Source organism: Microbacterium sp. GW821-FHT01D02, from assembly GCF_059422585.1.
Genome location: NZ_JBWKXB010000001.1, coordinates 1,575,681 through 1,631,798, shown reverse-complemented (window position 1 = coordinate 1,631,798; position 56,118 = coordinate 1,575,681). Strand labels below are relative to the sequence as shown.

At 70.1% G+C, this 56,118-nt stretch carries 55 protein-coding genes (2 of these 55 running past the window's edge); 28 read left to right on the top strand and 27 right to left on the bottom strand.

Annotation, left to right across the window (positions count from 1 at the left end):
- Positions 1–117, bottom strand: partial view of an SCO4848 family membrane protein gene (locus AC07VM_RS08085; RefSeq protein ID WP_494910631.1) — the 5' portion only. 102 nt of this gene lie to the left of the window's left edge; 117 of the gene's 219 nt are visible here — the first part of the coding sequence; its start codon is at positions 115–117; its stop codon lies beyond the left edge, outside the window.
- A 176-nt stretch (positions 118–293) separates the two neighbouring features.
- Here AC07VM_RS08085 and AC07VM_RS08080 point away from each other — a divergent pair, with 176 nt between their 5' ends.
- The 7 genes from AC07VM_RS08080 (at position 294) to AC07VM_RS08050 (ending at position 7,265) form a co-directional block, all read left to right on the top strand.
- Positions 294–830 carry a MauE/DoxX family redox-associated membrane protein gene (locus tag AC07VM_RS08080; protein ID WP_494910630.1) on the top strand — a complete coding sequence of 179 codons (537 nt, stop codon included), beginning with the start codon at positions 294–296 and terminating at the stop codon, positions 828–830.
- Between the two features lie 25 nt (positions 831–855).
- Positions 856–1,548 carry a hypothetical protein gene (locus AC07VM_RS08075; RefSeq protein ID WP_494910629.1) on the top strand — a complete coding sequence of 231 codons (693 nt, stop codon included), beginning with the start codon at positions 856–858 and terminating at the stop codon, positions 1,546–1,548.
- Positions 1,549–1,561: 13 nt separating this feature from the next.
- Entirely contained in the window at positions 1,562–1,843 is a 282-nt protein-coding gene (locus tag AC07VM_RS08070) for a hypothetical protein (RefSeq protein WP_494910628.1), read from the top strand.
- A gap of 137 nt (positions 1,844–1,980) precedes the next feature.
- Positions 1,981–2,607 carry an RNA polymerase sigma factor gene (locus AC07VM_RS08065; protein WP_494910627.1) on the top strand — a complete coding sequence of 209 codons (627 nt, stop codon included), beginning with the start codon at positions 1,981–1,983 and terminating at the stop codon, positions 2,605–2,607.
- On the top strand, positions 2,604–3,059 hold the full coding sequence (locus AC07VM_RS08060; protein ID WP_494910626.1) for a hypothetical protein: 456 nt from the start codon (positions 2,604–2,606) through the stop codon (positions 3,057–3,059). The genes AC07VM_RS08065 and AC07VM_RS08060 overlap by 4 nt, the downstream gene beginning before the upstream one ends.
- Before the next feature lie 57 nt (positions 3,060–3,116).
- Entirely contained in the window at positions 3,117–4,688 is a 1,572-nt protein-coding gene (locus tag AC07VM_RS08055; protein WP_494910625.1) for a S8 family peptidase, read from the top strand.
- Between the two features lie 111 nt (positions 4,689–4,799).
- Positions 4,800–7,265, top strand: coding sequence for a CHAT domain-containing protein (locus AC07VM_RS08050; RefSeq protein ID WP_494910624.1), 2,466 nt, complete (start codon positions 4,800–4,802; stop codon positions 7,263–7,265).
- A gap of 256 nt (positions 7,266–7,521) precedes the next feature.
- Here AC07VM_RS08050 and AC07VM_RS08045 read toward each other — a convergent pair whose 3' ends face one another.
- The 6 genes from AC07VM_RS08045 to AC07VM_RS08020 form a co-directional block, all read right to left on the bottom strand.
- A complete protein-coding gene (locus AC07VM_RS08045) occupies positions 7,522–8,307 on the bottom strand; it encodes a nucleotidyltransferase domain-containing protein (protein WP_494910623.1) in 786 nt (261 codons plus the stop codon).
- Positions 8,308–8,370: 63 nt separating this feature from the next.
- A complete protein-coding gene (locus AC07VM_RS08040) occupies positions 8,371–9,147 on the bottom strand; it encodes a DeoR/GlpR family DNA-binding transcription regulator (RefSeq protein ID WP_267416730.1) in 777 nt (258 codons plus the stop codon).
- On the bottom strand, positions 9,147–10,001 hold the full coding sequence (locus AC07VM_RS08035) for a class II fructose-bisphosphate aldolase (RefSeq protein WP_494910622.1): 855 nt from the start codon (positions 9,999–10,001) through the stop codon (positions 9,147–9,149). Before AC07VM_RS08035 ends, AC07VM_RS08040 begins: the two co-directional genes overlap by 1 nt.
- Entirely contained in the window at positions 9,998–10,942 is a 945-nt protein-coding gene (locus AC07VM_RS08030; protein ID WP_494910621.1) for a 1-phosphofructokinase family hexose kinase, read from the bottom strand. Before AC07VM_RS08030 ends, AC07VM_RS08035 begins: the two co-directional genes overlap by 4 nt.
- On the bottom strand, positions 10,939–11,931 hold the full coding sequence (locus tag AC07VM_RS08025; RefSeq protein ID WP_494910620.1) for an ROK family protein: 993 nt from the start codon (positions 11,929–11,931) through the stop codon (positions 10,939–10,941). Before AC07VM_RS08025 ends, AC07VM_RS08030 begins: the two co-directional genes overlap by 4 nt.
- Positions 11,932–11,955: 24 nt before the next feature.
- The gene (locus AC07VM_RS08020; RefSeq protein WP_267416726.1) at positions 11,956–12,852 is read right to left on the bottom strand and encodes an SIS domain-containing protein; all 897 of its coding nucleotides are present in this window, start codon (positions 12,850–12,852) and stop codon (positions 11,956–11,958) included.
- 324 nt (positions 12,853–13,176) lie between these two features.
- On the opposite strand from AC07VM_RS08020, the gene AC07VM_RS08015 reads away from it, so the two are divergent.
- Genes AC07VM_RS08015 through AC07VM_RS08005 form a run of 3 tightly spaced genes read left to right on the top strand, consistent with a single transcriptional unit; the run spans position 13,177 to position 16,353 of the window.
- Positions 13,177–14,421 (top strand): extracellular solute-binding protein, encoded by a 1,245-nt coding sequence (locus AC07VM_RS08015; protein ID WP_267416725.1) that lies wholly within the window; start codon positions 13,177–13,179, stop codon positions 14,419–14,421.
- Between the two features lie 31 nt (positions 14,422–14,452).
- On the top strand, positions 14,453–15,424 hold the full coding sequence (locus tag AC07VM_RS08010; RefSeq protein WP_267416724.1) for a carbohydrate ABC transporter permease: 972 nt from the start codon (positions 14,453–14,455) through the stop codon (positions 15,422–15,424).
- A gap of 2 nt (positions 15,425–15,426) precedes the next feature.
- Positions 15,427–16,353 carry a carbohydrate ABC transporter permease gene (locus AC07VM_RS08005; RefSeq protein WP_494910619.1) on the top strand — a complete coding sequence of 309 codons (927 nt, stop codon included), beginning with the start codon at positions 15,427–15,429 and terminating at the stop codon, positions 16,351–16,353.
- Between the two features lie 89 nt (positions 16,354–16,442).
- On the opposite strand, the gene AC07VM_RS08000 is transcribed toward AC07VM_RS08005, so the two are convergent.
- Both AC07VM_RS08000 and AC07VM_RS07995 read right to left on the bottom strand, forming a co-directional pair.
- Positions 16,443–17,609: an ROK family protein gene (locus tag AC07VM_RS08000; RefSeq protein ID WP_267416722.1), complete on the bottom strand. Its 1,167-nt coding sequence runs from the start codon at positions 17,607–17,609 to the stop codon at positions 16,443–16,445.
- 162 nt (positions 17,610–17,771) lie between these two features.
- Positions 17,772–18,071 carry a chorismate mutase gene (locus tag AC07VM_RS07995; protein WP_124894490.1) on the bottom strand — a complete coding sequence of 100 codons (300 nt, stop codon included), beginning with the start codon at positions 18,069–18,071 and terminating at the stop codon, positions 17,772–17,774.
- A 62-nt stretch (positions 18,072–18,133) separates the two neighbouring features.
- Between AC07VM_RS07995 and AC07VM_RS07990 the strand changes: the two genes are divergently transcribed.
- Entirely contained in the window at positions 18,134–19,402 is a 1,269-nt protein-coding gene (locus tag AC07VM_RS07990) for an AI-2E family transporter (RefSeq protein ID WP_267416721.1), read from the top strand.
- Positions 19,403–19,463: 61 nt separating this feature from the next.
- On the opposite strand, the gene AC07VM_RS07985 is transcribed toward AC07VM_RS07990, so the two are convergent.
- From AC07VM_RS07985 to AC07VM_RS07940, 10 genes are all read right to left on the bottom strand, one after another.
- Positions 19,464–20,378, bottom strand: a complete 915-nt coding sequence (locus AC07VM_RS07985) for an ABC transporter substrate-binding protein (RefSeq protein WP_267416720.1) — start codon at positions 20,376–20,378, stop codon at positions 19,464–19,466.
- Between the two features lie 48 nt (positions 20,379–20,426).
- Positions 20,427–21,152 (bottom strand): ABC transporter permease, encoded by a 726-nt coding sequence (locus AC07VM_RS07980; RefSeq protein ID WP_267416718.1) that lies wholly within the window; start codon positions 21,150–21,152, stop codon positions 20,427–20,429.
- Positions 21,149–21,832, bottom strand: coding sequence for an ABC transporter permease (locus tag AC07VM_RS07975; RefSeq protein WP_494910618.1), 684 nt, complete (start codon positions 21,830–21,832; stop codon positions 21,149–21,151). The genes AC07VM_RS07980 and AC07VM_RS07975 overlap by 4 nt, the downstream gene beginning before the upstream one ends.
- Positions 21,829–22,701 carry an ABC transporter ATP-binding protein gene (locus tag AC07VM_RS07970; RefSeq protein WP_494910617.1) on the bottom strand — a complete coding sequence of 291 codons (873 nt, stop codon included), beginning with the start codon at positions 22,699–22,701 and terminating at the stop codon, positions 21,829–21,831. The genes AC07VM_RS07975 and AC07VM_RS07970 overlap by 4 nt, the downstream gene beginning before the upstream one ends.
- 60 nt (positions 22,702–22,761) lie before the next feature.
- The gene (locus tag AC07VM_RS07965; protein WP_267416715.1) at positions 22,762–23,064 is read right to left on the bottom strand and encodes a DUF427 domain-containing protein; all 303 of its coding nucleotides are present in this window, start codon (positions 23,062–23,064) and stop codon (positions 22,762–22,764) included.
- Between the two features lie 142 nt (positions 23,065–23,206).
- The gene (locus tag AC07VM_RS07960; RefSeq protein WP_494910616.1) at positions 23,207–24,643 is read right to left on the bottom strand and encodes a dihydrolipoyl dehydrogenase family protein; all 1,437 of its coding nucleotides are present in this window, start codon (positions 24,641–24,643) and stop codon (positions 23,207–23,209) included.
- Between the two features lie 129 nt (positions 24,644–24,772).
- Positions 24,773–25,366, bottom strand: a complete 594-nt coding sequence (locus AC07VM_RS07955) for a biotin transporter BioY (RefSeq protein ID WP_494910615.1) — start codon at positions 25,364–25,366, stop codon at positions 24,773–24,775.
- Positions 25,367–25,453: 87 nt separating this feature from the next.
- Positions 25,454–26,851 carry an MFS transporter gene (locus AC07VM_RS07950; protein WP_494910614.1) on the bottom strand — a complete coding sequence of 466 codons (1,398 nt, stop codon included), beginning with the start codon at positions 26,849–26,851 and terminating at the stop codon, positions 25,454–25,456.
- Between the two features lie 101 nt (positions 26,852–26,952).
- Positions 26,953–28,062 carry a lactonase family protein gene (locus AC07VM_RS07945; RefSeq protein ID WP_494910613.1) on the bottom strand — a complete coding sequence of 370 codons (1,110 nt, stop codon included), beginning with the start codon at positions 28,060–28,062 and terminating at the stop codon, positions 26,953–26,955.
- 11 nt (positions 28,063–28,073) lie between these two features.
- Positions 28,074–29,360: an adenylosuccinate synthase gene (locus tag AC07VM_RS07940; RefSeq protein ID WP_267416710.1), complete on the bottom strand. Its 1,287-nt coding sequence runs from the start codon at positions 29,358–29,360 to the stop codon at positions 28,074–28,076.
- Between the two features lie 184 nt (positions 29,361–29,544).
- Between AC07VM_RS07940 and AC07VM_RS07935 the strand changes: the two genes are divergently transcribed.
- Positions 29,545–30,495 (top strand): DMT family transporter, encoded by a 951-nt coding sequence (locus AC07VM_RS07935; protein ID WP_494910612.1) that lies wholly within the window; start codon positions 29,545–29,547, stop codon positions 30,493–30,495.
- A gap of 12 nt (positions 30,496–30,507) precedes the next feature.
- On the opposite strand, the gene AC07VM_RS07930 is transcribed toward AC07VM_RS07935, so the two are convergent.
- Together AC07VM_RS07930 and AC07VM_RS07925 are read right to left on the bottom strand one after the other, a co-directional pair.
- Positions 30,508–31,932 carry a mechanosensitive ion channel domain-containing protein gene (locus AC07VM_RS07930; protein WP_494910611.1) on the bottom strand — a complete coding sequence of 475 codons (1,425 nt, stop codon included), beginning with the start codon at positions 31,930–31,932 and terminating at the stop codon, positions 30,508–30,510.
- 2 nt (positions 31,933–31,934) lie between these two features.
- Complete coding sequence (locus AC07VM_RS07925) at positions 31,935–34,094, bottom strand: adenylate/guanylate cyclase domain-containing protein (protein WP_267416706.1); 2,160 nt, start codon at positions 34,092–34,094, stop codon at positions 31,935–31,937.
- Between the two features lie 104 nt (positions 34,095–34,198).
- On the opposite strand from AC07VM_RS07925, the gene AC07VM_RS07920 reads away from it, so the two are divergent.
- The gene (locus AC07VM_RS07920) at positions 34,199–34,900 is read left to right on the top strand and encodes a Pr6Pr family membrane protein (RefSeq protein WP_494910610.1); all 702 of its coding nucleotides are present in this window, start codon (positions 34,199–34,201) and stop codon (positions 34,898–34,900) included.
- 65 nt (positions 34,901–34,965) lie between these two features.
- On the opposite strand, the gene AC07VM_RS07915 is transcribed toward AC07VM_RS07920, so the two are convergent.
- A complete protein-coding gene (locus AC07VM_RS07915) occupies positions 34,966–36,390 on the bottom strand; it encodes a trimethylamine monooxygenase (protein WP_267416703.1) in 1,425 nt (474 codons plus the stop codon).
- 201 nt (positions 36,391–36,591) lie between these two features.
- On the opposite strand from AC07VM_RS07915, the gene AC07VM_RS07910 reads away from it, so the two are divergent.
- From AC07VM_RS07910 to AC07VM_RS07875, 8 genes are all read left to right on the top strand, one after another.
- Positions 36,592–37,659 (top strand): AAA family ATPase, encoded by a 1,068-nt coding sequence (locus tag AC07VM_RS07910; RefSeq protein ID WP_494910609.1) that lies wholly within the window; start codon positions 36,592–36,594, stop codon positions 37,657–37,659.
- Between the two features lie 7 nt (positions 37,660–37,666).
- Complete coding sequence (locus AC07VM_RS07905; protein ID WP_494910608.1) at positions 37,667–38,554, top strand: DUF58 domain-containing protein; 888 nt, start codon at positions 37,667–37,669, stop codon at positions 38,552–38,554.
- Entirely contained in the window at positions 38,541–39,032 is a 492-nt protein-coding gene (locus tag AC07VM_RS07900; RefSeq protein WP_267416701.1) for a hypothetical protein, read from the top strand. The genes AC07VM_RS07905 and AC07VM_RS07900 overlap by 14 nt, the downstream gene beginning before the upstream one ends.
- Complete coding sequence (locus tag AC07VM_RS07895) at positions 39,023–40,009, top strand: VWA domain-containing protein (RefSeq protein ID WP_494910607.1); 987 nt, start codon at positions 39,023–39,025, stop codon at positions 40,007–40,009. The genes AC07VM_RS07900 and AC07VM_RS07895 overlap by 10 nt, the downstream gene beginning before the upstream one ends.
- Positions 40,006–41,055 carry a vWA domain-containing protein gene (locus AC07VM_RS07890; protein WP_494910606.1) on the top strand — a complete coding sequence of 350 codons (1,050 nt, stop codon included), beginning with the start codon at positions 40,006–40,008 and terminating at the stop codon, positions 41,053–41,055. Before AC07VM_RS07895 ends, AC07VM_RS07890 begins: the two co-directional genes overlap by 4 nt.
- Positions 41,056–41,251: 196 nt before the next feature.
- Entirely contained in the window at positions 41,252–43,795 is a 2,544-nt protein-coding gene (locus tag AC07VM_RS07885; RefSeq protein WP_494910605.1) for an RICIN domain-containing protein, read from the top strand.
- Between the two features lie 153 nt (positions 43,796–43,948).
- Complete coding sequence (locus AC07VM_RS07880; RefSeq protein ID WP_494910604.1) at positions 43,949–44,740, top strand: hypothetical protein; 792 nt, start codon at positions 43,949–43,951, stop codon at positions 44,738–44,740.
- Positions 44,740–45,840, top strand: a complete 1,101-nt coding sequence (locus AC07VM_RS07875) for a hypothetical protein (protein WP_267416694.1) — start codon at positions 44,740–44,742, stop codon at positions 45,838–45,840. The genes AC07VM_RS07880 and AC07VM_RS07875 overlap by 1 nt, the downstream gene beginning before the upstream one ends.
- Positions 45,841–46,005: 165 nt before the next feature.
- Here the strand turns inward: AC07VM_RS07875 and AC07VM_RS07870 are convergent, their stop codons facing one another.
- Together AC07VM_RS07870 and AC07VM_RS07865 are read right to left on the bottom strand one after the other, a co-directional pair.
- Complete coding sequence (locus AC07VM_RS07870) at positions 46,006–47,001, bottom strand: hypothetical protein (RefSeq protein WP_494910603.1); 996 nt, start codon at positions 46,999–47,001, stop codon at positions 46,006–46,008.
- Positions 47,002–47,069: 68 nt separating this feature from the next.
- Entirely contained in the window at positions 47,070–48,041 is a 972-nt protein-coding gene (locus tag AC07VM_RS07865) for an alpha/beta hydrolase (protein ID WP_494910602.1), read from the bottom strand.
- Between the two features lie 212 nt (positions 48,042–48,253).
- Here AC07VM_RS07865 and AC07VM_RS07860 point away from each other — a divergent pair, with 212 nt between their 5' ends.
- Positions 48,254–48,661: a pyridoxamine 5'-phosphate oxidase family protein gene (locus tag AC07VM_RS07860; protein ID WP_494910601.1), complete on the top strand. Its 408-nt coding sequence runs from the start codon at positions 48,254–48,256 to the stop codon at positions 48,659–48,661.
- 38 nt (positions 48,662–48,699) lie between these two features.
- Here the strand turns inward: AC07VM_RS07860 and AC07VM_RS07855 are convergent, their stop codons facing one another.
- A complete protein-coding gene (locus AC07VM_RS07855; protein ID WP_494910600.1) occupies positions 48,700–49,407 on the bottom strand; it encodes a ZIP family metal transporter in 708 nt (235 codons plus the stop codon).
- Positions 49,408–49,528: 121 nt separating this feature from the next.
- Between AC07VM_RS07855 and AC07VM_RS07850 the strand changes: the two genes are divergently transcribed.
- Positions 49,529–50,794: an MFS transporter gene (locus tag AC07VM_RS07850; RefSeq protein WP_494910599.1), complete on the top strand. Its 1,266-nt coding sequence runs from the start codon at positions 49,529–49,531 to the stop codon at positions 50,792–50,794.
- Here the strand turns inward: AC07VM_RS07850 and AC07VM_RS07845 are convergent.
- On the bottom strand, positions 50,782–51,267 hold the full coding sequence (locus AC07VM_RS07845) for a hypothetical protein (protein WP_494910598.1): 486 nt from the start codon (positions 51,265–51,267) through the stop codon (positions 50,782–50,784). The genes AC07VM_RS07850 and AC07VM_RS07845 overlap by 13 nt on opposite strands.
- A gap of 7 nt (positions 51,268–51,274) precedes the next feature.
- Between AC07VM_RS07845 and AC07VM_RS07840 the strand changes: the two genes are divergently transcribed.
- Both AC07VM_RS07840 and argG read left to right on the top strand, forming a co-directional pair.
- Complete coding sequence (locus tag AC07VM_RS07840; protein ID WP_494910597.1) at positions 51,275–51,421, top strand: hypothetical protein; 147 nt, start codon at positions 51,275–51,277, stop codon at positions 51,419–51,421.
- 154 nt (positions 51,422–51,575) lie between these two features.
- Complete coding sequence (gene argG, locus AC07VM_RS07835; protein ID WP_494910596.1) at positions 51,576–53,021, top strand: argininosuccinate synthase; 1,446 nt, start codon at positions 51,576–51,578, stop codon at positions 53,019–53,021.
- A gap of 63 nt (positions 53,022–53,084) precedes the next feature.
- Here the strand turns inward: argG and AC07VM_RS07830 are convergent, their stop codons facing one another.
- Positions 53,085–53,765: a GntR family transcriptional regulator gene (locus tag AC07VM_RS07830; protein WP_494910595.1), complete on the bottom strand. Its 681-nt coding sequence runs from the start codon at positions 53,763–53,765 to the stop codon at positions 53,085–53,087.
- A gap of 222 nt (positions 53,766–53,987) precedes the next feature.
- Between AC07VM_RS07830 and AC07VM_RS07825 the strand changes: the two genes are divergently transcribed.
- The 3 genes in view from AC07VM_RS07825 to AC07VM_RS07815 are tightly spaced (each overlapping or abutting the next) and all read left to right on the top strand, a layout consistent with a single transcriptional unit that may run on beyond the window.
- Entirely contained in the window at positions 53,988–54,641 is a 654-nt protein-coding gene (locus tag AC07VM_RS07825) for a TetR/AcrR family transcriptional regulator (RefSeq protein WP_494910594.1), read from the top strand.
- Positions 54,638–55,516 carry a hypothetical protein gene (locus AC07VM_RS07820; RefSeq protein ID WP_494910593.1) on the top strand — a complete coding sequence of 293 codons (879 nt, stop codon included), beginning with the start codon at positions 54,638–54,640 and terminating at the stop codon, positions 55,514–55,516. Before AC07VM_RS07825 ends, AC07VM_RS07820 begins: the two co-directional genes overlap by 4 nt.
- A protein-coding gene (locus tag AC07VM_RS07815; protein ID WP_494910592.1) for a YhgE/Pip family protein crosses the window boundary here: on the top strand, positions 55,513–56,118 show its beginning. The gene runs 1,230 nt beyond the window's last position; only the first 606 of its 1,836 coding nucleotides appear in the window; it begins with the start codon at positions 55,513–55,515; its stop codon lies beyond the right edge, outside the window. Before AC07VM_RS07820 ends, AC07VM_RS07815 begins: the two co-directional genes overlap by 4 nt.

Sequence of the window (56,118 nt, the reverse complement as noted above, 5' to 3'; positions counted from 1 at the left end):
GGCCTTGCCGTGCTCGTCCCGCGCCCGCGGATCCCGGGCGACGCGCTTGTAGAACTGCGGCCAGACGAGGGCGTTGAAAGCGGCGTTGAGGAAGAGGAGGACGGCGAGGACGATCACCCCTCAACGCTACCGACATCAGCCACGGCACCCGACCGCGTATCCCGCGATGGCCGACGGCCACGGCGCGCGGGCACCGCTTCATGTCCCCCAAAGAGAGGACATCTCTTTGGGGAGAACGCGGGTATGCTCGGCGTGTAACACATTAGAAGTTACCTGCTCTAGAAAGACGTGACGTGGCCGTAGTCAACTACTCTCTCGCTGCGTTGGTCGGGCTTGTTCTGGTCGTCACTGGCGCAATCAAGCTGCGGGAGGGACGACGCGCGCTCGGCGAGTCCATTGAGGCATTCCGAGTGGTTCCAGCTTCGCTGGTGCGCCCGATCGCAGCTGTCCTCCCGCCAATCGAACTCGCCATCGGGATCTGTCTCCTCGGTGGAGTTGCTGGCCCTTGGTGCCTCACGGCCGCGGGGCTCATCGTGATCTATACCGCGTCAGTCATCTCCGTTGTCGTCCGGAAGATCTCGACCGAATGCGGGTGTTTCGGCTCAGTTCTCAAATCGCAAGCCAATTGGGTCGTGGTCGGGCGCAACGCCGTCCTCTTGATCGCTCTTCTTCCTTCCCTCGCCCTCCCCACCTTGACTCTTTTCGACGCATGGATCGGATGGGGGCTTATCGGTCTGGGAACCGTCGTCGGGCTAGCTCGAATGCTCGCACCAGACCGGCCCGCCGCAGAACAGCTAACTGAGGAGGCATCGCGACTCGAAGTCGAGTAGCGATGCACCAGATTGGAGATTCATCGTGAACATGAAACGCAGATCCTTCATTGGTATCGGCATCGGGGGCCTCGCAGCAATGGTGTTTCCTGAGCTCGCAAGCGGCAGCACGCGGGCTTCCACAGCGAAGGACCCTGACGCCGAGGTGCCCCGGCAGTGGCAGCCGAGAGATGCGAGAGCTGCGACCAATGAGGAGCGCGCCAAATACCTTCCTCTCTTCGAAAGCGACCTTGAGAGTATGGAACGCAGCTATGGGGCGCGCATGGAAGGTGAGCCGCTGCCCATGTCGGTCGCCACGAGCGTATACGGCACGGTCGTGGCCCTCGGTGCCGCGTTGGTCACATCACGCGTCTACGCCCGGCACGTGGAGCTCGCCCCCGACGGAACGGTAGTGCGGACAGCGACAACAACTTTCGCAATCTCCGGGGATGCAAAGAATATGACCCTGGATTCCATCGGGCCCGATGCGCGCTCGGCGGTGAAGAGCAGAGCTCAGTTCGACGCGAGGACCGCTACGGCCGCAAAGGCCTGCCCTCCCGGGAAGCACTCCTGCCGTACCTGTTCCGATCTGAACAGGGTAGGGGTACTGACCTGTTGTGGTGGCTGCGCATGGGCGGCAGCCAACCCGATTGCGCTGTTGTCCTGCGTCATCATCATGTGCTCGCTGTGCGCCTCACAGAACTGTCGGCGGTGGACCTATGCGTGCTGCGGCGTCTGAGCGGGAGCAGATCGTGACCGCCGGTGCTGACGGCCGACGCAAGCAAGCTCAGCGGTGGGTGCTTCTGGCATCGACGCTCGCGTTCAACGCCTTCGCGACGTGCTACTACGTCGCGGTTGCCGTGATCAGGAACCCCGTAGTGCTGGCGGTCGGCCTTGCGGTCTTGTGGGCTGTCTGGGCCGCGTCGCTGATCATCACCCTGACGGTGCGCCCAGCGACGCGTGTCGACCGGCTAGTGGGCAGGGCCGTGCCGGTGTGCCTCGTCATCAGTGTGGGACTGTACTTCCTGGTCTGAGCACTACTCGCCACTCCCGGCGGCCAGGTGCACCTCGTCGGCAACCGCGGATACGCCGTCTCTCGACGATGCGAGCCCGCGACATGTATCAGAAAGCTCTTGCCGCGCTCCTGGTAGATGTGATCACAATGGGCTTCATGATCGACGGTGCACCCGGCGCCGCTCTCGATCCTGCCTCGGACGACGGGCGCGCACGCTGGGAGCGCGCGGCGGACCTCTTCGACGCATGGCGCGAGGGCGACTCGCGCGCGATGGACGAGCTGGTACGGCTGATGACCCCCGTGCTCTGGCACGTCGTGCGGGCGTACGGGCTGGAGCGCACGCTCGCCGAGGACGTCGTGCAGACCACCTGGCTGCAGCTCGTGCGCGGCCACGGATCGATCAGCGACCCGCGTGCCGTGTCCGCCTGGCTCACGACCACCGCCCGCCGGGAGGCGTGGAAGGTCGCGAAGGCACACGGGAAGGTCGACACCACCGATGCGGACGACCTCGACACCCTGCTCCCCGAGCAGGCCTCCGCCGAGGAGCACGCGACACTCGGCGACGAGAACCGGCGCCTGTGGATGGCCGTGCGCCGTCTGAACGAGCGCTGCCAGAAGCTGCTCCGCGTGATCGCGTTCGAGGACCGCCCGGACTACGCGCGGATCGCGGCCGACCTCGCGATGCCGATCGGAAGCATCGGCCCGACCAGGAATCGGTGCCTCGCCAAGCTGCGGGCCCTGCTGGACGCACCACCGACCGCACAGGCAGGGGGTTTCGCATGACCGAGCAGGAAGACGCCCGGATGTTCGCCCGACTCCGCTCGCTGTGGGGCGAGGTCGACCCGATGCCCGCCGGCCTGATCGACCGCATGGTCGCCGCGGTGGCCGCCGAGGGGCTGAACCGGGAGTATGCGCTGCTCACCCTGGTCGAGGGGCAGTTCGGTGCGGTGCGGGGCGAGGCCGATGCGCTCACGCTGCAGTTCAGCGACGGATCCACGAGCATCCTGCTGCACGTGACGAGCACCGCGTCCGGCCGGCGCCGGGTCGACGGATGGGCTGACGCCGCCGCCGCGGAGATCGTGCTGACCCAGGGCGAGCGCACGCGCTCGACCTCGCCCGAGGAGACGGGCCGCTTCGTGTTCGACGATGTGCCGCCGGGTCTCACCCGCGTGCACCTGACGACCGTGATCGGGGACGAGGCCCGCACGCTCTCGACCCCGCAGTTCGAGCTGTGACCGCGGGCGCCGCCCGTCGATGAGGCCGCGGGGCGACCCGCAGGGAGAGGATGACCCATGGATCAGCCCAAGGGATGGAGCTGGCAGGATCGCGCGGAGGGATCGATCCGGCGTGGCACGGCACTCGATCCGAGCACGGAGCCGGTGGACGGCATCCGCGCCTTCCCGACCGCGTATCTGCCGGAACGGCTGCTGATCACCCGAGCCCTCGGCGACGAGGAGGCCTACGACCGCGAGGTGCGGACGCTGCGCGACGCGGCCGACACCTTCGGCTGGCAGCTCGAGGTGGAGGACGGGACCCGGGCAGCGGCCGACGGCGAGCTGGTCCCGGGGGTTCCCGGCTTCCTGCGCGCCCGACTGCGCACTCCCGATGAGCCGGTCCGCGGCGAGTCCCCCGTCGCGCCGGACGCCTGGCGCGTGCTGCAGCGCGCGCGGCGCATGTCCCGCTCGACGATGCCGCGGACGAGCCTCGACCACGTGCTGTCGATCGACCCCGTGGGGCTGAATCCGTTCACGCGCACCAACCCCTTCACCCGCACCAACCCGTTCACCCGCACCAACCCGGTGCGCGGTGCCGGAGGGGGCGCGGGCGGCAGCGACGACTACCTCGAGCCCGGGCGCGGTGCCCGGCAGCCGGTCACCTGGCTGGGGCCTGCTCCCGTGCGCGGACCTGCTCCGAAGCGCGGGCGGCGACCGGTCGTCGCGGTGCTCGACACCGGATGCGGGGAGCACTCCTGGCTGCCCGCCGACATCGTCACGCGGAAGATCGACCTCGACGGCGTGCCCGTCGGACTGACCGACGACGCGGATCCGGAGCGCTACCCCGACCTGTACGGGCAGCTCGACGGGGAGATCGACGCGGTCGCCGGGCACGGCACGTTCATCGCCGGGCTCATCCGGCAGGCGGCTCCGGATGCCGACATCCTCTCGATCCGGGTGGCCGGCGCCCTCGGTGTGATCGACGAGAGCACGCTGCTGGAGACGATCGCGCAGGTCGTCACGCTGCTGGCCCGGCACCGCGAGGATCCGAAGACCGGCTTCCCGATCGACGTGCTGAACCTGTCGCTCAGCTACTACCACGAGACCCCGACCGACGGCCTGTTCAGCCTCACGCTGCACCAGCTGCTCGCGAAGGCGCGCGAGCTCGGGTGTGTGGTCGTGTGCTCGGCCGGCAACGACGCGATCGACCGTCCGTCGTTCCCGGCATCGCTGTGGCCGTGGCCCGGATCGGACAACGGCATCCGCCCCGACCGGGATGCACCGCTCGTCTCGGTCGGGGCGCTGAACCCCTCGGCCCGATCGGTCGCCCTCTTCTCGAACATCGGCCCCTGGGTGCAGGCCTATGCGCCGGGTGCGGCCGTGGTCAGCACCTCACCCGCGTTCGTCGGGGGCATGCAGGCGTCGACGCGGGCGGACGTCGACGGCATGCGCCGCGAGACGATCGACCCCGACGACTACCGCGGCGGGTTCGCGGTGTGGAGCGGCACGTCGTTCTCGGCACCGTACGTCGCAGGGCGCATCGCGGCGCAGCTCGGTTCCGTGCCGATCGCGGGGGTGAAGCCGGCGGCCGCGGCGAAGGCCGTCGCCGCGGTCCTGAAGACGCTGCCCACGCCCGTCGACCCGGTCTGACCCCCGGGACGGACCGTCCGTACCGATGCGGACGGCCCGTCCTGGGTGCCCGCGCGACGGGACCGCGCTCGCGCTCTTCCCCACGGGCCCGGCGCACGGCATTCTGGGGGGATGCCCCTGACTGCGACCGAGCTGCACCGGCGCGGCGTCGAAGCGGCGAACGCGAGACGGTTCACGCAGGCGCGGCGCGCTCTCGACGCCGCATCCGCCCGCACCGACGACCCCGACCTGCGTGCGCGCATCGACGGCACGGTGGCGTACGTCCTCGCGCAGACGGGGGAGCCGGCGGCCGCCGAGCAGCTGTGTCGCGAAGCGCTCGGCCGCTCCGGGCTCAGGGCCGAGACGGTCACGGTGCTCAGCGGGCAGCTCGGCACGCTGCTGATGCACGGGGGCCGACTGGCCGAGGCGGAGGCCGAGCTCACGCGCGCGATCGACACCCTCACCGCGATCGGCGACGAGACCACCGAGCTCGCGAACTGTCTGATGAACCGTTCCGTCGTGCGGATGCAGCAGCGCGAGCTCGAGTCCTGCGTGGAGGACCTCCGGCGAGCGGTCGCCGTCTACGAGGCGAACGACGACGACGAGCCGCTCGCGGAGGCCCGACACAACCTCGGCTACGCGGCGCTGCTGGAGGGAGACCTCGTCACCGCCCTCAGCCTCATGACCCGCTCCCGTCCCCAGCTGGCGGCGATCAGCGACCTCGCCGCCGCGATCAGCGACCTGGACCGCGCCGAGGTGCTCCGCGACGCGGGCCTCACCACCGAGGCGGAAGCCCTGCTCGGGCGGGTGGCCACGCAGTTCGGCGCGCAGCGGATGCGGCAGGCGAGGGGCGAGGCGGAGTTCCATCTGGCACGCTCCCTCCTGCGCCACGACCCGGCCGCCGCCGAACGCGCGGCCCGCACCGCCGCTCGTCGCTTCTCCGCGCTGGCGAACGACGGATGGGCGGCCCGAGCGGATGCCGTGCGGCTGGAGGCGCAGCAGCGCGCGCGACCGCAGCGCCCCATCGACACCGCGGAGTTCGCCCGCACGGCGAGAGCCCTCGACCGCGGCGGCTTCCACACCGAGGCGACGGGTCTGCGCCTCAGCGCCCGCCGCGACGGCAGCGGACGGTTGCCGCGACTCGACGACGCCGCGCCGACTCCGCTCCGTCTGCGCGCCCACGAGGTGCGCTCCGCCCGCGCAGCCGCTGCCGGGCGCGACCGCGACGCCCTGCGCGCGGCCGCCGACGGGCTCGAGCTGCTCACGGCCTGGCAGCAGTCCTTCGGGGCGCTCGACCTGCAGGCCTCCGTCGCGATGCACGGGTCCGAGCTGATGTTCGCCGGTCTCTCCGCCGCCGCACGGCTGCGCGACCCCGCGACGCTGTTCGAGTGGTCGGAACGGGCACGCCACCTCAGTCAGCAGGTCGCCCCGGTGCGTCCCCCGCACGACGAGTCGCTGGCGGCGGACCTGGCCGAGCTGCGGATGCTGCGCGCCGAGCTCGCCGGCGCCGACTGGACCACGGACGCCCGGGTGCGCGCACTGCGCGACCGGGTGCGGGAGCGGCAGTGGGCGACCACCGGTTCGGGCGGCACCCGCGAGCGGCTGGGACTCGCCCAGGCCACGGCCCTGCTGGAGCCGAGCACCGCGGTGCTCTCCTACGTGTTCACCGGATCCGCCCTGCACGGCATCGTGGTCACCTCGTCGGGAGCGACGGTGGTCGACCTGTCGTGGGCGCGGGCGCAGGCGGCGCTGGACGGCCTCCGCGCAGACCTCGACATGGCCGCGATGACGCGCGGCGGTCTGATGGGCGCGGTGACGGAACGGGCGCTGGCATCACGGCTGGCGCTGCTCGACACCGAGCTCCTCGCGCCGCTGCTGCGGGCGGCGCCGGACGCGTCCCGCCTGGCGATCACGGTACCCGGCGCCCTCGCGGGGGTGCCCTGGGCGATGCTCCCGGGGATGACCGGCGTGCCGTTCACCCTCGCGACGTCGGTGTCGCGCCTGCTCGGCGACCCGTCGCGCGCCACCGCCCACGCAGCGGCCACCGGACCGACGAGGATCGGCTTCGCGGCCGGCCCCCGCGTCGCCAGGGCGGGCGAGGAGGTCGAGCGGGCGGCCACCGCCTGGCGCGGCGCGGGTCGGTCGCCGCGCATCCTGGACGCCACGGATGCGACGGTCTCGGCGGTCACCGAACTCGCCGCCGACACCGATGTGCTGCACATCGCCGCGCACGGCCGACATGCCGTGGACAATCCCCTGTTCTCCGGATTCGAGCTCGCCGACGGCATCCTCTTCGGCTACGACGTCGACCTCATCCCGCGAGTCCCGGCGACCGTGATCCTGTCGGCCTGCGAGCTCGGCCGCTCCTCCGTGCGCTGGGGCGAGGAAGCGCTCGGGATGACCCGGGTCTGGCTGCACGCCGGCGCGGACTGCGTGATCGCCGCCCCCGTCGCGGTCCCCGACGATGTGGCCGGTGAGCTGCTGAGCGCCGTGCACACGGGCCTTTCCGCGGGCGCGTCCCCGGCGGTCGCCCTCGCCGAGGCCGCTGTCGAGACCGGTCTGAGCGCCCCGTTCCAATGCCACGGGGACGGGTTCTGAACTTTTTTCTCCATTCGTTGTATCAGAACGCGCACTCCGTGCTCCTGTTCTTCGGAAGGTGCCATGCGAAGGGCCTCGAAGGGAGAGGCGCGAGGGAGGCGCAGTCGGATCTGGGGATATCGCGCGCGCTGGGGAGCGTGAGTACGACACGGACACCATCTGCTCGGGGGCGGCGCGGCGTGCAGCCGCGGCACCCTCAGAGGGCCTCGACGTTCTGGGGACGTCGGGGCCCTTGGGGTGTCCGGGCTCGGAGATCTCAGCCGAGCTGGGCGCGGAAGTAGCGATCGGCGATGTCACGGACGACCGCAGGATCGCGCTGAGGCGCCACGGTCTCGAAGTGCTCGGCGCGGTCGAGCTCGTCCACCACGAACCTCGTGAGGATCGCAGGTGGGGTGCCGGAGCCGAGCTCCCGGGTCACCGCCTTCGCCGCGATGAGCTCCGTCGCGGCATCCGTCACCTCCTGCGGAACCGAGCTCTCCGCCAGCAGCGTGGGAAGGTCCATGGGCGGAACCGACTCCTCCGGGTGATCCGCGAGCCACCGCAACGCGGCAGCCGGCCGCAGCGTGTAGAAGAAGCGCTTGAGCGTCGTGGTCGCGGTCTGCTGCTGGCGCGCGACGTGCAGATAGTGACGTGCGATCGACCCGCGTTCGATGACGTCGGTCGCGAGCGTCAGCAGACCCTCTCGAAAAGCGCTCTCGCCAGCGTAGACGATGGGCGAGCGGAGCCATTCGATCACCGTGGCGTTCCCTCTCACCAGCAGCTTCACGGCCTTCGCCAGGTCCCAGCCGTTCACGTCGAACGTCTTGTCGAGGGGCGTCTCGATCACGTCGCGGGCGGGCCAGAGCGAGAGGTAGTCCTGACGCCCGCGCACGAAGATGAATCGGCAGTCGTAGTCGCTGTCCGGCGACGGAAAACCCCAGGCACGGCTGCCGCTCTCGATCGCCCAGGGGATGCGCACACCGTGTTCCGCGGCGACGCCATCGAGCCGCCGGTCGATCTCGGAGACCACCAGCGGATCGAGGGAGGAGGGAATCGCACGCATTGCTCGAAGATACCCGGAACGCGGTTCGGCTCGTGCCGGACCGCGATCCGCCAGCGGCCGCGGTCAGGCGACGAGGACCGCGTAGCCGGCGGCGCGGAGGGCCGAGAGCACCTCGGGGTCCGCCCCGCCGTCCGTGATCAGCGTCGGGAACAGCTCGACGCCGCCGACGGTCGAGAACGCCTCGACGCCGAGCTTGCTGCCGTCGGTGACCACGACCGCCCGGCGGGCCCGCTCGGCCATCATCCGGTTCACGGCGGCCTCGCGCTCGTCCTGTGTGGTGGCGCCGGCCACCGCATCCATCCCGTTCACGCCGATGAACGCGATGTCGAGCCGCACCCCGCGCAGCAGCTGCTCGACGAACGGTCCGACGAGCTCGTAGGTGCGCGAGTGGATCACGCCGCCGGTCACGACCACCTTGATGTCCGGCCGCGTGGCGAGCTGGGCGGCGATGTTCACGGCGTTCGTGACCACGGTGATGCCACCGCTCCCCGCGAGGTCGTCGCGGGCCGCGAGGGCAGCGGCGATGGCCGTCGTGGTGGTGCCGCCGGAGAGCCCGACCACCATGCCGGGTGCGACGAGCCCGGCTGCGACCTGCGCGATGCTGGCCTTCTCGTGCGTGCGCAGGTGGCTCTTGTAGCGGATGGGCAGCTCGTAGGCGACGGTCTGCGCCACCGCACCGCCATGGGTGCGGGTGAGCAGCCGCTGCTCGGCGAGGGTGTCGAGGTCGCGGCGGGTCGTGGCCGACGAGGCGCCGAACTGCTCCACGAGCTCGTCGACGGTGACCTCGCCGTTCGCGGCCAGGAGGTCGAGGATCGCGTTCAGACGCGCGGCCCGCTTCATCAGGCGGCCGATCCGACGGGCTGCAGGGCGAACAGCCGGAGCATGCGGGCGGCTTCGTCCGCCAAGGCGTCGCGGGCCGGAGCCAGATACTTGCGGGAGTCCACCAGGCGCTCATCGGCGTCGAGCTTCTCGCGGACGGCACGTGTGAAGAAGCCGTTCAGGTGCGTGGACACGTTGATCTTCGTCATCCCCGCGCGCACGGCGTCGGCGATCACCGCATCCGCGACGCCCGAGGAGCCGTGCAGGACCAGCGGGACGGGCAGCGCCGCGCGCAGCCGGGCGATCAGGTCGAGGTCGAGCGACGCCGTGCGGTCGGTCATCGCATGCGAGGACCCGACGGCGACCGCGAGTGCGTCGACGCCGGTCGCGGCCACGAACGCCCGCGCCTCGTCGGGGTCGGTGCGGACGCCGGGCGCGTGCGCTCCGTCCTTGCCGCCCACCTCACCGAGCTCACCCTCGACGGAGACGCCGGCCTCATGCGCACGGGCCACGACCGCTGCGGTGAGGGCCACGTTGTCGTCATAGGGCAGCGCGCCGCCGTCGAACATCACCGAGCCGAAGCCCAGGGCGATGGCCTCGTCGACGAGCTCGGGACGCTCGGCGTGGTCGAGGTGCACGGCCACGGGCGTCTGGGCCCGCCGCGCCACCGCGAGCGTGGCGAGCGCGATCGGCTCCAGCCCGCCGTGGTAGTCGGCGCAGTTCTGCGAGATCTGCAGGATGACCGGCAGCTGCGCAAGGGCGGCCGCCCGCACAAGACCCTCGGCGGTCTCGAGGTGGATCACGTTGAAGGCGCCGATGCCGGTGCGGGCGGTGGCAGCCACGGAGATGAGGTCGCGGGCGGAGACGAGGGTCACGAAGGGTCCTTCCGGAACGAAGCGGGGTCGGGTCGCGAGATCCGCAGCTGCTGTTCGAGCTCGGTCCAGCGCGGAGAGATGTCGCCGGCGAGCGGGGTGAGCACCGCGGCGGCGGACCAGGCCGTGGCACGGCGGAGGATCGGCTCGGGGTCGCGCACTCCGTCGGCGTAGAGCACGGCGCAGGCCGCGACGCCCGCGTCGCCGGCACCCGTGGGGTTCCCGGCGAGGGGGTCGTCGAGACGCGCGTGCACGAGATCGGATGCCGTGACCGCGAGCATGCCGTCGGCGCCGAGCGAGAGCAGCACGAGCTCGGTGCCGCGGGCGATCAGAGAGCGTGCGCCCTCGACGGGGTCCGCGATGCCGGTGGCCTCGACCAGCTCGGCGGCATTGGGTTTGAGCACGGTGGCACCGGCATCCGCCGCACGCAGCAGTGCGGGACCGGAGGTGTCGACGATGACCGGGACTCCGGCGTCCCTCCCCACCGCGATGAGCATGGGGATCAGCGGCTCCGGCGCCCCGCGAGGCACACTGCCGGAGACCACGAGCACGCTCGCGGAGGGCAGCCGCTCGACCACCTCGGCGAGCACCGCCGCCCACTCCTCGTCCGTGGGGTTCACGCCCCGCTCGTTGATGATCGTGGTGTCGCCGAGGGTCTCGTCGACCACGGCGATGCTGCGACGGGTGTCCGCCGCGACGGGCACCAGGACGTGCGGCACGCCGCTGGCCCGCAGCTCCGCGGAGAACTCCTCGCCGACGCGGCCGCCCGCGGTGGTGACGGCGAGCACCTCCGCGCCCTCGGCGTGCGCCACGCGCGCGACGTTGAGGCCCTTGCCGCCGGCCCTCGCCACTCCGGCATCCGCCCGGTGCGTGCCGCCCTCGGTCAGCCGGTCGATGCGCCAGGTGAGGTCGAGAGCGGGGTTCGGGGTGACAGTGAGGATCACGTGAGCTCCCGCGCGCGCAGTGCTGCGCCGAGCAGGCCGGCGTTCCCCGAGAGCTCCGCCGGGACGAGCGCCGGGATCCGGTGGAAGCTGAGCCGCGCGGCGAGACGCGTGCGCAGCTCGTCGAACAGGGCACCGCCCGCGCGCGAGAGGCCCCCGCCGATGACCACGGCTTCCGGCGCCACGACGGCGGTGAGCTGCGCCAGGGACATCGTGAGCGCGTCGAGCGCCGAGTTCCAGATCTCCGCGGCGATCTCGTCGCCGGCGGCCGCGCGGGCGATCACGTCCTTCGCACCGTCCGGGGCGACTCCGGTCGCTTCGCGGTAGCGACGGGCGATCGCGCCGGCCGAGGCGACCGCCTCCAGGCAGCCGCGCGCACCGCACGCGCAGATCGGCCCGTCCGCGATCGGGGAGTGCCCGATCTCGCCCGCGTATCCACCGGCGGTGTACGGGACGCCGCCGACCAGCAGGGCCCCGGCGATGCCGGTGCCGATCACGAGCACGACGGAGTCGGCGTAGTCCCGGGCGCCACCGAGTCGACGTTCGGCCCAGCTCGCGGCGCGGACGTCGTGGTCGAACGCCACCGGCAGCCCGAGGCGTTCGGAGGCGAGGTCGCGCAGCGGGGAGTCGTGCCAGCCGAGGTTGCTCGCGAACACCCCGAGCCCGGCATCCGCATCCACGATCCCCGGGACGACGAGGCCCACGGCCTGCGGCACCACGTCGGGGTGCGCGGCACGGAGCTCCGCCGCCAGCACCTCGAGACGCCCCAGGAGCGCCTGCGTCCGGTCACCGTCGACGACCGGAGTGGGCGTGCGACGGAGCCCGAGTGCTGCACCGTCGGCGTCGAACAGCGCCGACTTGATGTCGGTGCCGCCGACGTCGAACGCCAGCACGGGGGCGCCGGTCCCGAGGGTGCGCACGGCGGCGAGCTTCTCCCCCGCGGCGTCGCGCTCGACGTCGGGAACGGCCGCTGCCGCGTCAGGGTCGATCATGGTCGGCTCCGGCCGTGCGTCGGGTCATGCATCCAGGATGACGGATCGCGTGAGGTTGCGCGGCTGGTCCGGGTCGAGACCCCGCGCGACGGCGCGGTCGAGCGCGGTGCGGTGCAGGCGCACGAGGTCGGCGAGCGGGTCGATCGCACGCTGTTCGAAGCGGGCGCCGGTGGCCTCGACCTGGCCGGCGAGCCCCTCGGGAGCCTGGCCGAACTGCCAGGTCACGCGACCGGGGGCCGCGATCGCGATCGGGCCGTGGCGGTAGTCCATCGACGGGTACGCCTCGGTCCACGACTGCGAGGATTCCCGCAGCTTGAGCGCCGCCTCGTGGGCGAGACCGATCGTCCACCCGCGCCCGAGGAACGTGTACTGCTCCGCATCGCGCAGCTCGTCGTCGCCGGGTTCGGCGAGCACCGCGGTGGCGTCGGCGATCGCACCGGTGAGGTCTTCGCCGAGGGACGCGCGGAACAGCGCGAGAGCCGTGGTCGCGAAGCGCGTCTGCACCACCGACTGCTCGTCGGCGAAGGGCAGCAGCACCGCCTCGTCGACCAGGGAGACGAGGGGCGAGTCCGGGTCGCCGATGACGCCGATCGTCGTGATGCGCCCCTTTACCTGCTCGACGAGCTCGAGCACCTCGGTCGTCGTGCCGGATCGGGTGAGGGCGACGACGGCGTCGTACCCGCGGTCCATGAAGGCCTCGGAGGCGGCGAACGCGTCGGTCTCGCCCTGTCCGGACGCTTCGCGCAGAGCCGCGTACGACTGCGCCATGAACCACGAGGTGCCGCATCCGACCACCGCGACGCGTGCGCCCTTCGCGGGCAGAAGCGCCTGCTCGGCCTTCAGCTCGACGGCCGTGGCCCAGGTCTGAGGCTGGGAGTGGAGCTCCTCGCGCATGTGTGCGCCGGGCAGCGTGTGCGTCATCGAAGTGCCTTTCGAGCAAGAAGTTGCATACTTGTGATTGTTTGAGGCTGAATTCGATCATAGTATGGCGCCAGAGAACAGCAACCCCAAGTTCTGCTTGATTTGTTTGTTCCCCTGACAAATAATCGGACAAGTTCTACCGCCTCGACGTCGATCTGATCGTCGCCGAGAATCCGAGCCCCCGGCTTGAACGATCGCGGCTGCCATCCGGCGAAACGATCACCACGCACCGTCGCGTGATGTGCTTGCGACTGTGCACCACTCCCACTCCCGAAGCGGCCCCGCCGCCACGGAGCGGACATCACAGTGAGGAATGCAATACACATGAAGAAGTCACTGCGGTTCGGCGCCGCCGCCATTGCGGCCGTCGCCACGCTCTCGCTCGCTTCGTGCGGGTTCGGCGGATCGTCCGGCGACGGCGGAGGTGCGGAGGGATCGACCACGCTCGACCTCCTCGTCCCCAGCTACTCCGACGGCACCAAGGCGAACTGGGAGACGGTGATCAAGGGGTTCGAGAAGGCCAACCCCGACATCAAGGTCAAGCTCGAGGTGCAGTCCTGGGACAACCTCGAGAAGGTCGTCTCCACCAAGATCCAGGCGAACGAGGCCCCGGACATCTACAACGGCGGACCGTTCGCCGGTTTCGTCGGCGACGAGCTGCTGTACCCGACGAAGGACGTCGTCTCCGATGACGTGTACTCCGACTTCCAGGACTCGTTCCTCAAGAACGCCGAGGTCGACGGCACTGCGTACGCCCTGCCGCTGATCGCGTCGGCCCGTGCGCTGTTCGTCAACAACGCGCTGCTCGACCAGGCCGGCGTCGAGGCGCCGACCAACTGGGACGAGCTGCTGGACGCCGCGACCAAGGTGTCCAAGCTCGGCGGCGGCGTCGCCGGCTACGGCATGCCGCTCGGCTCGGAAGAGGCGCAGGCCGAGGCGGCCGTGTGGCTGTGGGGCGGCGGCGGATCGTTCGGCGACGCATCCGAGATCACGATCGACACCCCGGAGAACCTCGTGGGCGCCGAGCAGATCAAGAAGATGATCGACGCCGGTGCGACTCAGGCCGACCCGGGTTCCACGCAGCGCTCCCCGCTGATGGACATCTTCATCCAGGGCAAGATCGGCATGCAGGTCGGCCTGCCGCCGACGGTCGGCCAGATCAAGGAAGGCAACCCCGACCTGGACTACTCCATCGTCCCGATCCCGACCAAGGACGGCTCGCCGTTCACTCTCGGCGTCATGGACCAGCTGATGGCGTTCAAGAACGACGACGACAAGCAGGATGCGATCAAGAAGTTCTTCGACTACTACTACTCGGCCGACGTGTACGTGCCGTGGGTGCAGGCTGAGGGCTTCCTGCCCGTCACCAAGTCCGGTGCCGAGCAGCTCTCCGGCGAGGAGGCTCTCAAGCCGTTCCTCGACGTGCTGCCCGACGCCCAGTTCTACCCGTCGACGAACCCGAAGTGGTCCGCCGCCGACGGCGCCTTCAAGTCGCTGTTCGGCCAGCTGCAGTCGAAGCCGGCACAGGACGTGCTGACCGAGATCCAGGCGCAGGTCGACGCGGGCTGAGCCCGCTGAACGGAGAGGTTCGGGTACCCGAATGAGCCAGAAGACAGAGTCCTCGAACCTCGCGGGGGCGGCGACCGGCCGCCCCCGCACCCGGAAGACCCCGGATGCCTCGCGCGGCAGGCCGGGTGGGAAGGATCTCCTCCAGGCGCTGCCCTGGATCGCGCCCGCCCTCCTCCTCATCATCGGCGTGGTGCTGTTCCCCGCCGGGGTGATGTTCTTCAACTCGACACGCGACATCTCGCTGTCGGGCCTCGACAAGGGGTCGGTCGGCTTCGACAACTTCGTCACCGTCTTCACCTTCGCCGAGTTCTGGCCGATCTTCTTCCGCACGATCGTCTGGGTCGTCTCGGTCGTCGCGCTGACGGTCGTGATCTCGCTCGGTCTCGCGCAGATCCTGAACAAGGCGTTCCCCGGGCGTCAGCTCGTGCGCATGGCCGTGATCGTGCCGTGGGCTGCGTCGGTCGTCATGACGACGATGGTGTTCTACTACAGCCTCGAGCCGTACTTCGGCATCTTCAACAAGTTCCTGTTCGACATCGGGCTCTCCGATGACGCGGTCGGCTACGGCTGGACCAAGAACCCGACGACGGCCTTCATCTGGTCGATCGTGATCGCGATCTTCGTCTCGCTCCCCTTCACGACGTACACGATCCTCGCCGGCCTGCAGTCGGTGCCGGCCGATGCGATCGAGGCCGCGAAGATGGACGGCGCCGGCCCCACCCGCACCTACTGGTCGATCATCCTGCCGCAGCTGCGCAGCGCCCTGGCGGTGGCAATCCTCATCAACATCATCAACGTGTTCAACTCGCTGCCGATCCTGAAGGTGATGACCGGGTCGATCCCCGGCTACGGCGCCGACACGATCATGACCCTGATCTTCAAGTACATCGAGCTGCAGAAGAAGGTCGACGTCGCGAGCGCCCTGTCGGTGGTCGCCTTCCTCATCGTCATCGTGATCGTCGCGGCCTACGTGAAGATCGTCAAGCCCATGAAGGAGGTCTGATCATGACCGTGACCGAGACCGCCCTCGTCACCACCGCCGGAGGCCGCGGCCGGCGTACCCCGCCGATCCCCGGCCGCAAGCGCCGCTACACCGAGGACCAGGTGACGCTGCCCCGCGTGATCCTGCGCACCGTCGCCGGGTTCCTGGTGCTGGCGATCTTCGTGCTGCCGTACCTGATCATGTTCTTCGGCTCGGTCAAGACCAAGTCGCAGATCCGCTCCGTGGACCCGACCTACTTCCCGGTCGAGTGGCACTGGGAGAACTACATCTCGATGTGGTCCACCCCGGAGACGCCGCTGCCGTACAACCTCATCTCGACGATCATCATCGCCGTGTTCGCGACGCTGCTCGTCCTGCTCGTGTCGCTGCCTGCCGCGTACTACACGGCCCGGTTCAAGTTCCCCGGGCGCATGGTCTTCCTGTTCCTGGTGATCGTCACCCAGATGCTGCAGCCCGCGGTGCTGACCTCCGGCCTGTTCCGCCAGTTCACGACCCTCGGGCTCGGCGACACGTGGGCGGCCATGATCTTCATCAACGCCGCGTTCAACCTGTCGTTCGCGGTGTGGATCATGCACTCCTTCTTCGCCGGAATCCCGAAGGAGGTCGACGAGGCCGCCCAGATCGACGGCGCCGGCCGCTTCACGGTGCTGTTCAAGATCAACCTGCCGCTGGTCTGGCCGGGCATCGTCACCGCGATCGTGTTCACGTTCGTGGCCTGCTGGAACGAGTTCGCGGCCTCGCTCGTGATCCTGTCGACCGACAAGAACCAGCCGCTGTCGGTGGCGTTGACCAAGTTCGTCGGCCAGTACGAGACGAGCTGGCAGTACGTGTTCGGCGTCTCGATCGTCGCGATCCTGCCGGTGGTCATCCTGTTCATGCTGATCGAGAAGCGCCTCGTCGGCGGCCTGACCGCCGGCAGCGTGAAGTAACCCGCCGTTTTCACTCTCCGCATCCGCCCGACAGCACCCCTGTCGGGCGGATGCGCGTCTGCAGGCCGGAGCCGCGGCGCGCTCCGGGCTCAGGGGCGGGGCGTGGATGCTGCGCGCAGCTGCTCCGGACTCCACCGGACGCCGAGCGCCGAGGTGAGAGCGGCCTGGGCGGCGCCGGCCGAGAGCGACACCCGCGGATCGGCGTAGCGCACGGGCACCTGCGCGGTGCCGCGGGCGGGATACTCGGTCTCGCGGCGGACCCTGTCGAGGAAACGAGGTCCGAGCTCGGTCGCCGGACCGCCGATCACGACCTCGGTCGGGTCGAGGAGAGCACTGATGAGCTTGATGGCCCGCGCGAGGGCACGGGCCCCCTCATCGAGGTGCTCCTCCGCGGCGCCGGCGACGAGCGCACGGATCTCGGAGGCGTCCATGGCGTCGGAGAACTCGTCTCCGAGCATCGGCCCCAGAGCCGCCGCCGACTCCAGGCATCCGCGCTGTCCGCACCGGCACGGCCGCGCGGCGTCGCCGAACACGACCTGCACATGGCCGATCTCGCCGGCACGGTCGCGCGGACCCGGGGCGAGCTCGCCGTCGAGCGTGACGGCCGCACCGACACCGCCGCCGAGGTGGATGAAGAGTCGATATCCCGACGGCGACGCCTCCCTGCCCGCTTCGCCGATCGCCTCCGCGTCGACGTCGTTGACGAGCAGCACGGGCGTGCCGAGGATCCGCTCGAAGCGCTCGGCGAGAGGAACGTTCTGCCACTTGAGCTGCACGCTCTCCAGCACCGCGCGGCCGTCCGTGGTCCCGGGGAGCTGGACGCCCGCGGCGAGGAGTCTCTTCCCGAATTCCGCGGCCACCTCCGTCACCGCGGCGTCGAGAGTCCGGTCGCGGGTCTCCACCGTGTAGTCCACGCGGCGGGTGTCGACCTCGGTGCCGTCGAGCGCCACCAGAGCGATCTGCGCGTGGAGGGGCTGGATCACCAGCACCAGGATCAGATGGTGGCTTGCGTCGATGCTGAGGGTCGTCGCGCGCTTGCCGCCCGTGCTCGCGGCCTGCTCTCCCTCGACGATCAGCCGGCTCTCGATGAGCTCGGCCACGAGGGACGAGGCGGTCGCCGCCGTCAGTCCCGTCGCGCGCGCGATGCCCGCCCGCGTCTGGGTGCCCGGGCTGCGGAAGACCAGCTGCAGCGCCCGGCGCAGGTTCGCACGCCGAACCGATGCCTGGGTGTCGAGGCCGTCATCCGTGGTGAGCATGTGTTCCCGTTCCGGAGCTCGTCGGTCGCGAGCTGTTGACAGATCGTGGTGCGATCCGTAGTCTCTCCCTAAGTTTATTCATTGAACTTAGTTGGTCAATCGACCTCTCAGAGCTCCGGACGGGCGAGTGCTGCACACACCGTCGCCCGTCCGGCACCTTCCTCAGCGGCTCTCGGCCGCTTCGGTGTGGTGGCGGATGACCTCCGCCACCACGAAGTTGAACCACTTCTCCGCGAACTCCGGGTCGAGATGAGCCTCCTCGGCCAACGCGCGCAGTCGTGCGACCTGCTGCTCCTCCCGATTCGGGTCGGATGCCGGCATCTGGTGCTCGGCCTTGAGATGCCCGACCTGCTGGGTGGCGCGGAAGCGCTCGGCCAGCATGAAGATCAGTGCGGCGTCGATGTTGTCGATGGTGGCGCGAAGTCGGAGCAGTTCGGCCTTCGGGTCCTCGGCGGCGGTCATGCCCCTACTCTAGAGCCGCAGAACGCCCCGGTTTCGACTCGGGTCACCGCTATCGTGAGCACATGAGCAACGAAGAGTCGCCGGCATCCGCGCCCCTCGACGACGCCGCACCGCGCAGCGCCGACGACAACGCCTCCACGGCCCCGAGCGACTCCGACGTCGCACCGCCCGCGGCCGCCCGCCGCAGGTCGGCCTCGGCCACCGCCGCCTCGGTGCTCGAGCCATCCGCCACCGGCACCCCGCACACCGTCGTGATCGAGCCGATGACGCCGAGCCGCTCGTTCTGGACGCGCATCGACCGGCCGTTCGTCTTCGGCTTCCTGGTGACGCTAGGCGGACTCGGCGCGATCGTGATCGGCCTCGCGCTGTCGAACCTGTCGACCGTGCTCATCTACATCGCCCTCGCCCTGTTCGGCGCCCTCGGCCTCGACCCCGCCGTGCGGTTCCTGGAACGACGCGGCATCTCCCGGGTGGTGTCCGTGATCATCACGATCCTCGGACTCATCGTGGTGTTCGCGCTCGTGCTGTGGATGATCATCCCCGTGGTGATCGACCAGATCGTCAGCTTCGTGAACTCCGTCCCCGGCATGATCAAGGAGTTCACGCAGAGCGACATCTACGCATCCCTCGAGGCGCAGTTCGGCGACCAGTTCCAGGATCTCGTCGCCGAGGTGCAGTCGTTCCTGACCGACTTCGGCAACCTCGCGACCATCGGCGGAGGCGCACTGGCCGTCGGCGCATCGATCGCCACCAGCATCTCGGGTGCGATCGTCGTGCTCGTGCTCACGCTGTACTTCCTCGCGTCGCTCCCGTCGATGAAGCAGGGCCTGCTGCGTCTCGCCCCGGCCCGCGACCGCGCTCGCGCCGGGGACATCACCGACCAGATCACCGACTCGGTCGGCGGCTACGTGATGGGGATGGTGGTGCTCGCGTTCTGCAACGCGACGCTCGCGTTCCTCCTCTACCTCTTCCTCGGGCTCCCGTTCCCGCCGCTGATGGCCGCGATCGCGTTCTGCGTCACCCTCATCCCGCTCGTGGGTTCGGTGCTGTTCTGGATCCTGGGCACCTGCCTCGCGCTGTTCAGCAACCCGATCGCCGCGCTGATCTTCGCGGCGATCTACCTCGTCTACATGCAGATCGAGGCGTACGTGATCACTCCGCGCGTGATGAACCGGGCCGTGTCGGTGCCGGGGTCCCTCGTCGTGATCGGCGCTCTCGCCGGCGGCACGCTCCTCGGACTCCTGGGAGCACTGGTCGCAGTCCCCGTGACGGCATCCATCCTCATCATCATCAAGCAGGTGCTGGTCCCCAAGCAGGACGCCAGGATCTGACCCGAGAACGCGGAAGCGCCCGGACCCTGAGAGGGTCCGGGCGCTTCTGTGTGGTGACGACTCAGTCGAGGTCGTTGTCCGCCAGCCACTTCTTGGCGATGTCGGCCGGCGACTTCTGGTCGACCGTGCTCTGCACGTTCAGAGCCACGAGCTCCTCCGCGGTCAGCTTGGCGCTGATCGCGTTGATGACGTCGGCGACCTCGTCCGCCACGTCGCTCGAGACGATCGGCACGACGTTCGACGCCAGGATGATGTTCTTCGGGTCTTCCAGCGCGACGATGTCCTCCGTCTGGAACGCCGGGTCGGCCGAGTAGATGTCGGCGACCTGGATCTCCCCGGCGAGCAGCGACTCCAGCGTGGTCGGACCGGTGGCCGAGAACGCGAGGTCCACTCCGTAGACCTCCTTGGCCTTGGCCGGGCCGTACGGGCGCTGCTCGAACTCCGGCGCCGCACCGATGGTGACCTTGCTGCTGACCTTCGCGAGGTCGGCGATCGAGGTGAGGTCGTTCTCCTCGGCGAAGCTCTTCAGCACCGTGTAGGTGTCCTGGTCCGAGGCGTCGGCGTAGTCGAGGGCGGTCAGCCCCTTGGGCAGCGCCTCCTTGAGCGCGGCGTAGACGTCGTCCGGGCTGGTGGCGGTCGAGCTGTCGTCGAGGTACTCGAGCAGGTTGCCCGTGTACTCCGGGAACAGGTCGATCGCGCCGGACTCCACGTCGGGCATGTACGCGTCGCGCTGGCCGATGTTGAACTGCTCGTCGACCTTGAAGCCCGCGGCCTGGAGAGCCTGCGAGTAGATCGTGGCGATGATCTCGTTCGAGTAGTAGGCCTGCGAGCCGATGACGATCGTCTCGTCGCCGGAGCTCGAGCCTTCGCTCGGAGTGTCGAGCGGGTTGCTGCTGGCGCAGCCGCCGAGGACGAGCGCTGCGGCGAGCGCAGCACCACCGGCGAGGGCGAGTCGTGACTTACGTGCTGTGAACATGGGACTTCCTCTTCTCTGGGACAACGGGATGGATGCTGTGGGTCGGTGTCAGGCGGTGGCCGCGGCCGTCGCCTTGAGAGCGGTACGCGATCGACGCTTGCGCGGCGCGGCGCGCACACCGGCGGGAACCGCGGCGCGCTGGAGGAGCGCGAAGATCAGGTCGACGACGAGCGCCAGGACGGCGACGAGGATGGCTCCGCCGAGCACCTGGTCGAACTTGCGCAGCGGGATGCCCTGGATGATCGGCTGGCCGAGTCCGCCGAGGTTGACCCACGCGGCGATCGTCACGGTGGCGATCACCTGGAGGAGCGCGGAGCGGATGCCGCCGACGAGGAGCGGCAGGCCGAGGGGGACCTCGACCTTCCAGAACACCTGCCACTCGGTCATCCCCATCGCGCGCGCCGAGTCGAGCACGCGGCGGTCGATGGCCTCGAACCCGGTGTACGCGCCCGCGAGGAGCGAGGGGATCGCGAGCAGGACGAACGTGATGATCGCGGCCTCGGGAACACGGAGGACGCCCAGCAGCAGGACGAGCAGCACGAGCAGTCCGAACGAGGGGATCGCGCGCGCCGCACCGGAGACCGCGACCGCGACCTCGCGCCCGCGGCCGGTGTGCCCGATGAGCCAGCCGATGGGGACGGCGATGACCGCGGCGATCAGCACCGAGACCAGGGTGTAGTACATGTGCTGGCCGAACAGGGTGGGCAGCGAGTACGAGCCCTGCCACCGGTCGGGGGAGAAGAGCCAGGCGAGGGCCTCGGTGAAGACGTTCATGCGGTGGCCTCCACGCTCAGGGCCCGCCGGCTCGCCGACGGGAGCTTCGTCGCCCGGGTCCACGGCATCAGCGCGCGCCCCAGCAGCAGGAGCAGCAGGTCGATGAGGAGAGCGATCACCACGACCGCGATCACTCCGGCGAACACCTCGGCGAGGATGCGGCGCTGCAGGCCGTTCTCGAACAGGTAGCCGAGGTTGGTGACGCCGACCAGGATGCCGACCGTGGCGAGCGAGATCGTGCTGACGGCCGCGACCCGGAGTCCGGCGAGGACCACGGGGCCCGCGAGCGGGAAATCGACCGTCCAGAAGCGACGGAACCCGCCGTAGCCCATCGCGGTCGCGGACTGCCGGATCGCGGGGTCGACCGAATCCAGACCGTCGGACACGGCGCGCACCAGGATCGCGATCGCGTAGATCGTCAGGCCGATCACGAGGTTCACGGGGCTGCGGGCCGGATAGCCGGCCACCGCGGGGAGCAGGATCAGCAGTGCGAGCGACGGGATCGTGTACAAGAGGCCCGTCAGGACGATGACCGGGCCCTTCACCAGCTGGTAGCGCCAGGCGAGCCACCCCAGCGGCAGCGACAGCACGAAGCCGAGCACGATCGCGATCGCGCTCTGCTGCAGGTGGACGACCGTCAGCTCGAGGATGAGTCCGAGGTTGTCGACGACCCAGTTCACGGAGCGCCCTCCGCGACGCCCTCTTCGTCGAGGAGTGCCTCGGTCACGGCATCCGGCACGTCGACGACCGAGCCCTGCGTGCGCCCCTCGGAGTCGACGACCACCGTGCCGCGCGGGGTCTGCTTGAGGTGCAGGGCGCGGCGGCCGCGGTCGGCGCCGATGAACGCGGCCACGAAGTCGTCGGCCGGGTTCTCGATGATCTCGCTCGGGCTGCCCACCTGCACGATGCGCGCGCCCTTGTCGAGGATGACGACCTGGTCGCCGAGCAGGAAGGCCTCGTCGATGTCGTGCGTGACGAACACGACCGTCTTGTCGAGCTCGTGCTGCAGACGGATGGTCTCCTGCTGCAGGTCGGCCCGCACGATGGGGTCGACGGCGCCGAAGGGCTCGTCCATGAGCAGGATGTTCGGGTCGGCGGCGAGGCCGCGCGCGACGCCGACACGCTGCTGCTGACCGCCGGAGAGCTGGCTGGGGTAGCGCTCCGCGAGGGCCTGGTCGAGGCCCACCGTGTCGAGCAGCTCCCGCGCGCGCTGGTGGGCCGCAGCTTTCTTCACCCCGGTGAGTCGCAGCACGGTGGCCACGTTGTCGATCACGGTGAAATGCGGCATCAGGCCGGAGTTCTGCATGACGTAGCCGATGCGCCGACGGAGAGCCACCGGGTCGCCGCCGAGCACGCTCTCGCCGTCGATCTCGACCTCGCCGGAGGTGGGCTCGACCATGCGGTTGATCATGCGCAGCAGGGTGGTCTTGCCGCAGCCGGAGGAGCCGACGAGCACGGTGGTCTTGCGAGAGGGCAGCACGAGGCTGAAGTCGTCGACGGCGAGGGTGCCGTCGGGGAACCGCTTCGTGACGTTGCGGAACTCGATCATGGGCTGGTCTCCAGTCGGTCGATCGATGCGAGAGCGGGCGAGTCTTGGCTCTTCAGACGGCTACGGGCCGACCTCGACGCGGGGGTCGAAGGCCACGTACCCGGAGAAGTCCTTGCCCACACGGTCGAACGCGGAGGGATAGGGGTGCGGGTACGACCACGCGTAGTCGGTGTGGAGCTCGCCGTCGGTCTGCACCGAGAAGTACTGGGCCGCTCCCTTCCACGGACAGGTGTACGGGGTGGGGCTCTCGACGAGCGCGCCGGGTGCGACGGATGCGGGTGGGAAGTACCAGTTCCCCTCGATGCGGACGAGTTCGCTCTCGTCGGCTTCGGCGATGACGGTTCCTGCGAGTACAGCCTTCATGGTCCTGCCTCCTCGGATGTGGGTTCGAGCGTATAAGACGGCTGTGACATCAGGGGCGAGGGTTGCGTCCCGGCCGTCAATATGAGAAACAATCCGGATCCTGTTCGGCACGATCCCGTGATCGGATTGCCCCGATGCGGGGTCACGCGGAGTCGCGACCGTACCCTTCCAGCAGCCGGAGCCAGATCTCGCTGATCGTGGGATACGAGGGCACCGCGTGCCACAGCCGGGCGATGGGCACCTCGCCCACGATCGCCACGGTGGCGGCGTGCACGAGCTCCGCGACCTCGGGACCGACGAACGTGGCGCCGATCACGACGTCGCGCGCCGTGTCGATCACGAGCCGCGCCTGTCCCTCGAATCCGTCTTCATAGAGACTCGCTCCCGCGACCCAGCCCAGGTCGTAGTCGACGACCTGGATCTCCCGGCCGGCGTCGCGCGCGGCGGCCTCGGTGAGTCCGACCGAGGCGACCTCGGGGATCGAGAACGTGACCTGCGGCACCGCGGCCTGGTCGGCCGTCGCGACATGACGGCCCCACGGGGCGTCGTCCACGTCCGCGCCCTTCGCCCGCGCGACGATCACGTCGCCGGCGGCACGCGCCTGGTACTTCCCCTGGTGCGTGAGCAGCACGCGTCCGTTCACGTCGCCGACGGCGTACAGCCAGTCGTTGCCGGGGACGCGCAGGGTGTCGTCCGTCTCGATCCAGCGGCCGGGTTCCAGGCCGACCACGTCGAGTCCGATGTCTCCGCTGCGGGCGGACCGTCCCGTCGCGGCGAGCACCTCCGTCGCGGTGATCTCCTCGCCGTCCCCGAGGGTGATCGTCACGCCGTCGGCACCGCGGCGCACGGATGTCGTCTCCGTGCCGGTGCGCACGTCCACCCCGAACTCCTTCAGCCCCGCGGCCACACGCTCGCCCGCGAACGGCTCCATCCCGCCGAGCAGACCGCTGCGGGCGATCACGGTGACCTTCGAGCCGAGCGCCGCGTAGGCCGTGGCCATCTCGACCGCGACGACGCCTCCGCCGATCACCGCCAGGCTCTCCGGCAGCTCTTCGGCGCTGGTCGCCTCGCGGCTGGTCCACGGGGAGGCCTCGCGGAGCCCGTCTATCGGGGGGATCACGGCATCCGAGCCGGTGCTGATCGCGACCGCATGCCGAGCGCGGAGCACGCGCTCGGCCCCGTCGGCATCCGTCACGGTCACCTCGCGCTCGCCCGTGATCCGGCCGTGGCCCCGGGCCAGGTCGATGCCGGCCGAGTCGAGCCACTTCACCTGGCCGTCGTCGGACCAGTTGCTCGTGAACGAGTCGCGGCGGTCGAACACCGCCCGCACGTCGAGCTTCCCGGTCACCGCCTGCGACGAACCGGCCACGTGCTGCGCGGCCCGGAGCGCCTGCGCCGAGCGGAGCAGCGCCTTCGAGGGCATGCACGCCCAGTAGGAGCATTCACCTCCGACCAGCTCGCTCTCCACGATGATCGCGCTGAGTCCGCCCTGCACGGCCCGGTCGGCGACGTTCTCGCCCACCGGCCCTCCGCCCAGGACGATCAGGTCGTACTCGTCGGTCTTCTCCGCAGCAGTCATGCCTGGCACCTCTCCGTCGGCCGGTTCCGTCGTCCAGTCTCGCTCAAGCCCAACGCCGAGTCACGGGCGACTTGTTCCCGACCCGGCGTGGCGGAACGGAGCGGGCGGTCGGAACCGGCCGTCGGAGGGTCAGGCCGCGGCGGGTCCCACGGTGGCGGCGGCGACCGGGCGACGGTCGGCGAAAGCACGCGGGTAGGCGCGGCGCAGGGCCACGACCACGAGCGTCGCCGCCGTCACCTTGATCAGGTCGCCGGGGAGGAAGGCGAGGCTCGACAGCGCCGTGAGGTCGAGCGGGACGCCCGTCACGAGCGCCTGGACGGGGATGCCGAACGCGTACACGACGAGCACGCCGCCGACCAGCGCCGCGAGCGCCGAACGCCACCAGGTGAAGCGCCCGGTGCGCATGATGAGACCGATCACGACGACGGCGGCGATCCAGCCGATCATGTACCCCACGGTCGGTCCGACGAAGACGCCGAGCCCGCCGCGTCCACCCGCCAGCACGGGGAGACCGACGGCGGCGAGGGCGAGCACCAGCGCGATGGACAACGGCGCGATGCGCGGGCCGAGGATGAGACCCGCGAGCATCACGCCGAGGGTCTGCCCCGTGATCGGGACGCCGCTGGGGAGGGGGACGACGACGGTCCCGAGCACGATGATGAGGGCGGCGAACACGGCCACGCGGCCGAGGGTCGCACTGGTGTCGCGGGGTGAAGCGGTCATCGGGATTCCTTCCTGAACGGTGTTCACCTGAACACCGTTCATCAGAGTACGGATGCGGCCCCACCCGCGCAAATCAGCGCGCGACCCTCAGTGCTCCTCGGCCGCGGCGTCCGTCGCATCGGAGGCGACACGGATCCGTGGAGCGAGGACCGCCGCGGCGAAGGCGACCACTGCGGCGAGCGCGAACACTCCGAGGAACGGATCGGCAGCGGCCAGCGCGGTGAACAGCGTTCCGGTGACGGCGAGTGCGAGGGCGCTCCCGAACGAGTCGGCGACGGTCATGGCGCCGCTGTTGAACCCCTGGGTCTCCGGCGTGGACATCGCGAGCGTGAGGGCGCTGGTGCGCGGGCTCATCAGTCCCATCCCCATGCCGGAGATCGCCCAGGCGACGGCCACGACCAGAGCGTCCCAGCCGAAGCCGGCGGTCGCGAGAGTCAGCAGGATCCCGAGCAGTACGAGGACCGTGCCGAGACGCACCGCGGCCACGCTGGAGAGACGAGCACCCATCCGTCCCTGCACCGTCGCAGCCGCGGACCAGGCGAGGGCGCCCCCGGTGAGGGCGAGGCCTGCGAGCGTCGGCGTGAGCTCGTAGCGATCGGTGAGGAGATAGGGCAGGTAGACCTGCGCCCCGAAGAACCCTGCCGCCGCGACGCCGCGGACGAGGATCACGGAGGGCAGACCCCGTCGCGCGCGAAGCGTGCCCCGGGGCACCAGCGGCCGCACGGCGATCAGCGCGACCACCACGGCGACGATGGCGAGCACGGGTCCGACACCGGGGATGTCGCCGACGAGGTTCAGCGCGAGCACGGCGACGGCGGCGAGCACCGACCAGCCGAGGCGCCCGTACGCCCACGGGGTGGCGGGATCCCCCTCGTTCGCGAGACCGCGAAGCGCGGGGATCACCATCAGCAGCGCGACGAGCACCAGGATCACGACGCCGAGGAAGACCCAGTGCCAGCTCCAGAGCTCGGTCACGAGCCCCGCGACCGTCGGACCGATGAGCGAGGGGATGACCCAGGCGGCCGCGAACCCCGCGAAGATCGCCGGATGGAGCGCCTGCGGGTAGACGCGCGCGACCACGACATAGAGCGCCACCATCAGCCCGCCGCTGCCGAGCCCCTGGGCGAAGCGCCCGGCGACCAGCACCTCCATGTTCGGCGCGAGACCCGCGATCAGCAGCCCCACGATGAACATCGCGACAGCCGTGTAGAGCGGGGCGACCGGACCGCGCCGGTCGGCCCAGTTCCCCGCGATCACCATGCCGATGACGCCGGTGGCCAGCGGTCCGGCGAACGCGAGCGCGTACAACCGGTCGCCCCCGAGGTCGGCGCTCACCGTCGGCATCACGGTCGTCACCGCCAGGGACTCGAACGCCCCCAGGAACACAAGCGCGCACGCGCCGATCGTGATCCAGAGGTACTCACTGCTCACGATGCGCGGTGCGGCCGCATCCGGGGTCGACACCTGTCCGGTCTCCGAGGTCATGGAGACGACGCTAGAACCTCAAGTAAGGTTGAGGTCAAGCGGATGGCGCGGAGTCACCGCTCTGAATGGAGGGCTGCCTCCGCCGCGCCGCCCGACCGCCGTCAGCGGACGGGGAGGAAGTGCGTCGGCGTGGGCACCTGCGCCTCGTGGCGGATGCCGAGCGGCGCGCCCGTGCGCTCGTCGAGGTCGAGCAGCGTGATGGTGTCGGAGCGCTGTCCGGCGACGAGCATCTTGCCCTCGTGCACCAGGTGGTGCCGCGGCCAGTCGACTCCCGAATCCGCGAGCGCCACGGACTCCAGCGCTTCGCCTCCGCCGCGCACGCGCAGCGCCGCGATCGTGTTGCTGCCGCGCAGGGCCGTGTAGAGGAACTGTCCGTCGCGCGACCGGGCGAGCTCGGCCGGGAAATCGGTGCCGACCTGGGCGATCGGGCTCGACAGGGTCGACGACACCACGCTCCAGGTGCCGTCCGGCGCGGCCGCCAGCGTGAACACCTCGCACGAGTACTCGGTGACGATGTGCAGGTGCCCGCTGGGGTGGAGGACCATGTGCCGCGGGCCTGTGCCGAGCGGGAGCACGACCTCGTGGTCGAGGACGAGCCCGCTGCTGCTCTGACGCCAGATCCGCACCAGGTCGAAGCCGAGGTCGGTGGTCGCGATACGGCCGTCCGGCAGGTAGGTGGCGGCGTGCGCGTGCGAGGTGCGCTCCCCGCCGACCGCGTACGGATCGACCGCGGCGACGCCGTCTCCGGGAGGAGTCGCGGCCGGAGCATCCGGATCCACGTCGTCCCCGAACAGCGCCGCGCGGAGTGCGGCCGCGGCATCCGGCTTCGCGGGGACGATACGGCCGTCCGCGTCGAGGCCGAAGCGCACCACACGTCCGTCGCCGTAGCAGCTGGCGACCAGGGACGAGCCGTTCAGCGCGACGGCGACATGGCAGACGTACTGGCCCACCGCGGCGGGCGGACCCAGCGGGGTGAGGGCGGACTCCCCCGTTCGCGCGAAGGCCTGCACGGCCGCGTCGCCCTCGAGCGCCGCGTAGACGACGTCGAGGGACGGATGCTGCGCCAACCACGACGGCGACGGCGTCTGCACGACCGCGCCGCGGTAGGCGAGCGTGCTGGCCTCACGACCCTCGTCACCCGCGAGCAGGCCGACGCCGTCGGCGGAACCATCCATCGCGGCACCGTAGCCGCCGAGCCAGAATCGCGTCATGGCGGGCCGGATCAGTCGAGCAGATCGTGGCGGACGATGACCTGGTCGCGCTCGGGGCCGACGCCGATCACCGAGATGCGGGTGTTGCTCATCTTCTCGAGCGCGAGCACGTAGTCCTGCGCGTTCTGCGGCAGGTCCTCGAAGGTGCGCGCGACCGAGATGTCCTCGTTCCAGCCGGGGAAGTACTCCAGGATCGGCTTCGCGTGGTGGAAGTCGGTCTGGTTCACCGGCACCTCGTCGAAGCGCTCGCCGTCGACGTCGTAGGCGACGCACACGGGGATCTGCTCGAGTCCGGTGAGGATGTCGAGCTTGGTGAGCACCAGGTCCGTGATGCCGTTGATGCGCGTCGCGTAGCGCGTGATCGGGGCGTCGTACCAGCCCACCCGGCGCGGACGGCCGGTGGTGGTGCCGAACTCGAAGCCCTGCTTGCGCAGCCACTCACCCTGCTCGTCGAAGAGCTCGGTCGGGAACGGACCCGAGCCGACGCGGGTCGTGTACGCCTTGACGATGCCGACGATGCGGTCGAGCGCACCGGGGCCGACGCCGGCACCGGTCGAGGCTCCGCCCGCGGTGGCGGACGACGAGGTCACGAACGGGTAGGTGCCGTGATCGATGTCGAGCATGGTCGCCTGGCCGCCCTCGAACACGACGACCTCGCCGCGGTCCAGGGCCTCGGCGATCAGGTAGCCGGTGTCGGCGACCATCGGCCGCAGGCGCTCGGCGTACGACAGGAGGTCTTCGACGATCTCGTCGCAGGTCACCGCGCGGCGGTTGAACACCTTCACCAGCAGGTGGTTCTTCTGATCGAGCGCACCCTCGACCTTCTGACGCAGGATGTTCTCGTCGAACAGGTCCTGCACACGGATGCCGACGCGGTTGATCTTGTCGGCGTATGCCGGGCCGATGCCGCGGCCCGTGGTGCCGATGTTGCGCTTGCCGAGGAAGCGCTCGGTGACCTTGTCGAGCGTGCGGTGGTACTGCGTGATGATGTGCGCGTTGGCGCTGACCTTGAGCCGCGACACGTCGATGCCGCGGGCGGACAGGGCCTCCAGCTCGGAGAACAGCACCTCGAGGTCGATGACGACGCCGTTGCCGATGACCGGGTTGACCCCGGGAGAGAGGATGCCGGAGGGCAGCAGGTGCAGCGCGTACTTCTCGTCGCCCACCACGACGGTGTGCCCGGCGTTGTTGCCGCCGTTGAACTTCACCACCCAGTCGGTGCGCTCACCGAGAAGATCGGTGGCCTTGCCCTTTCCTTCGTCGCCCCACTGCACGCCGACGATAACGATTCCTGGCATGGGTGTCCCCCCTGCTTTCGCCGGGTTTGCACCGGCCGATGAGCTGGCCCTCTTCGGGCGACTCCATCTTAGCGAAGGGGGCTCGGGCCCCTTTCGGCCGACGGCCCGCGGTCGGCGGGAAAGCGACGGCGGATGGCGCTTCGCGGGGTCGACCGATGTCCGCGGCCCCTGCGAGGATCGAAGGATGGCAGAAGCCGCATCCGGCGATCCCGGGATCCGCACGAGCACCACCGAATCCACCAGCACCGACGCACCGAAGAAGCAGGGTGCGCTCGTGCTCCTCGCGGCCCTGGTGACGGTGGTGCTGTGGGCGTCCGCCTTCATCGGCATCCGCGGCGCCGGTCCGCACTTCGACCCCGGCGCGATGGCGCTGCTGCGCATGGCGGTCGGCACCGCCGTGCTCACGGTCATCGCCGTGCGGCACGGCATCCGTCTGCCCGAGCGCCGCCACTGGCTGCTCATCGCGGCGTGGGGCATCGGCTGGTTCTGCGTCTACAACCTGGCCCTCAACAGCGCGGAGCTGACGCTCGACGCCGGCACCGCGGCGATGGTCGTGAATCTCGCTCCGCTCATGGTCGTCGTCTTCAGCGGGCTGTTCCTGCGCGAGGGGTTCCCCAAGCCGCTCGTCATCGGGGCCCCGATCGCGTTCCTCGGCGTCGTGCTGATCGGCATGAACTCGTCGACCAGCACGGGCCCCGACATCACGGGCCTGCTGCTCGCGCTCCTCGCCGCGGTCATGTACGCCGGGTGCACGCTCGTGCAGAAGCGCCTGCTCACCTCGGGTGTCGACCCGACCACCCTGACCTGGCTCGGTGCGGGCGTCGGCACGATCGCGCTGCTGCCCTGGATCGGCACCCTCATCGGGTCGCTCCAGACGGCACCGCTGGATGCGACGCTGTGGGTCGTCTACCTCGGCATCTTCCCGACCGCGATCGCCTTCACCACCTGGGCCTATGTGCTCCAGCGCAGCACCGCCGGGCAGACCTCGGCGACCACCTACGTCGTGCCGGCGATCGCGATCCTCATGTCGTGGGCGATCCTCGGCGAGGTGCCGACGCCGCTGATGTTCCTCGGCGGAGCGCTCTGCCTGCTCGGCGTGCTCATCACCCGCCTGCGGTGGCGCCGACGGACCTGAGACGCGAGCCGTTCAGCGTCCGGTGATGAGGCCCCGAGCGAGGCCGAGGTCGGCCAGCCGGGTCGCGGCGAGGCTCCGCTTCAGCTCGAGCGATTCGCCGATCTCGACCGCCAGACGCGGGCGGGTGCGGATCAGGGCGTCGATCGTGTCGAGGGGCAGCACGACCACGGTGAGGATCTCGCCGGCGACGGTCACGGCCTGCGTGCGCTCGCGGGTGAGAGCGGTCTGCCCGATCAGGTCGCCCTTCTCGGCGTGGGCGAACTCGACGCGCCCGTCGTCGACCTCGAGCGCCAGCACCGCCCGGCCGGACAGCACGACCCGGACCTCGTCGGGGACGACGCCGCTGGGCATCACGATCTCGCCGACGCCGTAGCGCTCCAGCCTCGCCGCGGCGAGCACCTCGTCGAAGTCGCCGTCGCGCAGGTGCAGCGTGGGGGCGATCTCCTGGATGGCCTCGACCAGCCGCTGCGGCTCGGCGAGCGGATCGGTGGAGTCGCCGTCGAGTGCGAAACCACGACGCCGCGACGCGTACCAGAGCCAGGACAGGTACATGGAAAGGGCGCGGGAGGCATCCGCCGGGCCGGCCACCGGGATCGACACCGAGTACGCCCCGGCGCCGGAGTAGTCGACCGTCGCGCGCTCACGCTGCAGCCGCATCGGCAGGGAGTCGGCCACCTCGACCAGGAGGGCGATCACCTCGTGCGGCGGGTCATCCGTCGAGAACTTCACGGCCGTCTCGGAGTAGTAGGGCCCTTCGGGCTCGCTCATGTTCGTGAACGAGGCCCCGGAGAGCGTGGAGTTCGGCACGATCTGGATGCCCGAACCGGTGTCGATGTGCACGGCCCGCCAGTTCACCTCGACGACCCGGCCCTTCACCCCGCCGGTGTCGAGCCAGTCGCCGATCTTGAAGGGCTGCTCGAACAGCAGCAGCAGACCGGAGATGACCCCGCCCACCGCGTTCTGCAGGGCGAGGCCGATCACGATCGATCCGACGCCGAGAGCCGTGAAGAGTCCGCCGACATCGGCATCCCACACCCAGGAGAACAGCAGCGCGAGGCCGACGCCCACCAGGACGAGGCGGCCGATCTCCACGAAGATCGAGGGGATGCGCTCGCGCCACGAACCCGGCTTCGCGTTGGCGAACAGCGCGACGTTGAACGCCGACAGCACGAGCAGGATCACGAGGAAGCCGAACACGGTCGCCACGACGCGCGTCCACACCTGATCGGCGGGCGACTGGATCGCGAACACCAGCAGCGCGAACAGCGCACCCACCGGGATGACCCAGTTGCGCAGCATCCGCAGCGGCTTCGCGACCGGGTTGTTCCGCCGCGTCAGCGTGCCGATGAGCTCGGTGAGGACGACGAGGACCACGGGCACACCGACCGCGAGACCGATGAGCCACCAGCCCCAGCCGTCCGTGAACACGTCGCCCATGATCAGACCACCTTCCACACGGTCTCGGTCCTGCCCTGCGTCTCCACCGTCCCGGCCTCGACGTAGGTGACGATCTCCTGCGTGCGGTCGCGGACGGTCTGGCTCACGTAGATGCCGGGCTCGCCCGTGACCGAGCGCACCCGGTAGGCGAGGTTCACGGCGTCGCCCCAGAGGTCGTACGCGAGGCTGGTCCGCGCGACGAGACCACTCGTGACCGTGCCGGTGTCGACACCGGCCCGCAGTCCGATCTGGGTGCCGTTCTGCGCGTTGAATCGCTCCAGCACGCCGACCAGGCTGCGCGCGAAGTCGACCGTGCGCCGGATGTTGTCGACCCGCGGCACGATGAGTCCCGAGGAGGCGAGGTAGCCGCCGCGCAGGGTGCGCACCTTCTCGACACCGGCCTTCTCCGCCGCCTCATCGAAGCCGCGCATCAGGGTGTTCAGCAGCCCGATCTCCTCCTCCGCGCTCATGCCGCGGGCGAGGTCGTCGAAGCCGACGAGCTCGGCGAACACGACCGACACGTTCTCGTGCGCCTCGGTGATCGCCTCCTCGCCCTGCTTGTACTTGGTCGCGACGCTCTCGGGCATCAGCGTGTGCAGCAGCTTCTCGTTCTCCTTCTGCTGCTCCTCGATCAGGTCCTGCTTGATCCGCAGACTCGACGCCATGTCGTTGAACGCGCTGCCGAGATCGCCGAACTCGTCCCGCGAGCCCTGCGGCACCTGCACGTCGAGGTCACCCTCCGCCACGCGGTGCACGGCGCCCACGAGGCGATGGATCGGACGGGTGAACACCTGGGCGAGCAGCAGCGACAGCAGCGAGACCCCGAGGAGGATGCCGAGCAGCGAGAGCAGCACGTTGCGGGTGAAGACGTTCACGGGCTCGAATGCCTCGGCCGTGTCGATGCGGGCGATCACGACCCAGTCGAGACCCTCGATGTCGAGGGGTGCGTAGGTCGTGACGCTCTCCCCGCCGATGAAGTCGCGCCCCACGACGGTGCCGGTGCGTCCCGCCTGCGCCTCCTGCACGGCCTTCGTGTCGACGGGCTGCAGCAGGACGGTGCCCTCGACCTGCTTGATCCGCTCGACGACGGTCGGCGCCATGCCTCCGCTGATCAGCCGCTTGATGTAGTCGGCCGGATCCTCCACGAGCCGGCGCGCCGTGGAGCGCATGAGGTCGTCGCGTCCGACCAGGTAGACCTCGCCGGTGTCGCCGAGCCCCTGCGCCTTCCACTGCTCGTCACCGGTCATCACGCCGTTGATCGTGTCGACCGAGATCTGGAACGCCATCGCCCCCGTGATGCCGCTGTCGTTGCCGACCGGCGAGACGACCCACATCGTCGGGACGTTCAGCGAGGGGATCCAGCGATCGAAGTCGGTGAGCACGACGCTGTTCACCGAGTTCGTGGCGATCGCCTCGGCATACGCCTTCGACAGCGCGGAGTCCCGGTACGGCCCGGTGAGGAGGTTCGTTCCCAGCTCGACGCCCTTGTAAGCGGAGAAGGTGACGTCGCCGTCGAGGTTGAGAAGCAGGGCATCCTCATAGCCGGCCTGTTGGATCAGGCGGGTGAAGTAGTCGCCGTAGCGTTCCGTCGCCGTCGAGTAGCTGGTGCCGTCGCCGCTGTCGTTGAGCAGCAGCTGGGCGTCGTAATCGGCGTCGAAGTCCTTGTTGCCCAGCGCGTACTGGAGCTGCACGTACTGCCCGGCCGCGGAGTCGGGGATGAAGGCCGTGTCGCCGTACTCCTCGCCCGAACGCGACTCGAGCTCGGGGATGAACGTGTCGGCGTAGTACGCCTCGAGCTCGGTCCGCTGCGCCTCGTCGACCTCGACGTCGGACAGCTCGGCGAATCCGCCGTTGATCGCCGTCGACATGCTCTGCGCGCTGAGGTTGCGGCTGTTCAGAGAGGCATCTCGCCGCACACTCTCGATGAAGGTCGTGATCTCCGCCGCACGCATCGAGCGGATGGTGGTCAGCTGGTCGACCGCGGATTCGTGCAGCGACTGCCGCCCGTTCACGAATCCGATCGCACCGACGATGACCGAGGAGACCAGGCTCACCCCCAGCAGCATGATGAGGAGTTTGGACTGGATGCTGAGACCGGCGCGACGGAACCGTCGCTTCTTCGCTCCGGTCGCGTCGATCGTGCTGCTTCCGCCTTCGCTCATATGCCCCTCCGCCATGCGCGTTCTGCGTGAACGGTCCGACGATATCGATATATCGGTGCCGCGGTCTATCGAAACCTGCCACTACAGTTGCCGACGGAGGCGAAATGACGACCTGGTGGCCCTATCTGCGCATCGCCGCAGCCCTTCTCGGCACGGCGGCACTGATCCGCCAGCTGGCGCAGAGCGTCGGCAACGCTCAGGCGTCCACGACGGAGTGGGGAAGTCACCTCCCCACGGTCGTGACGAACTTCTTCAGCTACTTCACCGTGCTCTCGAACATCGGTGCCGTCGTGACGTTCGTGATCGGCGCGGTGTGGATGCTGCGCACCCGCGGACGGAACGATCCGGAGCCGCGCTGGCTCGCCACGCTGTTCGCGTGCGTGAGCACCTACATGATCGTCACCGGCATCGTGTACAACCTGCTGCTGCGCAACATCCCCCTCGACGGCGTCTCGGAGGTGTGGACCAACGAGAGCATGCACGTCATCCTCCCGCTCGCCATGCTCCTCGACGTGCTGTTCGCGCCGCGCCGGCGGGCGCTGCCGTGGTCGACGATCTTCATCGCCGCGATCTTCCCGCTCGCGTGGGCGGGGTACACGCTGATCCGCGCGAACCTCATCACCGCTCCCCTCACCGGCAACGCCTGGTGGTACCCGTACCCGTTCCTCGACCCGCACCAGGTGCCCGGCGGCTACCTCGGCGTCTCGGGGTACATCGTCGGTATCGCGATCGCGATCATCGGCGTGGCCGCGGGCGTCGTCTGGGTGGGCCGCGCCCGCGGAGCGAAGACCGTCGCCCCCGCCTGACCCCACGCACGACGACGCCCCTCGCACCCGGAAGGGTGGAGGGGCGTCGTCGATCCGCCGGGCGGTCAGGCCGTGGCGAGGACCTCACGGTCGTCGTCGTGCGGCAGTCCGCCGATGCTCCGGGTCGGCTCCACGGCATCCGGGTCCACGTCGAGGTAGCGCTCCAGGGAGTCGTCGAGCTCCTCGAGCCAGGGCGTGTGGTGCACGACGGCGATGGTGCCCGTCATGACCGACTCGTACACGCGGTCGCGGTAGCCCATGATGTCGTCCTTCTTGTCGCGCTTCCACGCGAGGAAGATCTCGACGACCCGGTCGATGTCGAACTCCGGGTAGTCGGTGAGCTCCAGCAGGTCGCGGATGTAGTCGGCCTGGAAGCGGATCTCCGCGGCGGCCGAGTCGATCTGCCCGAATCGTGTGCGCCACTCGGCGATGGATGCGGCGCGCTCCTGCTCGTCGGGCAGCGCGAGGCGGCCGAGGATCAGGTCGCGCACGTACCAGGCCTGCGCGTCGAACATGTTGAAGGTGAACCACTGGTCCTGCGCACCGAGGTAGGTCAGACGCGGGTTGCCCTGCCACACCACGCCGCGGTACAGGCCGTCAGGGTAGACGTTGTTCGGCGAGGACAGCGCGAGGTCGTCGGGGAGGAACGGGTACTTGTGCAGGTATCCGGTGCACAGGATGACCGCGTCGATGTGCTTCGAGGTGCCGTCGGCGAAGAAGGCGGTGCTGCCCTCGAAGCGCTCGATCACCGGGCGCTCCTCGATGCCCTCGGGCCAGTCGTAACCCATCGGGGCCGAGCGGAAGCTCGCGGTCACCGAGCGGGCGCCCATCTTGAACGCCTGGCTGCCGATGTCCTCCGCGGAGTAGCTCGCGCCGATCACGAGCACGTCCTTGTCCTCGAACGCCTCCGCGCCGCGGAAGTCGTGCGCGTGGCTGATGTAGCCGGGGAACGTCTCGATGCCCGCGAAGTCGGGCACGTTCGGGAAGGAGAAGTGCCCGCTCGCGATGATCACGCGGTCGAACTCCTCCGTGACCGACTGCCCGGTCGGCAGGTCTTCACTGGTGAGCGTGAACACCTCGCGCTCGCTGTCGAACTCGATCCAGCGCACCACGGTCTGGAAGCGGATCAGGTCGCGGACGTCGGTCTTCTCCACACGCCCGGCGATGTAGTCCCACAGCACCGGACGCGGCGGATAGGAGGAGATCGGGCGACCGAAGTGCTCGTCGAAGCTGTAGTCCGCGAACTCCAGCGCCTCCTTCGGGCCGTTCGACCACAGGTTGCGGTACATGCTGGAGTGCACCGGCTCCCCGAACTCGTCGAGTCCGGTCCGCCAGGTGAAGTTCCACTGGCCGCCCCAGTCGGCCTGCTTCTCGAAGCAGACCAGCTCGGGGATCTCCGCCCCCGCGCGGGCTGCGGATTCGAAGGCCCGCAGCTGCGCCATGCCCGAGGGGCCGGCGCCGATGATCGCTACTCGTTCTCTACTCGTCACGTATTGTCCTCATACTCTTCAGTCATGTATCGGGCGCGGCCGCATCCGAGCGAGGAACAGTTCTGTCCCGGCGGGAGCGGAATGCTCGACCTGCCCGGAACGCGGCTGCTCTTCGACGTTAGCAGGGGGTGGAGCGGATGCGATTACGCTGGTCCGCGGGGGATGGCCGTGACGTGCGTCCCGGAACGAGGGAGCAACCAGATGACCGAGTACTCCACGCCTGACCAGCGGACGACCCCCGCTCCTCCTCCCCCGCCCGCCCCGGCCGCGGTCGCCGCGAACGGCGCACCGACCGGTGCCGAGATGGCCAGGGCGACCGAGGTGCTACGGATCATCTCCGCCTCGTACTCGGCGAAGATGGTCGGCCAGGACCGGCTGCGCACGAGCCTGCTGGTGTCCCTCATCGCCGGCGGCCACATCCTGCTGGAGAGCGTCCCGGGCCTCGCCAAGACCACCGCCGCCAGCACGCTCGCCGACACCGTGAAGGCGCAGTTCAAGCGCATCCAGTGCACCCCCGACCTGCTGCCGAGCGACATCACCGGCAACCAGATCTACGACGCGGCGACCGGCTCGTTCCGCACCGTGCTCGGCCCGGTGCACGCGAACTTCGTGCTGCTCGACGAGATCAACCGCTCCAGCGCGAAGACGCAGAGCGCGATGCTCGAGGCGATGCAGGAGCACCAGACCACGATCGGCGGCGAGATCCACCACCTGCCGAAGCCGTTCCTCGTGATCGCGACGCAGAACCCGATCGAGCAGGAGGGCACGTACGAGCTGCCCGAGGCGCAGATGGACCGCTTCCTGCTCAAGGAGATCGTGGAGTACCCGAGCCCGGCCGAGGAGCTCGAGGTCCTGAGCCGCATCGACTCCGGCGTGCTCGACCCCGACCGGCACGTGGCCAGCGCCGTCAGCCTCGACGACGTGCACCTGCTGCAGGACGTCGCGAGCCGCATCTACGTCGACCCCGCGATCCGCAACTACATCGTGTCGATCGCCTACGTCACCCGGAACCCCGCGCCGTACATCGGCGAGGAGCGCGCCCGGTTCATCAAGTACGGCGCGAGCCCCCGGGCGAGCATCGCGTTCCTGCAGGCCTCGCGGGCGCTGGCGCTGCTGAAGGGCCGCTCCCACGTGCTGCCCGAAGACATCCGCGAACTCCGCCACCTCGTGCTCCGCCACCGCGTGCTGCTCACGTTCGAGGCCGACGCCGAGGGCATCCGCAGCGAGGAGATCATCGACCAGATCTTCGCGTCGGTCCCCACGCCCTGATCCGTCCATGGCCAGCCTGATCACGCAGGTGAAGAGCAAGCTCTTCATCCACTCGACGCGCAAGTCGCTGCACGCGCTCGACGGCGCCTACGCGTCGCTGCTGCGCGGTCGGAGCCTCGACTTCGAGGACCTGCGCAAGTACGAGTACGGCGATCAGGTGCGCGACATCGACTGGCGGGCGACCGCCCGGCTGGGAACACCTCTGGTGAAGCGCTCCCGCGCGACCCGCATGCACACCGTGATGTTCGTGGTCGACACCGGCCGCTCCATGTCGGCCCTCGCGGCGGACGAGAAGTCCAAGAAGGAGCTGGCGATCCTCGCCACGGGCGTGCTCGGCGTGCTGACGCTGCGCCACGGCGACGACTTCACCACGGTCTACGGCGACGCCGCGAAGGTGCGCCGCCTGGCCCCGGGCCGCAGCGAGGGCGCCCTGGAGCACGCGCTCCGCACGATCGACCGCACCATCGACGAGAGCTCCGCACCGAGCGACCGCGACGCCCTGCTCTCCTTCGTCACCCGTACGATCGCCCGCCGCATGATCGTCGTCGTCATCACCGACGAGGCCCCGGTCACGAGCGAGACCGAGCGGATGCTGCGCCGTCTGCGCGTGCAGCACGACGTGCTGTGGCTCACGCTGCGCGACGCCGAGCCCGTGCTCGACCACGCCACCGGCCGCATCCGCAGCGACGTCGACAGCCGCTGGCAGGTGCCGGACTTCGTACAGGGCGACCACGGCATCGTGCAGGAGCTGACCGCACAGCGCGAGGCGGATGCCGCGCACCTCGCCGAGATCCTCACGCGTTTGGAGATCAGCCACTCCGCCCTGGACGGGCAGGACGACGCCGTCACGCAGCTGCTGCACCTGCTGAATCGGAGGTCGAATGCCCGGCTCTGACGAGCTCTACCCTCCGGCGCAGTACGGGTGGGGATGGATGCTGCTCGCGATCGGCATCCTCGCCCTCCTGGTGCTGGGCGCCTGGCTGCTCATCGTGCTCACGCGTCCGCGCCGCACCCTCCCGCCCGCCGACGACAACTCGGGGAACCCTCCGCTGATCATCGACGTGCTCTCGCAGCTGCGCACCGAGTACCTCGCCCGCATCCAGCAGATCGAGACCGACTACCGCGAACGCCGGATGTCCGCCCGGCAGGCGAACCTCGAGCTGAGCCGGGTGGTCCGCACGTTCGTGAACGAGTACAGCGGCCTGGAGGCCCCGGTGCTCGCGCTCGACGACCTGGTGGCCCGGGGTGTGCACCCCGCGCTCATCGACGCGATGGGCCGCCACTACTACCCCAGCATCTTCCGCCAGGGGCCCGCGATCGATCCGGTTGCCGGCGCCGAGGCCGCGCGGACGGTGGTGCGCACATGGCACTAGCGAACGTGTGGATGCTGGTGGCCGCGGTCGCCGTGGTGCTGATCGCGCTCACGGTCGGCCTCATCCTCGGACTGCGGAAGGGCGATCGCGTCCGCGGCGGCGACGCGGCCCGGGTCGCCCGCGCCGAGCGGCTGCGCGCCCTCCCGACGTTCCGCCGCGCGCTCGCCCGTCGAGCCGTCGCGCTCTCCGGCATCCTCGCGCTGGGCGCGCTGACGGCCGTCGTCGCCGGTGTGGTGGCCGCCCGGCCGATGTCGGCGCAGACCATCCAGCCCGTGAACACGAGCCGCGACATCATGCTGTGCCTCGACGTCTCGGGGTCGATGACCGAGGTCGACGTCGAGGTGCTGACGGTGTTCGACGAGCTGCTGGACGGGTTCGAGGGCGAGCGGATCGGACTGACGATCTTCAACAGCTCCCCGGTGCAGATCTTCCCGCTGACCGACGACTACGACTTCATCCGCGAGCACCTGGCGAGCATGACGGAGAGCTTCGACTACGTCGACCAGATCCCCGAGCACTGGGTCGGGACGCTCAACGGAGACGGCGCGTCCCTGATCGGCGACGGCCTGGCCGCCTGCACGATGGGCTTCGACCGCCCGGACGACGAGCGCTCGCGCTCCGTGATCTTCGCGACCGACAACGAGGTGAACGGCGCCTCGATCGTGACCCTCGAAGAGGCCGCCGCCTATGCCGCATCGAAGGACGTGCGCGTCTTCGCGCTGAACCCGGTGCAGGGCAAGGACGCCGATGTCAGCGCGGAGCTCTCCGCAGCGGCCGAGGCCACCGGCGGGGCCGCCTTCGGCCTGCGCGATACGACGACGGTCGCGGACATCGTCGCCCAGGTGCAGGAGCAGGAGGCGACGGAGCTGCGCGGCGAGGTGCAGGTGGTCTGGACGGACACGCCGAACCTCTGGATCGTTCTGCTCTCGGTCGGCCTGCTCGGCCTCGTCGTGGTGCTGTGGAGGGTGCGACTGTGATCTTCCAGCCCGTCCTCCACCCCCTGCTGATCGCCCTGCTGTGCGTCCCCGTCCTCGCGCTGGCCGTCTGGATGCTGGTGCGACCGCCGAAGTCCGCCGGCGTCGCCACCGCCGATCCGCGAGCGCTCGCGGGGCAACGCGCCCTGTGGGCGATGCGCGTGGTGCTGGTGCTCGCGTGCGCCGTGCTGCTGCTGCGTCCCGGCATCCCCGGCGGCGCCACCCAGACGCTCGCGACCGACACCGACATCGTGCTCGTCGTCGACACCACGGCGAGCATCGTGGCCGAGGACTGGGGCGACGACGAACCGCGACTCGACGGCATCCGCGACGACGTGCGGGCGCTGGTCGAGGAGTACCCGGGCGCGAGATTCGCCCTCATCACCTCGGATGCGGCGGCCGAACTGCGGATGCCCCTCACCACCGACACCACCGCGCTGATGGGCTCGCTCGAGGTGCTGCGCCCCGAGGTCACGAGCCAGTCCCGCGGGAGCTCGATCGGCGTCGCGGCTCCGCTGCTGTCGGAGACCCTCGCCTCGGCGGCCTCGTCGTCCCCCGACCGTTCACGCATGGTCTTCTACTTCGGCGACGGCGAGCAGACGGTCGACACGGAGCCGGAGTCGTTCGACGCGAGCGCGAAGTACACCGACGCGGGCGGGGTGTTCGGCTACGGCACCACCGAGGGCGGACCGATGCGGATCACGACCGGCGGCGTCTCCGAGGACGGGGCCGGCTACATCCAGTACGAGGGCGCCGACGCCCTGTCCGTCATCGACGAGGCCAACCTGCAGGCGATCGCGGAGCAGCTCGGCGTGGAGTACCAGCACCGCACCGCGGACGCCGCGCCCGCGCTCCCGGAGGCCCCCTCGACCACGACCAGCTACGCCGAGTCCGGCGAGGTCGGCAACGTCACCGAGCTGTACTGGATCGCGGCGCTCGTCATCCTGGCGATCCTCGGCGCGGAGCTGACGCGCGCCGCGATGCTGATCGCCAAGCTCCGGAACCTGCGGGCGCCGCGGCAGCCCGGCGCCTCCCGGCCCGGCGCGTAGGCCTCCGACCCGCCGTCTCGGCGACGCCGGACCCATGGTATTGTGTTACGCATTGCGCGCTATCGTGCTGCATGGGGTTCGCCGTCGCGCGCCGGCCGGTTCAGATGAGCATTCTCGGGGAAGCTCTCGCGGTTCGGATCGCGCTGCGATGTCGCGCCGACGGAGCGTCGGCGTCAGATGACTGGGGAAGCACATCATGGGGAAGAGAATCGCGCTGAAGCGCGCTCGCAAGGGAGTCGTCGGGGCCGTCATCGGCGTCCTCGTCACGGCCGGTCTGGTCTCGTTCGGAGGGGGAGCAGCGACGGCGGCGGTGACGCCGGCACCACCTCCCCTCCTGCAACGCGACGACGGCGTCGTCACGTCCGATCCGATCCCGACCGTGCAGATCGACAACGGGTACGTGTGGGCGCAGACGACCATCGGGTCCACCGTGTACGCGGTCGGCAAGTTCGACAACGCGCGGGAGCCGAAGGCCGCGCCCGGCACCGCCCTCACGGCGCGCTCCAACGTGCTCGCCTACGACATCGGCACCGGGACGCTGCTGCCGTTCGCCCCCAAGGTCAACGGCGTCATCAAGGCCGTCACGGCCTCACCCGACGGAAGCCGCATCTACATCGGCGGATCGTTCAACTCGGTCAACGGCAAGGACCGGTGGAACATCGCCGCCCTCGACGCGACGACGGGCGAGCTGGTGCCCGGATTCATCCCGTCCATCGGCGGCTCCGGCGTGTACGCCCTCTCCACGTCCGGCTCGAGCGTCTTCGCGGGCGGACAGTTCACGCAGGCCAACGGCACGGCGAGGAAGAACCTCACCGCGTTCGACGCCTCGAACGGCGCTCTGCTGCCGTGGACGCCGCAGACCGACCTGCAGGTGGACGCCATGGTGATGGACCCGGCCGGCAAGGACGTCGTCATCGCCGGCCGCTTCTCGCAGATCAGCGGCAACACCTCCCTGCGCGGGATCGGCGCCGTGGACCGGACGACGGGCGCGGTCGACACCGGGTGGGAGCTGCCCAAGACCGTCAAGAACGGATCGAACACGGGCGCCAACGCCGGCCAGGCGGGGATCTTCGGCCTCGCGGCCGACTCCGCCGGTGTCTACGGAACGGGCTGGGTGTACGCCAACGCCGACGTGGGCAACCTCGAGGGCACGTTCGCGGCCGAGGCGGGCACCGGCAAGGTCCGCTGGATCGCGGACTGCCTCGGCGATCACTACGGCGTCTACTCCACGGGGAAGGTCGTCTACACGACGAGCCACACCCATGCCTGCAGCACCATGGGTCTCCACCCGGAGCAGAACCCGCGCACGCACCGCTACTCCGAGGCGTACACGACCGACGCCCGGGGAACCCTGGGGCACCAGCCGGCAGCGCCCGCGTACAAGGACTGGGCGGGAACGCCCGCACCGTCGCCGTACGCCTGGACTCCGGACTGGGCCGTCGGCGTGACCACCGGAATGGGACAGGCCGGGCTGTCGATCACGGGCACCGGCGACATGATCTCCGTCGGCGGGGAGTTCCGCTCGGTCAACAACGGCCAGTTCGAAGGGCTCGTGCGCTTCTCGACCGCTCCTCCGGGAGGCGCGAAGGACAAACCTCGCCTCGCGGGCGACACCTGGACGGGCACCGCGACGCAGAGCGCCGACGACGCCCGCCGCGTGAGCGTCTCCATCCCCGCCAACTGGGACCGGGACGACCTGACGCTCACCTACGAGCTCCACCGCTCCGACACGAGCGCTCCCGTCGCGACAGCCACGGCCGATGCGACCTGGTGGAACCGTCCGGCCGTGAACCTCGTCGACACGGCGGCGCCCGCGGGCGCACTGCAGTACACGGTCGTCGCGCGGGACGGCAACGGCAACACCGCGACGAGTGCGGTCCTCGCCGTGCAGAAGGCGGCCGCGCTCCCCTCCGGACAGATCGCGATCATCGCCCCCGTCAGCGGCAAGGCGGTCGGCGTGTCCGGCACGGCATCCGCGACCGTCCAGCAGACGATCACGGACTCGCCGTCGCAGCGCTGGACCGTCATCCCGAAGGCGGAGGGTCGCTTCCAGCTGAAGAACGCCGCGACCGGAGCCTGCCTCGCGGTCTCCGGTCAGAGCCAGGCCGACAGCACTCCGGTGCTCCAATGGGCCTGTGCCGACCAGCCGCACTTCCTGTGGAGCCTGAAGGATGCGGGGAACGGCTACAGCCAGCTCGTCGCCTCGCACTCCGGCAAGTGCCTCACGCTCAGGGCCGGCAACTCCGCAGACGGCACCCCGTTCGTCCAGTACGACTGCGCGGCCCAGCCCGCGACCTCCTCGCAGTTCACGCTGCGCGCGGCCGGCCAGGCCACGATCGTCGCCCGCGGCAGCGGCAAGGCGGTCGGGGTGTCCGGCACCGCCGCCCAGACCGTCCAGCAGACGATCTCGGGGGCCTCCTCGCAGCGCTGGACGATGGTTCCGCGGGCCGACGGCCGATTCCAGCTGAAGAACGCCGCGACCGGAGCCTGCCTCGCCGTCTCCGGCCAGAGCCAGGCCGACGCCGCGAAGGTGCTGCAGTGGACGTGCGCCAATGAGCCGCACTTCCTGTGGAGTCTGAAGGATGCGGGCAGCGGCTACAGCCAGCTCCTCGCCTCCCACTCCGGCAAGTGCCTCTTCGTCGCCGGCGGCAGCAACGCCGACGGTGCGGAGTTCATCCAGAACACCTGCACGGCCGCGCCGACCACCGCGTCCCAGTTCACCCTGCGGATGTCGAAGTAGGCCCGACGGCATCCGGCCGGCTCCGGGGTGGACCCGGGGCCGGCTGGATGAGTCCGTGAGGTTCCGCGGATAGGATGTTCAGCGCTTCGTCGTGCCGCTCCGAGAACCGCTCTTCTCCAGCACCGCGGCCGTCGAACGGTGAGGGGGTGGGGTGTGACGGGCTCTTCGACACGACCCGATCTCGGGCCCGTCGGAGCATCGGCTCCGGATGACCGGGCGGCCGCGCTCCTGCGGTCCAACCGTCGCCGTCGCAGCGTCCGCCGCTGGGTCGCGATCGGGACGCTCCCGCTCACCCTCGCCGCACTGCTCTTCGTCGGCAAGCTGCTGAGCATGTACGCATTCGCCCATCAGGCGATCACGGCCTATGTGGTGGACGACTTCGCGGGCTCGGAGGCGTCGGCACGGGGCCTGGACTTCCTGAACTGGTTCGAGCCGTACAAGGCGCCGTTCAACATCGGCACGGCACTCGGGGCGGCCGAGGAGCTGCCCGAGGCGAGGGCGGAACTCGAGGAGGCGCTCGACCTCGCGACGGGGCTGGAGGTGTGCGGCGTGCGCATCAACCTCGCCCTGGTCATCGAGCGGATGGGCGACGCCGCGCGCGCCGACGGCGACGGCGCGACAGCGACCCAGCTCTACGGCGAGGCCCTGAGCGTCACGGTCGAGACCCCCGAGGAGTGCCACAGCGAGGAGGCGCAGCAGCAGTCCTCCGATCCGCAGCGTGACATGTCCGATTCCCTCGACAGCACCGAGGACCGGCTGAAGCAGAAGCAACAGCAGCAGGAGCAGGAACAGCAGCCCCAGCCCCCACCGCAGCCCGGTGACGACGAGCAGCCCTCCGAGGACAAGCTGAAGGGCCTCCAGGACAAGCTCGAGCAGGGCACGCAGGAGCGCGACCAGCGGCAGGGCGACGACCCGGGTGGTTCGGGGACGGACAAGCCGTGGTGATGGACCCCGAGAAGCAGCGGGCGCGCTACGTGTCCCACACCGAGGGTGCACCACCGGTGCCCCCTCCCGGCGGCTACCGTGGTGCGCGACGCCAGGCGAACGGCCCCACCCCGCCTCCGGCCGTTCCGGTCGCGGCACCGGCGCAGGAGCCGAAGAAGCCGGCGAACGCGCTCGGCTGGATCGCCCTCACCGCCGCCATCCTGTTCGCACTGATCCTGCTCGGCACGCTGATCGCCGGCGGCACCGACCTGCTCTACGGCATCACGATGCTCACCCTGCAGCTGGTCGTGGTCGCCACGGTCATCGCCGCCCTGTTCTCGCCTCGGGGGCGGATGCTGGGGGCGATCGCGCTCGTCGTGACGATCCTGTTCAACGTCGCCACGGTCGGCGGCATGAGTGCCCTGCAGACCTCGGCCTCCGGGAACTACCAGGGCACCAAGACCGCCGAGCAGAAGCACGCGGAGGCGTATCCGGGCATCAAGGGGACCGATCCGCAGCAGACGCTCTCGCAGCAGTCGCTGGAGGAGGTGCGCGCGCAGTCCGAGGCGCTGTTCGCCGAGATCCGCACGCGGCTCACCGAGGAGTTCGGCTACACCTGGACGCCGGTGGGCGACGAAGACCTGCGGCCCGAGCGCAACGGCTACGGCGGCGAGTCGATGCTCGTCGAGTTCACCTCGTCGGGCTGGGCGACCACCGAGCCGATCCAGGACTACGACCGCAAGCTCGAGGTCATGGCCGTCATCAATGAGGTCGTCGTCCAGCACGGGCTGTGGGACCTCTACTCGTTCAACGATCCAGCGGGGTCGGGCATCGACTCGGCGATGATCGCGAAGCTCTACGGCAGTGACGACCCGCGCACGCAGACCACCTGGGAGTACTACACCGAGAACTACCCCGATCCGCTGCGCTTCTACGCCAACATCTACGACCTCTCCAACGATCGGGACGGCGGCTTCCGGGCCGCCCGCGAGGCGCAGAACGCGCGCACCGGAGAGCCGCTCGAGGGCCTGCAGCTCGTGGTGATCGCGAGCGGCGTGCTCAGCGAGGCCGACCGCGCGGAGTTCGAGGCGAAGCTGCAGGAGTACCCGGGCTTCGAGTGAGCGCCGGGGGTCTCGGGGCGAGAACCCGGAACGACCTCGCGTCCTTCGGCGGGTCGGACGACGACACGCCTCCGTGCACGCGGACCCTCTCCGTTTCGGCCCCGGCTCCGACCCCGGCTCCGGCCCCGGCCCCGGCCCCGGCCCGGACTCCGGCCCGACGGCAGCTCACGAGCCGAGCGTGAGCAGCATCCGGGCGAGGACGTAGCGTGCGTGTCCGCGCGGGGTCCGCGGGTCGTAGCCCAGGGTCTCCACGAGCGCGGTCAGGCGCTCCTGCACGCTGGAGTGGTGCCGCCCGAGACGCAGCGCCGCGGCTCGCACGCTCTGCTCCTCGGCGACGGCGTCGAGCAGCTCCCGGCCGCGCTCGTCGAGGCCGCCCAGAGCGACGGCGTCCGGATGGAGGGGACCCTGGTCCGCGGTCTCCGCGACGAGCAGCAGCGCTCCGAGGTCGGCGGCATCGACCACCGGCTCCGCGGGACCGGTCAGGCGCACGGCCACGAGCGCGGACGACCACGACTGCGGGAGGCGCTCGCCCGGCCCGGCGGTGCCGAGCCCCAGGCGCAGCGCCGATCCTTCCGGCCACGCCTGCACGGCGTCCGTCCGAGCGTCCAGGATCGTCGCGCGTGTGAGACCGTGCCGGGTGGCGACCACGGCCGACGGATGCTGCGGCAGCGGCGCCGGATCCGGCGGGGACGCGACCAGTCGGAGGGCCTCGGCGGCGATCCGGAGGCGGGGCAGCGCGGCGGCGCGCTCATCCGCACCGGCGTAGGAGCTGATGGCGAGCTCGACCGCGCTCTCCGGGCCGACCGCACGCCGGGCGCGGATGATGCCGAGCGCGAGGGCCAGCCTCTCGAGGATCATCGCGTCGTTGGTGTGCGGCTCGCCCTCGCGCTCGATCCAGGCGACCGAATCCGGACCGCTCTCCCGGATCGGCCAGGCCGAGGAGGGCTCGACCGGATCGATGCGCACTCCGTCGGCGCGCACCCGCACGATCTGGCGACCGTCGCGCTGGCCGACGGTCGCCCCGCTGAGCACGGCCGCGCCCCGCAGCATGCTCTCGATGCCGACGGAGCGCGCGACGAGGGCGTCGAAGTACGAGACGACTTTGAGCGTCTCGCTGGCATCCGGGTCGAGGGCGGTGAGCCGCCCCAGCAGATCTTGCATGTCGGGCTCCATCGCGCGGGAATTCCACCCTACGGGGTCGACGGACGACCCCGTAGGGTGGAGCGGACTCAGCCGAGGAGGCGGTTCACCCAGCTGTCGCGCGCGGCGAGCATGGCCTGCGCGACGGCGCTCTGCGGGGCGAAGGCCTCGAAGGCGTGGAAGCCTCCGGCCCAGACGTGGAGCTCGGCCTGGACGCCGGCTTCCCAGAGCTTCGAGGCGTACGCGACGTCTTCGTCACGGAACACCTCGGCGCTGCCGCAGTCGATGAACGCGGGCGGCAGACCGGACAGATCGGTTGCGCGTGCGGGGGCGGCGTAGATCGAGACGTCGTCGGTGCCCTTGCGGTCGCCCAGCAGCGCCGTCCAGCCCATCACGTTCGACGCGCGGTCCCAGAGGCCGACGCCGTCGATCTGCTTGGTCGACACGCTCTCATCGCGATCGTCGAGCATCGGGTAGAGGAGGAGCTGCCCGACCAGGGCGGGCCCGCGGCGATCACGCGCCAGCAGCGCCGTGCCGGCAGCCAGCCCTCCCCCGGCACTGCCGCCGGTGATCAGGAGGCGGTCGAGGTCGATGCCGAGCTCCTCGGCGTGGTCGGCCGTCCAGCGCAGACCGGCGTAGCAGTCCTCGACGGGGTAGGGATCGGGGAACTCGGGGGCCAGTCGGTACTCCACGGCCACGATGACGCCGTTGAAGCGCTCCGCCCAGCCGAGGAGCCCCTCGACGCCGAGCCAGCGGTCACCGACGATCATCCCGCCGCCGTGCGTGTGGAAGAACCCGGGGCCTGTGCCCGTCCGCCCCTCCTTCTCGACCACGGAGACGATGATCGCATCGCCGTCGTGCCCCTCGATGGTGACGTCGCGCCAGACGAATCCGCGTGCGGCGAGGAGGTCGGCCATCTCGTTCTCGCCGCCGACGACCGACTGCCGCATGAGCGGGATCATCTCCAGCGTGAGCGTGGTGGGCACTTCTGCTCCGGCGAGCACGAGTGCGGCTTCGAGTTCGGGGTCGAAGGGCGGTCGGGCCAGGGTCGTGTCAGTCATCGGAACTCCTTTGTTCGCGGTTGTCCGGCCGCCTGCGCGGCAGCGTCCAGCCAGCCTTCCTCACGCCGCACCCGAGGATAACCCGCCAGCCGGGGCCGATCCGATGCCGCCGGTCCGCCGGGTGGCGGGGCCGCCGCTGCCGGCATCCGGCGACTCCCTTGATGGTGTGTCCCCCGCCGGATAGCCTGACGCCGGAGGGAAGGGGTGCGCGCATGATCCGAGAACTCGACGAGCAGCAGTCCTATGAGCTGCTGACCACGACGACGATCGGGCGGATCGGCTTCGTCCACGGCGGGCGGGTGCAGATCCTTCCGGTGAACTTCGCCGTCTCCGGACACGAGCTGCTGCTGCGGACCTCGCCGGACGGCCTGCTGGCCGAGCTGACGAGAGAGCCGGCGGAGGTCTCCTTCGAGGTGGACTATCACGATCCGCTCGGAAGCACCGGATGGAGCGTGCTGGCGCACGGCAACCTCTCCCGCGCAGCGGAGGACGAGGCCGCCGCCATCGTCGCGCGCGTGCATCCGTGGGCGGGCGAGGATCGGGTTCTCCCGCTGACGCTCAGCGTGGAGAGCATCTCCGGCCGGAGCGTGCGACGGGACTCCTCCCGCGGGAAGATCTGACGCGCCGGCGTCGCCCCGTCGTCGTCGAGCGCCGTCGCTCAGGAGGCGAGGGCGAGCCCCGCGGCGAGCGCGAAGCCGAGCACGGTCGCGAGGCCGGTCGACTCCTTGGCCTTGGACTGCGCCTCGGGGATCATCGAGTCGACGAGCATCACGAGCAGCGCCCCCGCGGCGAATCCGCTCGCGGCCGACCGGAACTCGTCGCCGGTGATGCTGGCGAGACCGAAGCCCGCGACGGTCGCCGCCGCGCAGATCACGGCGACACCGGCCCACAGCAGCAGCACCCGCGGCTTCGCCATGCCGCCCTCGAGCAGGTCGGCCGCCGAGCCGATCGACTCCGGCAGGTTCGAGACGAGGATGGCCACCACCAGCGCGATGCTCACGGGCTCTCCGGACGCGAGTCCGATGCCGAGCACGAGCTGCTCCGGGATGCCGTCGAGCAGGGCGCCGACCGCGAGCTGGCCGCCGCCCGCCTGCTGCTTCTTCTTGGCGGCACGGGCATCGAGGATGCGGTCGGCGATGTAGTAGCTGAGCGCACCGGCCGCGACACCGACCACGAGCGGGATCGGGCCGGCGAGGTCGAGCCCTTCCTCCCACAGCTCGAAGGCGATGGAGGCCATCAGCGCACCGGCGCCGAAGCCCAGGACGATGCCGAGCCAGCGCGGCGGCCACTTCCGCAGCAGGGCCAGCACGGCGCCCACGAACAGCGGCGCCGCCGCGACCGCACCCCACAGCACTGCTCCGCCCATGTCTACCTCCGTGGGGCCACTCTCCCACCTGCACGTGCCTCTCGCCGCACCCGGCCGCGGGGAGCCGGTGAATAGGATGACGACGACGACAGAAGCCACGGGCGGACGGAGCGGAGCGGGGATGAGCGACAGACCGGTCGAGGTGCTGCGCGTTCCGGCATTCGCCCTCTTCTGGTCCTCCTCGACGCTCGGCGCCTTCACCGGTGCGGTGACCGCCGTCGCCTTCCAGGTGCTGATCGTCACGACTCTGAACGCCTCCCCGTTCGAGATCGGCTTGCTCAACGCGGCGAACGTCGTGCCCTACCTGCTGTTCGGCCTCATCGTCGGCGCCCTGATGGACCGCTGGCGACGAAAGCCGGCGCTGGTCCTGGCGAGCATCGGCCGCGCTCTCACGCTCGCGCTCGTGCCGGTGCTGTGGCTCACGGGCACGTTGACGGTGTGGTCGTTCGGTGCCCTGTTCCTGCTGTTCGGCGCGCTCACCCTGATCGCCGATTCCGCCGCGCAGCCGATGCTCCCGCGCCTCGTCCCTCGCGATCAGCTGGTCGCCGCGAACGCTCGGCTCGGGCAGGCGGGCACCGTCGCCCAGACGACGGGACCGGCGCTCGGCGGCGCGCTCGTCGGCTGGCTGGGAGCACCGTTCGCCATCCTGATCGATGCCGTCGCGTACCTCGTGAGCGCGGTCCTCCTGAGCCGGATCCGCGTCGAGGAGGCGAAAGCGGCACGCCGGACGGACGGCCGCCATATCGGCCACGACATCATGGAGGGCCTGCGCTGGACCTACTCCCACCGCACGCTCGCCCCGATGGCCGCCTCGATCAACGTCTGGTTCCTCGGCAACAGCATCGCGCTGACCGCCTTCGCCCCGTATGCATTGAGGGAACTGGACCTCGGCGCGCTGATGTTCGGCGCCGTGCTCGCGATGGGCGGCGTCGGGGGCCTGCTCGGTGCGCTCCTCGCGCCGGCCGCGGGTCGGCGATTCGGTGTGGGCGGCGCGGTCCTCGGAGGGCGACTCCTCTCAGCGCTCGCGTGGACGGCGGTCCTCGTCATCCCGCACGCCGAAGACTCGACTCTCCTCGTCGTGGCGATCCCCCTCGGCGTGGGGCAGTTCCTGTTCGGTCTCGGGATGGGGCTCGAGGACCCGAACGAGATGGGATACCGCCAGGCCGTCGCGCCCGACCAGATGCAGGGCCGGGTGAACGCTTCGATCCGCACCGTGAACCGCGTCGCCTTCCTCGTCGGCGCCCTGATCGCCGGAGGTCTCGCGACCGTCTTCGGCTACCGCGTGACGATCGGGGTGAGCGTGGTCGTGTTCGTGGCGGCGGCGGCGATCGTCCTCTTCTCGCCGCTGCGGGTGGCGCGTCACGAGGATGTCGCTCAGTCGGAGTAGTCGGCGTCCGGGGTGACGAACGTCGCCGTGTACTCCTCGGTGCAGGGAGTCAGGACGTACACCTTCCCCCAGCCCCAGCCCATGGACAACGGATCGTCCTGACTGAACCGCGTACGCCGTTCACCCGCCTCGATGACGACCCAGCCCGCATCGTCCGTCCGCCAGGTGGCGTCCCCCCTGACCGGGATCACGTCGCCGTCGAGACACACGCGCCCGTCATCGAGCTTGCGCTCCTCCGACCCGAGCATCAACGCCGACACCTCGGCGGTGCCGTCTTCGTTGAGTGTGAACCCGGCGAGTTCCGAGGCCTCTTCGAAGGCGTGATACGTCGCGGGGAACGCCAGGTGCGCCGCCATGTCCTGCCGCGCGAGCGTCGACCCCCGGAAGGCCTGGACCGCCACGACGACGAGCACGGCGAGAACCGCGCCTCCTGCGATGAACCACCACCATCTCCGGGTCAGCGCTCTCTGCATGAGAGCAATGTATCGATCGACCCTGCGCGCATGCCGGGTATGGAGCGCTCCGGACAACCTCATCGAGAAGGACGCGCGGCTCGTCATCAGAGCCTCCGGCACCACGCTCACACCCGACGACGTCCGCGAGCTCCGCCTTGCCGACCAGCGCTGACCTCCTCCTCGACACGAGCGCCGCAGTGGCTCTCCTCGTCGAAGACAACACGGCGCACGACACGCGATGGGCACGTACGCGGCGATCGGCGTCACCGTGGACCTCGTCTGAGGCGAGACAGGGCGACACGCCGCCCGCCGATAGACTGGAGGGCATGTCCAAGGTCCTCCAGTCCCTGCCCGTCGGCGAGCGCGTCGGCATCGCCTTCTCCGGAGGACTCGACACCTCCGTCGCCGTCGCGTGGATGCGCGAGAAGGGCGCCGTGCCCTTCACGTACACGGGCGACCTCGGCCAGTACGACGAAGACGACATCGCGTCGATCCCGGGCCGTGCGCTCGAGTACGGCGCCGAGGCCTCGCGCCTGATCGACTGCAAGACCGCCCTGGTCGAGGAGGGCTTCGTCGCCCTCTCCTGCGGCGCCTTCCACATCCGCTCGGGCGGCAAGACCTACTTCAACACCACGCCCCTCGGCCGCGCGGTCACCGGCACGCTGCTGGTGCGCGCGATGAAGGAGGACGGCGTCGACATCTGGGGCGACGGCTCCACCTACAAGGGCAACGACATCGAGCGGTTCTACCGCTACGGCCTGCTCGCGAACCCGCGGCTGCGCATCTACAAGCCGTGGCTCGACGCCGACTTCGTCACCGAGCTCGGCGGCCGCAAGGAGATGAGCGACTGGCTCGTCGCCCGCGACTTCCCGTACCGCGACTCCGCCGAGAAGGCGTACTCGACCGACGCGAACATCTGGGGCGCGACGCACGAGGCGAAGACCCTCGAGCACCTCGACGTATCGCTCGAGACCGTCGACCCGATCATGGGCGTGAAGTTCTGGGACCCGTCAGTCGCGATCGAGTCCGAAGACGTCACGGTCTCGTTCGAGGCCGGCCGCCCCGTCGCCATCAACGGCGTCGAGTTCTCCGACCCGGTCGCGCTGGTCCAGGAGGCGAACACGATCGGCGGACGCCACGGCCTGGGCATGAGCGACCAGATCGAGAACCGGATCATCGAGGCGAAGTCGCGCGGCATCTACGAGGCTCCGGGCATGGCGCTGCTGTTCATCGCCTACGAGCGTCTCGTCAACGGCATCCTGAACGAGGACACCCTCGCGACGTACCACGAGCAGGGTCGCCGCCTCGGCCGCCTCATGTACGAGGGCCGCTGGCTCGAGCCGCAGTCGCTCATGCTGCGCGAGTCGATCCAGCGCTGGGTCGGCCTCACGATCACCGGCAGCGTGACGATCCGCCTGCGCCGCGGCGACGACTGGACCATCCTCGACACCGTCTCGCCGAACCTGTCCTACGGCCCCGAGAAGCTGTCGATGGAGCGTGTCGGCGACGCGGCCTTCGGCCCGGTCGACCGCATCGGCCAGCTCACCATGCGCAACCTCGACATCGCCGACTCGCGTGCACGCCTCGAGCAGTACGCGGGCCTCGGCCTCGTCGGCGGCGCGACGGGCGAGCTCGTCGGCCGCGTGACCGCCGGCGAGTCCGCCGAGATCACCGAGTCCGTGCACGGCTCGGTCTCCGAGGCCGACGAGAACCTGGCGGATGCCGTCGACACGGCATCCGAGGGTGCGGCCTTCGACTCCGGCACCGACTGACTCTCGGTTCCGACCGAACCATCGCGCCGACGCCCGGGACACGGGCGTCGGCGCGAACTGCTTCTACGCCTGCGGCGCCTCGGCCTGCCCTTCGGCACGGTCGATGATGTGGGGGAGCACGACGTCGAAGAGGGTCACGATCGCCGCCCGCGTCGAGGCTGCATCGCGCTGACGGATGGCCTCACGGATCGCGACCGTCGACTCCTCGGACGCCTCCCAGTCGAACAGACCACGCGCATGCTGGGTGAAACGACGGATCTGCGGGCCGAGGAACTCGATCACACTCACCCGCGTGGCGTTGCCCTCGATCCGCGCGAAGCCCATGGCGATGGTGCGCATCGCCTGGCCGAAAGCCGGGACGTCGTGCTCGCGGACCGCGACGGACATGTCCTCGGTCAGCTCGACCAGATAGGTGACGTCGTCGGGCCGGATCAGCGGCATCGCATGACGCACCGAGCCGATCCAGATGTCTCCGAACAGGGCGACGGCGTCACGGATGCGGTCGAGCTTGAGCGGCGCGACCCGCGTGAAGCGGTTGCGCTGCATCTCGACGAGTCCCGCTTCGGTGAGACGGGCCAACGCATGCCGGACCGGTGTCCTCGACGTCCCCAGATCCTCCGCGAGCTCGTGGTCGCGGATCGTCTCGCCGGGCCTCAGCTCACCGTTCACGATCGCATCCCGAATCCTCCGGTACACGTCTTCGCTCATCGTCCTGCGCTCCAGCGCACCATCGATGCCTGCCACGTCACACCCTCCTTCGAACACAGCGGTCCCCCCGCTCGATTCGTCCGACACCATCCGACCCCGCGTTTCCGCGTCGATCCGGCATCGCTTCTGCGCCAGCGCGCAACGCGTAACATAACACAATCGCCCTCGCATGAAGCCGAGGGGGCCCCGTTCGATCGAATTCTGTGAGTACTCCGAGTTATCTTGCACAGATATGTGCATGATTCTTATCATGGAGGAATGACAACCCGTGCACCTCGCCGCGACGCCGTCGAGAACCGCGCCGGCATCCTGTCCGCCGCGCGTTCGACCCTGGCCGTCGACCCGCACGCCTCCATCGACGTGATCGCCCGCAGCGCCGGCCTCTCGCGCCGCACGCTGTACGGGCATTTCGACGACCGCGACGCCCTCATCCGCGAGCTGATCTCAAGCGGAGCCCAACGCTTCAACGCCATCGCCGCTTCTGTCGAGGACACCGACGCCCGCCTCGCCTTGGCCCGCCTCGCCGCCCTCCTCTGGCAGGAGGCCGCGCACGTGCAGGTGGCCGCCGCACTGGCCCTCGACGAGACGCACGTGGAGCACACCGCGGCCGCCCTCGCCCCGCTCCGTCGCACCGTGGCCGCACTCGTGCGCCGCGGCCAGGACGACGGGAGCTTCCGCACGGACCTCAGCGCCCCCACCCTCGCCCGCCTGATCGAGGAGATGGCACGCACCGTCGTGTCCCGGACGGATGCCTCCAGCTCCGCAGCCGCCGACCTCGCGGTGCGCACGGTGCTGAGCATCGCCGGGCTGTCCTGGCGCGAGTCGGACGAGCTGCTGGCCGCGCATCCCGACATCACCACCTCCACCCCCGACCCCACCGCCTCCGTTCACGACCAGATGGTCAGCGCATGAAGATCTCCCTGCAGGATGTGAGCAAGGGGCGGGGCGGTCAGGCCCTCCCCACGACGTCGCTGGAGTTCCACACCGGAGCCGTGCGCTTCGCCCTCGCCGAGACCGAGCAGCGCCCGACGGTGCTGGGGCTGATCGCCAGCGGACGCATGCGACCGGAGTCCGGGCAGGTGAGCATCGACGGCACCACCGATCCGAAGGCGCTGCGGCGACGGGTCGCCCTGGTCGACGCCCCCGACGTCAGCGATCCGCATCCCGACATCGCCCTCGCCGGCGTGGTGGGCGAGGAGCTGATGTTCGCGGGCCTCGGAGCCACACCGCTGCACGCACGGCGCTGGCTCTCGCAGCTGGGCTACGCGGAGCTCGCCTCGGTGCCCATCGGCAACATCGACCCCGCCGCGCGCGTCCGCATCCTGTGCGAACTCGCCGTCCTGCGCAAGGGTGTGGAGGGCGTCGTCCTCGTCTCCCCCGACCGCCACGGCGGGAGCCCGGACGGGTGGTGGCGCATCGCCGGAGAGTTCGCGGACCGCGGCTACGCGATGCTGGTGATCATCGGCGGCTCGGCGGCCGTCGCGCTCGAGCGGATGCACGAGTTCGAGGCGATCAACGCCTCCGGCCCGGTCGAGCCCCTGGTTCTCGATGCAGCGGCCGAACCCGACTCCGGAGCCGGCACCGAAGGCGAGATCGAGACCGGTCCCGCGGACGAGGTCGAGGCCGAGATCGGAACCGGCTCGGCGGCCGAGGGCGAGGCCGCTCCGGATCTCGAAGAACCGGAAGATCTCGAAGAAGCAGAAGACCCGGAAGATCCGGAAGAACCGGAAGAGTCCGACGAAGACCCCGAGGCATCCGCCGCGAACGAGAACGGAGATGTGCGATGAAGGTTCCCGCCATGATCGCCGCCGAACTCCGGCGACTCACCGCGAGCAAGATGGGCATCATCGCCCTGATCGCGCTGGTCTGCGTGCCGATCCTGTACGGCGGTCTCTACCTGTGGGCGAACCAGGATCCCTACGCCAAGTTCCCCGAGGTCCCGGTGGCGCTCGTGGTCGACGATGAGGGCGCCCCCGCGCCCACGACGGGAACGGAGCCGGCCACCGGGGAGACCGTGAACTACGGCGAGGACGTCGCCGAGAACCTGATCGAGGGCAATGCCTTCGACTGGCAGCGCATGACGACGGACGAGGCGGCCGACGCGCTGCAGCACGGGGACGTGGACTTCACCGTGACGATCCCCGCGGACTTCTCGACCGCGCTGACGTCCGCGGCCGGCGACGATCCCCACCAGGCCCGCATCGAACTCGAGACGAACGATGCGAACAACTACCTCGCGTCGTCGATGGGCACGCAGGCCGTCGAGAAGATCCGCAGCTCCGTCGCCGAGATGGTCGGCAGTCAGGCCGCGGAACGTCTGCTCACCGGCCTGAGCGACGTGCGCGACAACCTGATCACGGCGACGGACGGCGCGACCAAGCTCGCCGAC

Bases quoted from the DNA above. Each gene is read 5' to 3' on its own strand.
- AC07VM_RS08065 (WP_494910627.1), top strand. From the start codon at position 1,981: ATGATCGACGGTGCACCCGGCGCCGCTCTCGATCCTGCCTCGGACGAC.
- AC07VM_RS08060 (WP_494910626.1), top strand. From the start codon at position 2,604: ATGACCGAGCAGGAAGACGCCCGGATGTTCGCCCGACTCCGCTCGCTG.
- AC07VM_RS08055 (WP_494910625.1), top strand. From the start codon at position 3,117: ATGGATCAGCCCAAGGGATGGAGCTGGCAGGATCGCGCGGAGGGATCG.
- AC07VM_RS08050 (WP_494910624.1), top strand. From the start codon at position 4,800: ATGCCCCTGACTGCGACCGAGCTGCACCGGCGCGGCGTCGAAGCGGCG.
- AC07VM_RS08045 (WP_494910623.1), bottom strand. From the start codon at position 8,307: ATGCGTGCGATTCCCTCCTCCCTCGATCCGCTGGTGGTCTCCGAGATC.
- AC07VM_RS08040 (WP_267416730.1), bottom strand. From the start codon at position 9,147: ATGAAGCGGGCCGCGCGTCTGAACGCGATCCTCGACCTCCTGGCCGCG.
- AC07VM_RS08025 (WP_494910620.1), bottom strand. From the start codon at position 11,931: ATGATCGACCCTGACGCGGCAGCGGCCGTTCCCGACGTCGAGCGCGAC.
- AC07VM_RS08020 (WP_267416726.1), bottom strand. From the start codon at position 12,852: ATGACGCACACGCTGCCCGGCGCACACATGCGCGAGGAGCTCCACTCC.
- AC07VM_RS08015 (WP_267416725.1), top strand. From the start codon at position 13,177: ATGAAGAAGTCACTGCGGTTCGGCGCCGCCGCCATTGCGGCCGTCGCC.
- AC07VM_RS08010 (WP_267416724.1), top strand. From the start codon at position 14,453: ATGAGCCAGAAGACAGAGTCCTCGAACCTCGCGGGGGCGGCGACCGGC.
- AC07VM_RS08005 (WP_494910619.1), top strand. From the start codon at position 15,427: ATGACCGTGACCGAGACCGCCCTCGTCACCACCGCCGGAGGCCGCGGC.
- AC07VM_RS08000 (WP_267416722.1), bottom strand. From the start codon at position 17,609: ATGCTCACCACGGATGACGGCCTCGACACCCAGGCATCGGTTCGGCGT.
- AC07VM_RS07995 (WP_124894490.1), bottom strand. From the start codon at position 18,071: ATGACCGCCGCCGAGGACCCGAAGGCCGAACTGCTCCGACTTCGCGCC.
- AC07VM_RS07990 (WP_267416721.1), top strand. From the start codon at position 18,134: ATGAGCAACGAAGAGTCGCCGGCATCCGCGCCCCTCGACGACGCCGCA.
- AC07VM_RS07985 (WP_267416720.1), bottom strand. From the start codon at position 20,378: ATGTTCACAGCACGTAAGTCACGACTCGCCCTCGCCGGTGGTGCTGCG.
- AC07VM_RS07980 (WP_267416718.1), bottom strand. From the start codon at position 21,152: ATGAACGTCTTCACCGAGGCCCTCGCCTGGCTCTTCTCCCCCGACCGG.
- AC07VM_RS07970 (WP_494910617.1), bottom strand. From the start codon at position 22,701: ATGATCGAGTTCCGCAACGTCACGAAGCGGTTCCCCGACGGCACCCTC.
- AC07VM_RS07965 (WP_267416715.1), bottom strand. From the start codon at position 23,064: ATGAAGGCTGTACTCGCAGGAACCGTCATCGCCGAAGCCGACGAGAGC.
- AC07VM_RS07960 (WP_494910616.1), bottom strand. From the start codon at position 24,643: ATGACTGCTGCGGAGAAGACCGACGAGTACGACCTGATCGTCCTGGGC.
- AC07VM_RS07955 (WP_494910615.1), bottom strand. From the start codon at position 25,366: ATGACCGCTTCACCCCGCGACACCAGTGCGACCCTCGGCCGCGTGGCC.
- AC07VM_RS07950 (WP_494910614.1), bottom strand. From the start codon at position 26,851: ATGACCTCGGAGACCGGACAGGTGTCGACCCCGGATGCGGCCGCACCG.
- AC07VM_RS07945 (WP_494910613.1), bottom strand. From the start codon at position 28,062: ATGACGCGATTCTGGCTCGGCGGCTACGGTGCCGCGATGGATGGTTCC.
- AC07VM_RS07940 (WP_267416710.1), bottom strand. From the start codon at position 29,360: ATGCCAGGAATCGTTATCGTCGGCGTGCAGTGGGGCGACGAAGGAAAG.
- AC07VM_RS07935 (WP_494910612.1), top strand. From the start codon at position 29,545: ATGGCAGAAGCCGCATCCGGCGATCCCGGGATCCGCACGAGCACCACC.
- AC07VM_RS07930 (WP_494910611.1), bottom strand. From the start codon at position 31,932: ATGGGCGACGTGTTCACGGACGGCTGGGGCTGGTGGCTCATCGGTCTC.
- AC07VM_RS07925 (WP_267416706.1), bottom strand. From the start codon at position 34,094: ATGAGCGAAGGCGGAAGCAGCACGATCGACGCGACCGGAGCGAAGAAG.
- AC07VM_RS07920 (WP_494910610.1), top strand. From the start codon at position 34,199: ATGACGACCTGGTGGCCCTATCTGCGCATCGCCGCAGCCCTTCTCGGC.
- AC07VM_RS07910 (WP_494910609.1), top strand. From the start codon at position 36,592: ATGACCGAGTACTCCACGCCTGACCAGCGGACGACCCCCGCTCCTCCT.
- AC07VM_RS07905 (WP_494910608.1), top strand. From the start codon at position 37,667: ATGGCCAGCCTGATCACGCAGGTGAAGAGCAAGCTCTTCATCCACTCG.
- AC07VM_RS07900 (WP_267416701.1), top strand. From the start codon at position 38,541: ATGCCCGGCTCTGACGAGCTCTACCCTCCGGCGCAGTACGGGTGGGGA.
- AC07VM_RS07895 (WP_494910607.1), top strand. From the start codon at position 39,023: ATGGCACTAGCGAACGTGTGGATGCTGGTGGCCGCGGTCGCCGTGGTG.
- AC07VM_RS07885 (WP_494910605.1), top strand. From the start codon at position 41,252: ATGGGGAAGAGAATCGCGCTGAAGCGCGCTCGCAAGGGAGTCGTCGGG.
- AC07VM_RS07875 (WP_267416694.1), top strand. From the start codon at position 44,740: ATGGACCCCGAGAAGCAGCGGGCGCGCTACGTGTCCCACACCGAGGGT.
- AC07VM_RS07870 (WP_494910603.1), bottom strand. From the start codon at position 47,001: ATGCAAGATCTGCTGGGGCGGCTCACCGCCCTCGACCCGGATGCCAGC.
- AC07VM_RS07865 (WP_494910602.1), bottom strand. From the start codon at position 48,041: ATGACTGACACGACCCTGGCCCGACCGCCCTTCGACCCCGAACTCGAA.
- AC07VM_RS07860 (WP_494910601.1), top strand. From the start codon at position 48,254: ATGATCCGAGAACTCGACGAGCAGCAGTCCTATGAGCTGCTGACCACG.
- AC07VM_RS07855 (WP_494910600.1), bottom strand. From the start codon at position 49,407: ATGGGCGGAGCAGTGCTGTGGGGTGCGGTCGCGGCGGCGCCGCTGTTC.
- AC07VM_RS07850 (WP_494910599.1), top strand. From the start codon at position 49,529: ATGAGCGACAGACCGGTCGAGGTGCTGCGCGTTCCGGCATTCGCCCTC.
- AC07VM_RS07845 (WP_494910598.1), bottom strand. From the start codon at position 51,267: ATGCAGAGAGCGCTGACCCGGAGATGGTGGTGGTTCATCGCAGGAGGC.
- AC07VM_RS07840 (WP_494910597.1), top strand. From the start codon at position 51,275: ATGTATCGATCGACCCTGCGCGCATGCCGGGTATGGAGCGCTCCGGAC.
- argG (WP_494910596.1), top strand. From the start codon at position 51,576: ATGTCCAAGGTCCTCCAGTCCCTGCCCGTCGGCGAGCGCGTCGGCATC.
- AC07VM_RS07825 (WP_494910594.1), top strand. From the start codon at position 53,988: ATGACAACCCGTGCACCTCGCCGCGACGCCGTCGAGAACCGCGCCGGC.
- AC07VM_RS07820 (WP_494910593.1), top strand. From the start codon at position 54,638: ATGAAGATCTCCCTGCAGGATGTGAGCAAGGGGCGGGGCGGTCAGGCC.